We start from the raw sequence: 57671 nt of genomic DNA on the forward strand, positions 1-57671 counted from the left end.
TGATTTAACGTATTTATTTATAGCACATGATTTAAGTGTAGTGGAACATATTAGTGATCGCGTAGGTGTTATGTATTTAGGTAAAATAGTAGAATTAGCAGATAAAAAAACATTATACAAAGATCCCCAACATCCTTATACAAAGTCATTATTATCAGCTGTTCCTGTTCCTGATCCTAAGTTGAAAAGGGATCGGATTATTTTAAAAGGTGACATTCCTAGTCCATCTAATCCACCTAGTGGTTGTACATTTCATACGAGATGTCCATTGGCAACTGAGTTTTGTAAACAAGAGGAACCAAAGTTACGTCAAACCAGTGACGGACACTATGTATCCTGTCATCTCGTTTAAGAAATAATATTACAACTTTAACTTGGGAGATGGAAAGAAATGGTGTGTGCAAAGGTAAATATAATTGCGATTCAAGAAAGGTATTTAGAAACAATTACAAAGCAAGTTAAAGAAGTCCTTGGTGATAAGATAATCATTAATTCCATAACAGTAAAGGATCTCCAGATTAACACTGTTAAAAGTGGAGATATTGTTGTTATTTCAAACAGTCAAATCAAGGGATTAGTAACCCAACTAATACCTAAAGATTGTCAAATTATTATTGCCAAGCGTGATATTAACTATACCAATACAAGAGAATTATTGAAACTCCCACCTGGTCAACATATTTTAGTGGTAAATGATAATAAAAATAATGCTGTGGAGACCGTTCAATCGCTTCGGGAAATAGTCTTCGAACATGATTACCAAGCTTATTTACCAGAAGAGACTATCTCCAAAACAATAGATTATATCGTTACTCCTGGTGAGAGTCACCTTCTGCCTCAAGGTTTGTCAAATGTAATTGATATAGGAGCGAGGTTGTTAGATATCAGCACATTTGAAGAGTTAGTGAATTTGTTGAAAATTGAATATCCGAAATCGCAAATTGTTAAGCGTTACTTTAAAGCATGTGTTTCATTGTCATGTAATTATAATACTGAAATTAAAAGTAGTAAGGATATTCAAAATGTAGCACAATACCATTTTGAAGATATAATCTCTGTGAGTAAATCGATGAATGAAGCAGTTAAACTTGCCAAGCGCTATTCTATGGACAGTAACGCCATACATATCCATCTAGAAGGTGATCCAGGTACTGGAAAAAGTATGTTTGCACAAGCAATTCATAATCATTCCAATATGGAAAAGCATTCATTTATTTCTGTTAATTGTAATTCAAGAAATTTTGATATAGTCGAGAATGAGTTATTTGGATCGGATTATGGTGAAGAAGCCTCATATGGGGTTTTTGAACTTGCGGAAAATGGAACTGTTTGTATCGAAGAAATTGGAGAACTTCCTCTATCTTTACAGGAACGACTATTACGAACTTTTCAAGAGGGGGAGTTTTTAAGCTCAGCAAGAAACGAGCCAATGCCGCTTCGTTGCAGGGTGATAACTACTAACTCAAAAAGTTGCAAAGAACTTGTTAAAGATGGTTTGTTTCTTCAGGAACTATATAACTTATTATCTGATAACTCACTTAAAGTGCCGGCGTTGTCGGAACGGATGGAGGATCTTGTTCCTTTAATTGATAATGTAAAGCAGAGAATTAAACGAAGTGATATTGAATTCACCAACGAAGTTATTACTTTCTTTAAGGAATACAATTGGGAAAGTAATGTTAAGGAACTGTATAATGTTATAACCTATTTATCTTTTCTAGAAGAAGATCCTATAGGGATGGAGTTCCTGCCATTTCATCTGCGTTCAAAAACAGATGAGAAAAAGTTTAATAAAATTAATGTAAATAATCAAATTATCTCTTCAATAGAAGAACACGGATTTTTAGATGAAAGTATTGAAATACTAAACACTTTTTATGAAGGAAAAAAAATATATGCTTCATACGGTAGAAAGGCATTAAAAAAACGTCTTGAGGAAAAAGGACTTAACCTATCAGAGCAACAATTACGAATGAGGTTAGAAGTTCTTCACGAATTGGGTTTAACTATTGTAAGACAAGGTAGGGCAGGATCAACTATTTCACGCAAAGGTGAAGAATTTATCCAGGACTATACTAAAACTAAAATCTATTCATAAAAAATACGTGAATGTTATCTAGGAGGTGAGAAGGCTGAAACTCTATATTTCCGCTGATATTGAAGGTGTTTCTGGGGTTGTTCATTCCGAACATACTGCCCGAAATGGTAAAGAACATGATCGAGCAAGAATGTACATGACTCAAGAAATTAATGCTTGTATAAATGGAGCTTTAGAGGTTGGCGTTACAGAAATCGTGGTAAATGACTCACATGGAACAATGAGAAATATACTGTTGGAACAGCTGCATCCGCGGGCAGAGCTTATCTCGGGTTCACCAAAGAAATTTGCAATGGTAGAAGGACTGAATGAAACCTTTGATGTTGTAATATTTATTGGTTACCATACGAGAATGGGTACAAATGGAATTTTAAACCATACATTTCATGGTAAAGCCATACAAACTATTAAAATTAATGGTGTGGATTATGGAGAATTTGGATTAAATGCAGCGTTAGCCGGTTATCACGGTGTACCACTTGTAATGGTGAGTGGATGTGATTTACTCAGTAAAGAAGCAACAGAATTAATTCCTACTATTCATACAGCGACTGTTAAAAAAACAATAAATCGAACAACAGCTCAAAATTTAAGTCTAGATAGATCACATGAGATTATAAAATCAGAGACTATTAAAGGAATTAAGAATAAAGATAACATCAAGCCATTCAACTTTAAGGGGTCATTAGAGGTTGAGGTATCATTTTTACATTCGGGACTTGCGGACATGGCAGAGATACTTCCGATTGTAAAAAGAAAAGATACTACGTCCGTTACATTTACTACAGAAAATATTCTTGATGCTTATCGTTACATACGGAGTATAATAATGATGGTTAGTAGTGGAACTTGACTAATCAACTAATAAATATAGAAGAATTTAAGCGACCTAGGAGGAGAAGTTATTGAATATTGGTTTTATTAATGGTGAGTATATTAATGCCGATGAAGCAGTTATACCTATTGATGAGCGTGGTCATCAATTTGGCGACGGCGTTTATGAAGTTGTTAAGATATATAATTCTTTACCTTTTTTACTCGATGAACATCTTACACGTCTAAAAGAAAGTGCTTCTGCAATTCAATTAAAACTTCCTTATTCTCTGGATGATATTAAGAAAATTATCCTGGAAGGTATTAAAAGATCAGAATTATTGAATGCCGAAGTATATTTTCAGGTAACAAGAGGAATTGCACCGAGAAATCATTTATTTCCTAATGTATCCGCTTCATTTACAATGACAATAAAACCCGCAAGAAAAGTATCAGAGCAGAGTTACTATAAGGGGATAAAAACAATTACTACAAAAGATGAACGATGGGCTAATTGCCATATAAAGTCTTTAAATTTATTGCCTAATGTATTAGCAAAGCAAAAGGCTAATAACGAGGAAAGCTACGAAGCAATTTTAATAAAGGATGGATACGTAACGGAAGGTTCGAGTACAAATGTATTTGTTGTTAAAAATAATACATTGTATACTACACCTTTAACAAACAATATTCTTTCAGGAATTACTAGGAAGAACGTGCTAAAATTAGCACAAAAATTAGATGTTGAAGTATTGGAAAAGTCATTTACTACAGAATTTTTAATCAGTGGAGATGAGGCATTTCTAACTAGTACAACTGTTGAAGTATTGCCGATACGGTCAGTAAATAATAAAGTGATTTTAAATGGGGATCCCGGGCCGATAACGAAATTATTACATGAGTCATTTCGACAATTGTATGCAGAATAATTTTTACTTTTATCGTTTACGGATTTATTTTATGGAGTCCATCTTGATTTTTTTGAACTTGGTCGAACTGGATTACTAAAATATTAGGAACTGTTAGAGCTGATAAGTATGGTATTACATGTATTTGTTCTAACAGTTTTAATTTTAGTCATCACTCCTTTTCTTTACCAAATTCAGTCCAATCATATCCGCTCACTTTTTGTTTCTGCTCATTTTCTTCTTTCTTGCTTATAACTTTGACTTCTTTTGTAAAGCTCATAATATATCCGCAGTCCTCACATATGTATTTGTAAACAAAAACTTGATTGTCGCTATGTGAAAATCTATTTCTTTCTTCTGAGACCAATCGGAAATCAATATTACTGCTTGTAATAGTTTCATTATGAATAGTAGTATCAACTTCAATCGGTTCTGCAATAGTAAAAGAGGATGGAATGTTATAAGTTGTTGTACTATTGTAGGCTATGGAATGTATATCGATATCCGTATTGACTTCATAATACCCCTTGCGAAAATGCTTTCCGCTACATACTAAGCATTTTATTTTCCTCAATTTCGCTTCCTCCTTTAACACTAATTTTTAAGAGTATATTTTTAGAAACGAAATGTTATGCAATTTGGGCAATGTTATATCCTAGTGGTGAGGGATACCTGTCCCTTCCATTAATTCTTCAAAGTAAATTTTCAGTAGTCCTCTAACCTATAGTTTCCTAATTTTCCTAGTTCTTTTCCTCAATTCTATGGAATACACATACTTTGGGATTTATTTTTCGAATATTAGGGTCGATATTTATGAAGATTTTACGGATTGGGCATGCGATATATGTGTTAAAAAGTAATGATGGAAAGAACTATTTAATCGATCTATTTATTGATACGAATCACAGTTCTCCACCTCATTTAGATGATCCGGATTTCTATCAATCTATTGATTGTGTGTCTTAGACACATGGACATTTAGATCATACGAGCGGGTTATCCAAAATACTTGAGCATTTGCCGGATTTGATGATTATTGTACAGTATGAATTGGTCTTAATTCTTTTAAAACAGGGGGTTGAAAATGTAGTGCCTGTCAATCTGGGAGGATCCGTTCATTTGTTAATGTTACTGTTACAATGGTACAGACAGTACACACTTCTTCTTATGGAGAGACCGAAAACACACCAATATATGCTGGTGAGGCAGCTGGTTATGTTTTTGACTTTGTGGATGATCACACCGTCTACCACTCTGGTGATACAGCGTTAATGTACGATATGAAATTGATTCAAGATGTTTATCAACCTGATATAGCTATATTATCATCGTCTGGTCAATTAACAATGGGGCCGAAAGAAGCTGCTTATGCAGTAAAAAATTTATTGAATGTAAACTATGTTATTCCAAGTCATACTTTCCCCTCCAAGAAGACTGCCACATCACCTGAAGTTTTAGCAAAATTATTGGAAGCTTTTCCTGTTGTCGAAACGATGATTGATAAGGACATCGATTTAAAAGAGCTGTTAGCGGATTATCAGGAAACAAAAGTGATTATGCTTGGTTTTCGGGAGGAAGTAGAATTGTAGGGGTGCCTGTCACTTCCTGGTTTTGGCGGTTTAGTCAATGTAGTGTTATGAGGGATATATTCACACTTGTAAATTTTTCGAGATAAATACTACCTATAAAAAAGAAGTCTTGGGAAATAATTTTTCCTACAAGGCTTCTTTTAATATTTCCAAGTCGTTTCCTCCAGAATCGTTTTACTCTACATGTTAATCTACTTATTCCAACTAAGACCAATTAATATTGCCACTATTAGTACGAATAATGTTTTATTAACCAACTTTGAGATTTAATTTTCTTTCATAATTGAAGAAATGTTGTAATTTTTATACTAAACATAAAAACATTGCATATAGTTGTATAGACGAATAGGAGAGAGATTAGTGTTAGTGACATTTAGTGATTATTTAGTAATCATTTCAAACTCGATGTAGATTCTAACAACCGATGTTGCTTATCTAATTGATGGTAAATGGAGACTTTTACAACTTATAAAAGTGATAGGAGGTAATATATTTTTAATGTATAAAATGAGATTAATTAGAGGAAGGATACCGTCTTATGAATATTAAAGATCCACAAGCACCGATATATATTCAAATAGCTAAAGATATTAGAGCAAAGGTTAATAAAGGACTTTATCAAGAAGGTGAACAAATCCCAACAGAAGATGAAATCGCTCAGCAATATGGGGTATCTCGGATGACAGCTCGTAATTCTGTTACTGAACTTGTAAGGGATGGTATTATTTTCCGTATTCATGGAAAAGGGGCGTTCGTTTCCCATGGGAAAGTAGAACGTAACTTAAACAAGATTACAGGTTTTCATGAGGATATGATAGCTATGGGTTTACAGCCATCATCGAAAATTATAAAACTTAAAAAACGATTCCCGACAGATAAGGAGCGTAATGGATTAAAGATTCATCGATTAAGTTCTGTTTTTGAAGTGAAACGGATTCGTTATGTGGATGATATTCCATATGGGTTTCAAAAACTTATTGTACCTGAATACTTAGTACCTGATCTTACGGAGGTAAATTTAGAAAAAGAGTCTCTTTATTATCATTTAAGGAAAATAGAAAAACCAATACATGTTGCAGAGCAACGGATGGAGGCTGTAATGGAACCAAAAATCAATCAAATTCTTGATATTCCCAAGACTATTCCCTTTTTCTTTTTTGAACGAACTTCCTACTTGGAAGAAAAATTGCCTGTGGAATTATTATATTCCTATTTTAGAGGGGATAAGTTCTCTTATACTATTAGCTTAAAGAACTAATGAGCTAGTTGGGCTCTATTTAGCTATAAACCTTCAAAATTAACAACTTATAATTGTATATATTTCAATCTATATAAAGGAGTGATCGCTAAATGGAATTAAAAGGATATTCACTAGAGATGTTTCGATCTGAATTAGAAGATGCAGTTGGAACAGAGAATGTAATAGAAGTTACAGATGAACAAAAAGATATGGCAATGGACCAAAATTGGCTTACACATATGTGGATGAAAAAGAATGAAGAGATACCTTTACCATACTTTATCGTTAGACCTGCATTAACCAAAGAAGTATCAAAAGTAATGAGAATATGCTACCGGTACAAAATTCCTGTTGTTCCAAGAGGAGGAGGTTCAGGAACACAGGGTGGTGCAACCACGTTATATGGTGGCATTATACTTGATTTAACTAGAATGGATAAAATCTACGATATTGATAAAACTTCATTAATTTTAACCGCTCAACCAGGCATAAACGGAAGGGTCCTTGAGAATGAATTAAATAAACATGGTTTAATGTTAGCTCATTATCCATCTTCAGTTGATATCGCAACGCTTGGTGGATATCTTGCTGCGAGAGGATCAGGGGTTATGTCTACCAAGTATGGAAAAGCAGAGGACATGGTGATTTCTATCGAAGTTGTGCTTCCTGATGGAAAAGTTGTTGATACGCTACCTGTTCCAAATCATGCAAGCGGACCTGGATTACTTCAACTATTTGTTGGTTCAGAAGGAACATTAGGTGTTATTACTAAAATAAGAATTCGACTTGATCCAATCCCTGAAAAAAGACTGTTCAGAATGATCCATTTCAGCTCAATTCATGACGGAATTGAAGCAGGAAGAGAATTGATGATTAAGCGGCTTAATCCAGCGGTGATTAGGTTATATGATCCAGGTTCAACAAAAAAGTCTCTGAGAGGTACCGGAATGGATGCTGAAGGAGTTAACATGGTAATTATGGTTGATGGATTTGCAGAAATTGCAGAATTACACATGCAAAAGGTAATAGATATTTGTAAAACACATGGAGGAACTGATTTAGGTGAAGAACCTGGTGAGTACTGGTGGAATACTCGTTATGATTTCTATCGTCCACCACTCCAGCCATCATATCCTTTATTATATGGAACTGTAGAGACAATCACTACTTATGATAACATTCACAAACTTTATGATGAGAAGAAGAAAGTTGTGGAAGAAAAATATAAAAGATGGAATGCAGAGTACATGGCACATTTTTCACATTGGTATCCATGGGGAACGATGATTTATGATCGTTTTTATATTGCTAACCCTCCTGAAAATGCAAAGGAAGTTTTCCAACTTCATAATCAAATATGGGCAGATTGTTCACGTGTGAACTTAGAAAATGGGGGACTATTAAATGAACATCACGGAATTGGGTTTAAACTGGGATGGTTAATGCCTGAGTCATATGGAGGAATGTACGATGTGTTAAGTGATATTAAAAAAACAATAGATACAAAGGGAATCATGAATCCAGGTAAATTAGGATTTGAACTCTGATAACAATGAAAGCGCTTTAATTAAAGATTAGTAAATGAAGAGGGGGTTGAAAATGAAGGCATTATTTTATACAGGTCCAAATCAACTGAATATAAAGGAGATTCCCGTTCCAACGTTAAATGAGAGGGAAGTGCTAATAAAAGTAGCTTATGTGGGAATCTGTGGAACTGATATGCTTTGTTATCACGGCGGTATGGATAATCGCGTACAGCCACCTGTAATCTTAGGTCATGAATTCTCTGGAATAATAGAAGCTATTGGGGCTAACTGTATTAGTCAAGTGGGTGAGAAGGTAACTGTTGAACCAATAGTTAGCTGTGGGGAATGTAGTGGCTGTAAAAAAGGTGAATATAATTTATGTTCATCCCTAAATTTGATGGGCATTGATAGTAACGGGGCTATTTCTAACTTAATGAAAGTTTCAGAGGATTATGTATATAGTCTAGGTGACAAGGTGTCTATGAAAGACGGTGCTTTAGTGGAACCAATTGCTGTCTGTATTCACTTGCTTGAAAAGGTTGAATTAAAGGAAAATCAAACAGTTCTAATTGTAGGTGGCGGGCCGATTGGTCTAATCACTGCTCAAGTTGCAAAGAAGTGGGGAGCTAACGTAGTTATATCTGAGATTAATGAGTTTAGAATTCGAACTGCACAACAATTAGGGTTTTCTGTTATTAATCCAGTCAAACAGAATATTGTTGATGAAGTGCTGAATCTAACAAATGGAAGTGGTTTTGAAATTACAGTTGAAGCTACAGGAACAAACGCCGGATTGGTTTCCTGTATAGAAGCAGCTGGTGTAAGAGGGAAAGTCGTTATCGCAGGATTACCAAAAAAGCAAGCTAGTATAGATACTTATAAGATTATAGCAAAAGAATTACAACTAATTGGAACACGTGTATATAAGGGAAAAGATTACAGAAAAGCTATAAATTTATTAGCATCAAATGATTTTGAAACGGATAAATTAATTAGTCGAATAGTTTCACTTGAAGATTCAATTGAATATGGATTTAAAGCCATTGATCGTCAAGAGGAAGTCATAAAAATCTTCATTTCTTTAGAGGAAAGAAATCTATGAGTTATGAATATGTGCTAGGTGTAGATCATGGATCTGGAGGATGCAAAGTAACTTGTTTACGTTCAGATGGTAAAGTTGTAGCGGATGCCTATGTAGATTATCCATCTTATTATCCACACCCGAGATGGGTAGAACAAGATCCCGTAATGTGGAAAGAAGCTGCTGTTCGGGCAATCTCAAAAGCGACAGAAAGTCTAAATCTTGTTGAAAAAAAGAATGTGAATGCAATTGGTTTTTCTGCACCACATCATGTAGCAGTATTATTAGACAAAGATCAAGAGGTAATTCGTCCAGCAATTATGTGGAATGACCAACGTACAGATATACAGTCGAAAGAACTTAGTGAGAACTACGGTGACCGAATCTATGAACTTACTTCCAATATGCCAAATCCGACATGGACACTTTGCCATTTATCCTGGTTAAAAGAAAATGAACCTAATAATTATAGGGGAATAGACAGAATTCTTTTTATGAAAGATTATATACGCTACCATTTCTCTGGAGAATTTTGTACAGATTATATTGAGGCAGAAGGTTCCCTATTATTTGACATGCGTAAAAGGGAATGGTCTCCGTTTCTGCTTTCTCTTATTGACTTGAAACAGGATGTTTTCCCACCTGTATACGCCCCTACGGATCAAGTTGGTTTAATTAATAGTCAAATGGCAGAACAATTAGGTGTTTCTCATGATACTAAAATTATCATGGGTACTGCAGATACTGCAGCGGAAATCTTTGGGTGTGGGACTGTTAATGAAGGGGACGGAGTAATAAAACTTGCTACAGCTGGAAATTTTTCAATGGTAACCGCAAATACACAAAAAAACAGAAATCTTACAACGTATCACCATTTAATTGATACCCTATATTACCAAAATAGTGCTACGAACTTTGCTGCAGCGTCTTTTCGGTGGTTTAAGGAACAATTTTACGCTGATTTATCAGAAAAATTTGATAATTCATTAATCTATCCGGAGATTATAAGACAGGTAGAGAAAATTAAACCAGGTGCAGAGGGGTTAATTTTTCAGCCTTATTTAAATGGAGAGCGCTCACCTCATTGGGATCCACATTTACGAGCTAGTTTTTTTGGTTGTACAGCAAGGCATAGTAGGAACCATTTTGCACGTGCAGTTTTAGAAGGTGTTGGCTATTCACTTCGGGATTGTAGCTTGCAGTTTCCTAATTCTTCTACGAAAAAAATGAGAATTATTGGTGGTGGTAGCAAAGGACGCGAGTGGGTACAAATAATTGCTGACATTCTCCAGCAAGAGTTGGAGATTCCAGCCTATCACGATGCTTCCTTTGGAGTATCGCTAGTTGCAGCAACAGGTATAGGTTGGTATACAAACCTAAGAGAAGCTGTTAATTCAGTACAATCAGTTATTCATCAGGTTTCTCCGAATATAAAAAATCATGAAATATATAGTGAAATGTTTGAAATATATCAACAGTTGCATAGTCAAACATTCAAACTTTCACATAGACTTGCAAAAATATCCCAGAACACTTAATTAGCTATCTTCTGTCTATGTTACACCGAATTCTAAACTATTATGGTGGTGAAGTAGAATGTCCACAGCGAATCAAGTACTTATGCCAAATAAATTAGTTTATGGTTTTAGAGCTATTGATGAAGTTGGAACGATCACTAATAGATTTGGCAACAAAGCACTTATAGTTAGTGATCCAGTAATGGAGAAAGAGGGCCTAGTCAACCGGGTTGAAAATTTACTCAAGAAAGCTGGTGTTTCCGTAAGCAAATATACAGATATATTAACAGAACCAACTACTCGTAACCTAAAAGATGTACTTACCCTAATGTCCGACGGCAACTATGATTTCATCCTAGCCCTTGGTGGGGGAAGTTGTATTGATACTGCTAAAGCAGCAAATGTCATGTATGTTAATGAAGGAGAAATTGCTGACTATATACCGGGAATGAAGCATTTTACTAAGAAAGGCTTGCCACTTATTGCAATCCCGACTACAGCCGGTACCGGTTCAGAAGTTACGAAAGTTACCGTCATTACAGATGCTAATACACAAGTGAAAATGATGGTTTCTCAACCAGAATTACTTCCAGATGTGGCAATAGTTGATCCTGAATTGACCTATACTTGTCCTCAAAAAGTAACTGCAGCAACTGGATTAGATACACTTTGTCATGCGATAGAAGCATACTTATCTGACCGGTCACATGAGTTAACAGATCACTATGCTTTAACTGCAATTGAGTATGTGTTTCGATTTCTACCTCGTGCCTACCAAGACAGGAATGATAAAGAAGCTCGAGAAAAAATGTCAATTGCTGCAACAATGGCAAGTATAGCATTTTCAAATGCTTCTGTAACACTTATTCACGGAATGTCACGACCAATTGGAGCACTTTTTCATATTCCTCATGGCATCTCAAACGCAATGATTCTTCCTGCAGTTCTAGAATTTACAAAAGATGGTTGCACCGAAAAGCTCACTAATATCTATCGGAGTCTCCATCCTAGTAATTCTAATGTAGAAGCATCTGATCTCGTAGAAAGATTTATTAAGGATCTTAAACACCTATGTATAGAAGTTAATACACCTAACCTTCAACAATGGGGAGTTAATGGTCAACTATATGAACAACATTTACAGAAAATGGCGAAAGATGCTTTGGCAAGTGGTAGTCCTAATAATCATCCTGAAAAATTAGGGTTGGAAGAGATTGTTGAACTCTATAATCTTTGTTATAGCTATCAATTTTAATTAAATGTTCAATGTAAATCCAGTTGTAATAGAATCTAATGCATTTATCTAATTTCGGGTTCAAGCATTCCTTTTACAATGATTTATCAACGCAAGGAATAAAGCTAATTTATACAAGGAAGAAGGTGGTTGCACTTAAAAAATGAAAAATTAATTCGATTCTACGTTTACTCAGTTTCCCCTAGTGAAGTTCTTATAGAAAAAGGAGGAAAAACATTGAAAAGAAATATGTGGTTTGTCTTTTTATTAAGTATGTTATTGCTTATCGCTTTGTCAGGATGTCTAGGTTCTTCATCCTCATCATCAGATGATGACACCGATACTAATACTGATACTGAAACGAATACCGATACTGAAACTGATTCAGAAGATAATGAAGCAGATGTAATCCGGATTGCGTCAGCTGAAACAGGAGCAGACACAATAGAAGTGTTGCAAAATGCAGGAGATAAGTATGAAGCAGAATTCGGGACTAAAGTGGAGGTTGAAGCAGTACCACTTGCTGATATTTTCACGAAAATCAACGCGACCTATGGAACTTCTGCACAGTACGATGCGTTTTTAACGGGATTTATTGGTCATATTTCAATACTAGAAGAAGAAGGAAAACTTGCACCTGTAGACGATATTATCGAAAATCTTGGAGGTAAAGAAGATTTTTATGATGGGCAAATTTTATTCCCAATCGAAGAACAAACGTATTGGATTCCGTATGACTATAATTTAGCTTATGGATACATTCGAACGGATTGGTTAGAGGAGAAAGGACTATCTGTTCCCAAGACCTGGGATGAATTAGTAAATGTTGCCAAGGAGTTTACAAATAAAGAAGAGAATAAATATGGATTGATTCTACCATTAAAATCTGATGGTGCAACAAACTGGGTAACTTCTAGTTTACTTTGGGCGAATGAAGTTCGAATTTTCGATGATGACTGGAATGTCATTCTTGATTCAGAAGAAATGAAACCTAAAGTTGTAGAATCATTAAACCTATTAAAAGAGTTATTTCCATATATGCCTTCCGAAGCAGCTAATGCGTCTTATTCTGAGTTAACGGAGACATTTATAAGTGACCAGGTAGGTATGACTTTTTACTCTGGTAGATTAGTTGATATATTGGAAGAAAAAAATCCGGAGCTTGGAGAGAATTTTGAAGTATTTGGAATTCCAATGCAAGATGGTAATGGTGTAGCAGCTACACTTGGCTATGATTCGATTGGAATTTTAGAATCAGAGCACACAGACGAAACGAAAAAATTTGTTGAATGGTTCTATAAAGAAGAATTGTTCAGTTTCTTGCATACGTACGGTGTGCATTACTTCCCAGCACAAGAATCAATCTATAACAGTGAAGAGTGGCGAGATGATCCGGTAATTCAGAAGTATTGGGAATCAGGAGTAGAACCTCAATACGACCTATTGAAAAATGCTGAGCTTCATTCTATTGATTCGGATGGCCCAACAACGGATGCTAGACCTGGTAAGGTATTTGAAGCCTTTCTGATTCCTAAGTTATTCCAAAAGGTGACACTAAATAATGAAGACCCTGGGGAGGCAGTAGATGATATCGCTGATGAGATTCGTAGTCTAGTAGATAATTAAACATGTAAAGTTGCCGGGTAACGTATATTTACCCGGCAACCTTACTACCCTAGGAGGTGTTAGAGATAGAAAGACAAATAACAAAACGCGACCTTCCGTTAGTCACTGCCTTTTTAATCCCTGGACTTCTTATTTTCGCATTCGTAACTGCTGTACCTTCTGTTTTTGCAATAAGTTATAGTTTTTATAAAACATCCAGTTTTGTAGGAGTACCAACATTTGTGGGTTTGAGTAATTATTTAATTTTACTTGAGGATTTCCGGTTTTGGAGAGATTTATGGCAAACGTTTATCTATGCATTCTCATCCGTACTGCTCCAAATAGTTGTAGGGATCGGGGTAGCACTTGTATTAAATCAAAAATTTAAAGGACGTAATTTTGTTAGAGGAGTTTCTGTAGTTCCATATATTATTCCGGTTATAGTTGTAACGATTGGCTGGGAATGGATTCTGGATACAAATTTTGGAATATTAAATAGTGCCATCACTTCAATGGGGTTTAATGCTATTCAATTTTTATCAATAGATTTAGCGATGGTGACAGCAATTCTTTTATCTGTCTGGACCTGGACTCCATTTGTTACGTTGGTATTCCTATCCGGAATTCAAACAATACCAAAGGATCTATATGAAAGTTCAACGCTTGATGGTGCAAGTCGTTGGCAACAGTTTTGGAGGATTACTATGCCGTTGATGAAAGATATTCTAATTACAATTGTTCTTTTACGAGGATTATGGATGTTTAATAAATTTGATCTTATGTGGTTACTTACAGGGGGAGGACCACTAGAAAAAACAGAAACATTACCAATATATACCTACATGAATACATTTAAATTATTCCAAGTAGGATACGGTGCAACTATTGCTGTATCTTCTGCAATAATCATGATGCTGATTATGGTTATTTATTTAAAATTAACACAAACATCAGTAAAAAGCAGTTCCGATAAAGGAAAACCTAGGTTTAGAATTTCGCGAATATCTAAAAGAGCAAGGAGGGAACAGTAAACTTATGGCTAAAAGAAGTGTAATTTCAAAGATTACCATATATGTTTTCGCAATTTGTGTCTTTGTTTACTCTTTTTTCCCATTATATTGGATTGTAATCTCACCGTTACGAGGACTTACAGGTTTTTTTGAAAATAGTACAGTTCTATTTCCAACAGCATTTGATTTAACGTTCTTTAAGAACATATGGAGTGAAACTAACTTTCCCATTTATTTTAAAAATAGTTTTATAGTTGCAGGAAGCACTACATTAATTACAATAATAACGGCAACTTTAATTGCTTATGTTTTAACTAGATTTAAATTTAGAGGGAAAAAATTTTTATTAAATAGCATGCTTATTGGATATATGCTTCCACCAATGTTGCTTGCAATTCCATTGCTTGGGATGTTTATATCAATGGGAATTGAAGATACATTAATAGGATTAACAATATCGCATATAGCAATAACATTACCGTTTGGTGTTTGGATGTTAAATGGGTTTATGGACACAGTTCCGTTTGAATTAGAAGAAAGTGCATGGGTGGACGGTGCAAGTAGATTCCAAGCGTTGTATCGAGTAATATTTCCATTATTAATTCCGGGGATTATTAGTATTGGTGTGTTCTCTTTCATTGTTTCCTTTACAGATTATACATTCGGATTAATGCTTGTTTCATCTGAAGCTAATAAAACCATTCCTGTCGGTCTGGCCGCAATTAAGGAATCAACTTCTCTACAGAATGGTGAATTATTAGCTGGTGCGGCAATGATCATTCTGCCAATGGTGATTTTATTTACATTTGTAACAAAATATTTCATTCAGGGTCTTACTTCTGGAGCCGTAAAAGGGTAACATGTCAAAAAAGTGAATGGAGGGATGAACGATATGAATGTGAATTCATTACATATTGATGTTACGAATTTAAATGTTTTATTAACAGGAGGAAGCAATGGAATTGGTTTACAAATTAGCAAAGCCTTTTTATTAAAAGGGGCTAGTGTTGTTAATTGGGATTTAAAAGAAACTGAACAAGTTAAAAAGTTAAAAGAAGAGTTTGGTAATCGGTATCAGTACGAGTATGTTGATATTTCTAACGAAACATCGATACAACAGTCGCATAAAAGGCTGCCTGAACAAGTTAACGTTTTAATAAACAACGCTGGACTTATTCTAAAGTCACCCTTAACAGATATTGAGACTAGTGACTGGGATAAGATTTATGATGTTAATGTAAAAGGGACAATGTTGGTAACGAAATACGTTATTCCCAAGATAAAGGGTACAAGTAGAGGGCGGATTATAAACCTTTCTTCTATGACTGCAAAAATTGGACTTGAAACATATAGTCTATATTCTTCGACAAAAGCTGCTGTTTCAAATTTAACAAAGGTATGGTCACTTGAGTTATCGAAATATGAAATAACTGTGAATGCAATATGTCCAGGATGGGTAGACACCCAAATGAAAGGAAAATTGATAGAGGCTATTTCTAATCTTCATGATTTGAATGAAGAGGATGCACTATCTGCGATTCTGAGCTTTGTCCCCCAACATAGATATATACAAACAGAAGAAATAGCATTTGCATGTCTATTTTTATCTAGTGGGCTTTCTCAAGGAATCAGTGGTCAAGAGTTATTTATTGATAATGGGCTCACAAATACATTTAAGCCAGGCTTTCATATGAAGTAATTGTCAATTACTCACAAAACAATATAACAGTATAATTATAAAAAACATCACTAAACCGAGTCGTAGATGTGTAATGCGTTTCCACCAGCAGGGTTTGACTCGTCGTATCCAACCACTTATAACAACCCCAGCTAAAACACTTCCTGTAAAAAGTCCGGCTTATTATTTACATGTTGTACCAGCTAAACCCGAATTGATTAATTACGAGGAAATCGAGCAACGGATAATGGAGATTTGGTTTCACGACGAACATTTAATCCTTCACTCTATTTCCTTTCCAAACCTAGTCCAATCATACGCATTTTCCTTCTGCCTCTGCTTATGTTGTTCTTTCTTGCTGAGGGCGTCGAATTCTTTAGTGAAGCTCATAATATAACCACAGTCTTCGCATATGTATTGGTAAACATTAACGAAATAATTGTCACTTTTTTCGTCTGTGATTATCCGTAACTCCATTTTGCTACTAGCAGCAGTCTCATTGTGAATAGTAGTTTCAACTTCAATCGGTTCTGGAATAGTGAATGGAGACGCAATGTTATGGGCTGTTGTACTATTATAGGCTGTAGAATATATGTCAACATCTGTATCGACCTCATAATACCCTTTGCGAAAATGTTTCCCGTTACATACTAAGCATGTGATACTCAATCCGCTCACTCCTTCTAACAAGGATTTTTAAGTATATATATTTTCTGAAACGGATTGTTATGCCTCTATGCGTACCATTCTCGAACTTTCTCATCTGTTGGTAACAGATATGTCAGAAAACCGAGTAATGGCAGTAATGAAATTACAATCATGGTAGTTGTCAATCCTAATAAATCAATTAAGGATCCGAGTGCAACAGAACCGATAGCACCCATGCCAAAAGCTAATCCGACAATAAGTCCGGACATGGTGCCAATTTTACCTGGAATGAGTTCCTGTGCATAGACAACCGTTACCGAAAAACTGGACATGAGCAAAAATCCGGTTAATGCTAACAAAATAATCGAGCTGACCGGTCCTGTATACGGTAGGATGATAGCAAACGGAGCGGTTGCTAATAATGAAAGTAGAATGATATTTCGTTTCCCAAATCGGTCTGCTAACGGCCCACCGAAGAACGTGCCAACTGCTCCCATCAGTAAGAAGGTGAAAATATATATTTGTGATTTTGCAATCGTTAATCCGTAACTTTCAATTGCATAAAACGCATAAAAATTAGAAATAGCTGCTGTATACCATGAACGGGCAAATACAATAAATATCAGTACAATTAACGCACCCTTAATAGCTTTTGACATATTTTTGTCAGGCTTTTTTATTGTGCTGTTAGTTTTATTATTGGAAAAAATCTTCATCTGAGCAGCATACCATTTTGAAATATGGATAAGGAAAAATACAGCAAGGCCTGCGATTAGGGTAAACCAAATAGCCCCAAACTGTCCTAATGGGACAAGAACTAAGGCTGTAATTACCGGTGCAAGTGCCTGACCAGAGTTACCACCAACCTGATAAATCGATTGGGCAAGTCCTCTGCGTGTGCCTGCAGCAAGGTAGGCAACGCGTGAGCCTTCTGGATGGAAAATGGCAGAACCGAGTCCAATAAATAATACACTTATTATGATTGTCCAAAAGTTAGGAGCGATTGCAAGACCAAGCATACCAATCATACTGCTCGTAAGGCCAAGTGGAAGCGCATATGGCATGGGACGTTTGTCTGTGTACATGCCGACTAAAGGCTGCATGACAGAGGAGACCATGTTTAATGTAAAGGCAATCAACCCGAGCTGGGTAAATGTTAGCCCTAATGATTCTTCCAAAATAGGAAACATGGCAGGAATAACAGCCTGCAAGGAGTCATTTAATAAGTGACATATCCCAATTATGAATAAAATGGAATAAACAGTTTGATTCGTTTCTGGTGTGGTTGGTTTTTTTCTTGTATTTTCCATGACGATACCCTTTCCACTAACTGGTTAAAAAGCTCAATAATATTAGTTTGGATCATTCTAGTAAATAATGCTAGTAAAATAGCTCAGGTAAGTACCTGGAAAATAGTAAAGAAATGTTAGCCTTGTAAACACGCAGCGTTTATACTAAAAGTCAGATACAAAAAAGGAGAGATTTCTAATGACAGAACAGAATAATTCACTACCACCAAAAACGTGTACGATTGAAAAACTTATTACAAAAGAAGTGGATATAGATAAAGTAATCGAGGGCAAAAAAACAGCAACTCGCCGAAATGGACGTTACGCTGACATTGGTGAGGAAATGATTCTTAGAGATAAGAAGTTTGTTGTGAAAAATATATATGAACAAAAGCTTGGCGAAGTAACAGAAGACCATGCCAAGCAAGAAGGATATGAAAATTTGGATGAGTATAAACAGTCTATACTATCCATGCACCCTGGTATGAAATGGATGCCCGAAATGAAAGTCTGGGTCCATGAGTTCGAATAAGGCGCCTGTCACTTCCCGGTTTTTGTTGAACCCTGTCGAATGATTTTCGGTTTGGAGAGTTGCTACCCTCCGTTGGTTAAATAGAAACAGATATGGAGATACTGCATAACAAATTTTGCGGAAACTAAATATCTGTTTTTATTTGGAGGGAAGCATGAAGAAAAAAAAGAAGCAAAGACACGTTTGGCTACTCCTGATTCTCTCGTTTTGTTTGAGTATGGTTCTGTACAGTTTGGGTTCGAACATGGTTTCGACTATACCTGATGCTGTAGAAGATAATGAATTAAGTTCAATTTATGATAATGTAGCTACTAAGGTTAAAAGTAAAATGGATGAAATAGTTCCATTTAAGGACAGAGAACATGAACAGGAACAAGAACAGCAAATCACCTCTGCCGCTGACCCGATGTATATTTTGCTTTTAAGTGAGGATTCACAAAGTGATCGTACGGAAACAATAACAGTACTCGAAATGGAACCTGAAGTAAACAAAGTAAAATTGCTTGATGTACCAAAACAAACGAATGTATATGCTGATGGAAAAAGGGTGAAAACATTTGGAGGATTAGATGAATCGATTGAAGCGGTTGAGGATTCATTAGATATTGACCTGGATTATTATGTTCAAGTGAAACTTCGTATGCTTGCTGATGTCGTCGATTCTGTCGGTGGTATCACTGTACAGAATGATTTGAGCCTCGATGGGGTACAAACAATGGAATATCTTCAAACAAAAGGGCAAGATCCAAATGCGATGACTGGTAATCTACAACGTCAAATTGAAGTTACACAAGCGCTGATGGAAAAGGTCACGAGTTTAGAAAATATTCATTTAGCAGGCGATGTGCTGGAACTGGTAAATAACAATGTGGAAACGAACATGAATTTTGAAGCTATGGTGGACGTTTTGATGACGTTTGCTAAAACTGGGCAGAGTTTGGAGATTATTCCAGCGAGTAATTAGAAGTTATGACATAGTAAGGAGAGGAGATCTCATATGAAAGCTTACCAAATTAAGATCGAATTAACTGGTTCAGATCCGTTAATTTGGAGAAGAGTGATCATGCCAGCCGGAGCGACATTTAACAGACTGCATGATGTCATTCAAACAGTTACTAATTTTGAAAGTGGTTACCCAAGGGAAGCTTTTCATCTTTTTGAGTTTGATCTAAGGGACGACAATATCCGTGTTACTAATAATGAGGAAGCTTATCAGGAACACCAACATTTCAAGAAAAATCGTAAAGCAATAGAAGAGAAGATGAAAGATGTACCTCGGGAATTTGCAGACTTTCAACAAGCACAGCTTGAAAACCTCAAAACGGTGATCAGAAAACCTACAGGTATTAAGATTGATACGTACATAGAAAGATATGGCGAACTTACTTACACTTATGATTTCGGTGATGATTGGCGGTTTTTAATAATGTTAGAAGAAGTCAAGGAAGATTATTACTATGGTTATCCAACACTGATTGATGGTGCCCAAACGGCTCCACCGGAAGATGTTGGTGGACTTCGGGGGTACTATGAGTTTCTTAACATTTATCATAATGCGAGTCACCCTGATCATGAACACATCAGAAATTGGGCTAAAGAGCAGTCATACAGAGAGTATGATGAAGAACATATCAACCGGATGCTCAAATTTATCAAGTACAAGAAAACAGAGTGGGAAAAAATAAATACAACTAACAACTCAAATACGTAGGACTGGGAGTTTATCACCCTGGTCCTAGTAATCTTTTATTTCTAATGTATTCCCTCTTTCGTGTATAAAAATTGACATATTTTCAAGGGTATGATATTAAAGAAATAGTAATTAGCACTCGATTGTGAAGAGTGCTAAACATGTTTACATATTATTTGTGAAGGAGAGGAACTGTAGTGGCGAAAAAAGAATTTCAAGCAGAATCAAAACAGCTTTTGGACATGATGATCAACTCAATATATTCTCAGCGTGAGGTGTTTTTGCGTGAGCTCATTTCCAACGCGAGTGATGCAATTGACAAAATATACTATAAAGCATTGACCGATGACTCGTTAAGTTTTGATCAAAGCAACTACTATATTAAACTAGCTACTGATAAAGAAAGTAGAACGTTGAAAGTAACGGATACTGGGATTGGTATGTCAAAAGAAGAACTGGAAGATAATCTGGGAACCATTGCAAGAAGTGGCTCATTAGCATTTAAAAAGGAAAATGAGAAGAAAGATGGCCATGATATTATTGGTCAATTTGGTGTTGGCTTTTATTCAGCGTTTATGGTTGCAGATGTTGTCACGGTAATCAGTAAGGAAATTGGCAGTGAAGAGGCATACAAGTGGGAATCTTCAGGTGCTGATGGGTATACCATTGAACCCTATCCAAAAGATGAAGTCGGCACAGAGATTATTTTAAAAGTAAAAGAGAATACAGAAGATGAAAAATATGATTCGTTTTTGGAAGAACAGGAGTTAAAAGAAATCATCAAAAAGTATTCAGACTTTATCCGATATCCAATCAAAATGGATGTTAGCGTAACAAAGCCGAAAGAAGATGATGAAAATGAGGAAGAGGAATATATCGAAGAACAGATCATTAACAGCATGGTTCCTATTTGGAAAAAGAATAAGAATGAGCTGACAACAGAAGACTATGATAATTTTTATATGGAAAAGCACTATGGATATGATAAACCGTTAAAGCATCTTCATATTAATGTGGATGGTACTGTACGCTATAATGCGATCCTATATATTCCTGAAAGTCTACCATACGATTATTATTCAAAGGAGTACGAAAAAGGGCTGGAGCTTTATTCCAATGGTGTTCTGATCATGGACAAATGTGCTGATCTGCTTCCGGATTATTTTGCCTTTATAAAAGGTATGGTTGATTCAGAAGACTTGTCTCTAAACATTTCAAGAGAGATGCTGCAGCATAATCGTCAATTGAAAATCATTGAAAAAAACATCCAGAAAAAAATTAAAAACCAATTGGAAAGCTTGTTGAAAAATGAGAGAGAAAAATACGAAACATTTTATAAATCTTTTGGAAGACAGCTGAAATTCGGTGTTTATAGTGATTTTGGAAGTAATAAAGATGTATTGAAAGACTTGCTACTATTTTATTCTTCCAAAGAAAAGAAAATGGTTACGCTAGAAGAATATGTATCGAGAATGCCGGAAGATCAAAAATATATTTATTATGCTTCTGGAGAGTCAATTGAACGAATAGAAAAGTTGCCTCAAACAGAGATGGTTACAGATAAAGGATATGAAATTCTTTTCTTTACCGATGAGGTGGATGAATTTGCGATTAGAATGCTGATGAACTACGACGGTAAAGAGTTCAAATCGGTGGCAAGCGGTGATCTTGGCATTGAGGAAGATGAAAACCAGGATACAGAAGCAGAAGAACACGATCATGAAGAAATTTTTGCTTATATGAAAAAGGCTTTATCAGATAAGGTAAAAGATGTTCGTGTTTCCAGACGCTTAAAGACACATCCTGTTTGTTTCTCAAGTGATGGCGATGTGACAGTTGAAATGGAAAAAATACTTAACAGTATGCCGGACAATCAAAATATTAAAGCTGATAAAGTACTGGAAATCAACACAAATCATCAGCTATTCCAGACATTGAAAGAAGCATATGAGAAAGATAATGAAAAATTAGACCTATACGCAAACCTTTTGTACAATCAGGCACTACTCATTGAAGGTCTACCTTTAGAAGACCCAGTTGAGTTTACGAATGATATGTGTAAAGTGATGGTGTGATCTAGGAAGTAGGAGGCAGTTATGAACTGCCTTCTTTTTTTGGCAGATAAGAAAGCATAAAACTTTCTCATCTGCATAAGTGCAACTAAGGCTTCCGCCATTAAGGCTTGGCGATAAGCCAAGTTTTCTAAGGGGGTGAAGTTTACACCTTGAAATCGGAATGGGGAATCGAGAAATTGGAAAATTCGTATCAGATCTCCTTTGTTGGTACTGGTGCAAACCTTATTGATGCTGCAACAAATGGTTTGGGACGAGTAGCTCAATTATGTGATATAACAGTGCCAGAAGTAACAATATTCAATTTTATACATCTTCCTTCCTAATACTTTTCAATTTAACTCTAGAAGAAAATTATACTTTCATGGCTAATAGTACAAAAACAATTCATTTTTACTGTTTCGACTCTTTTTTTAAAATAATTTATTATATATCTAGTAGGGATTCTTATAATGATTTATAATTAAAAAAGGAGAGTGAAACGCATGGAGGATAATAAAATCATTAATACAATTTTAAAGCAACAAAGTGAATTTCAAGAGGAATTTAGAAATGAGTTCAAGATTGTAAAAGATCAATTATATAGAAACGAAGAGCGCTTTGATAGTATTGATAAAAGGTTTCAAGGTATAGATAGTAGATTTGATGTTATGGATGAAAAGTTTCAAGATATAAATAGTAGGTTTAATGTTATCGATGAGAAGTTCCAAGGTATAGATAGTAGGTTTGATGTTATCGATGAAAAGTTCAAAGGTATAGATAATAGATTAGATATTATGGATGAGAAGTTTCAAGGTATAGATAGTAGGTTTGACGTTATGGATGAAAAGTTTCAAGGTGTAGATAATAGGTTTGACGTTATGGATGAAAAGTTTCAAGCTATAGATAGTAGATTAGATGTTATGGATGAAAAGTTCCAAGGTATAGATAGTAGGTTTAATGTTACCGATGAAAAGTTTCAAAGTATAGATAATAGATTAGGTGTTATGGATGAAAAGTTCCAAAGTATAGATAGAAGATTTGATGTTATGGATGAACGGTTTAGCGGTCTAGAAGGGAAAGTGGATTTGCTTACTTCACAAACAGCAACTGCGATCAAAACATTGTTCAATAAATTGGACAATATGAATGAAAAGTTGGATAAAAATATTGTAGCAAGATATGAAATTGACTTTGTTTCGGAAAAGATACAGTTTTTAGAAAAGGAAATTTTCAAACTTAAACAGTAGTAATACACAACTGTCAGCAAGAGTTACGCTGAACTTGCAGGCTTAGTTTTTTTTCGAACGGGATTAAAGAACTGTTAGAACTGGTGAGCATGATACTTCATGCATTGGTTCTAGCAGTTTTTTCGTTATGGGGTGCCTGTCACTTCCTGGGTTTTGGTGGACTTTGTTGAAGGGAGCGCAATTTGGGCATGTTCTGTTATACTTTTACTATATAGTTAATTTTTTGAATATTATTATAATGTGGAAGATTGGAAGCAGACAGATAAGTGGTCGATTTTATCTACAGCAAATGCTTTGCGAAGAATAGGTAAACCAGTTTGTTGTTATGTTTAACGAAAAAACAAACAGGAGAAATTAGATGCTTAGACAGGGTTGTTCAAGTAGAGCTATCACTGCTTGTGTAAACGGGGAAGATAATAGACGAACAAATTTTAAGCGGACTCCAGTGCACTTATTTGTGTCAAAAACCGTGATATGTGAGGTTGGGTGGACTCAGGGGATCTTATTCAATGAAAAAACTGCTATTACACCTGAAATTGTTATAAATAAGGTCCTCTGAGTCCGACAATAGCGATAACTATACATAATTATAGGAAATAAGATCCACTGAGTCCGTGAAAAGAATGATTATGCAGTGGTTTTCATTCAACTTTGGTTTAAAGAAAGAAAAATGGCTTGGACATCTCCCTAAGCCATTTTTTTACTGTTAATCACTGTTTTGCACCTCACAAGTGAACCCGTTAATTCTGTGTTGGTAGATTTATGTTATTGCGAATAGTTCGTCTATAGTAATGTTTATCGCTTTTTATCATAAATTAATTTATAGTTTATGATAGGTATTTCAATTTTAAGGGGATTACATGTTATGAAACGTTTCATTAAATGGGGTCTGCGGCTATCTATTTCTTTCTATGCACTTCTTCACTTTTTTACCTATTTTTATGAAGTGGAAATGTTATTAATTTTACTTTCGATCAGTGGCATCCTTATGTTATTGTTTGCGGCAATGATGTTTAAGGTTAGCCAATTTAAATTACCTCTCTTTTTATTTCTTGTTGGTGTAACGGTTTTAACTGTATCTGATGGTTCTGTTGTGAGTGGCATGTTCGATGGTTTTCTGCAAATGCGCAGTATCATCGGGTTACTAATTATCGTTCCCATGATCAGTTGGGTATTGCGGGACGAACCTTATATTGAAGAAATTATGGCTTTTGCACACAGAGGAATTGATACAAGTCGTAAATTTTATTTTGGGATTGTATCATTTACACAGATTATTTCTTACTTCTTGCTTTTTGGTTCGATACCAATGATGCATAAGTTCATTACGGTCATTTTGAAAAATCAAAAGGGAGAAGCGTGGGAAAATTTTAAAGGTACAGCGTTGCTACGTGCTTTTGCCCTGTCGACGTTATGGGTAATTAGTATTCCGAGTTTTATTTTTGCTGTTGAAACGATGGGTGCCACGTTGTGGATCGCGATACTACAAGGGTTTGGAATTGCTGTAATAGGAACTGTTATTGCAGTTATATTTTCTTATTTTCAGGAGAAAAAATACGGAGTCAATCTAACAGCTGCTATCCAAACGGAAATTGATACTGTTCTGCGTAGCTATTCAGATAAGGAAGAAATGAAGAAAAAAGTACAGGAGTTTCTGCTGCTGTTTGTTTCGTTATTTGGATCCATATTTCTATTGCACGCTATCTTTGGCGTGAATCTAATGATGATTATTCCTATTGTAGTTATCATTTGGACTGGTGTTTATTATCTCGTGAAAAAAAGAACAAAAAAGCTCATGTTTGAAGCAAAAAGATATGTTGCCGAGGATATGACAAAGCAGTCATACCAGCTAAGTGTTTTACTAGCAGCAGGTGTGCTGATCTTTGGGTTGAACCAAACGGGGTTTGCTACCATCGTTATAGATGGTGTGTATTATATACAGGAAATTTTTCCGCTTATAAACTTTTTGTATTTGCTACCGTTTATCGTTATTCTTCTAGGGTTCTTAGGATTAGGTCCACTTACTGTAATGGTATTGGTAGCAGGGTTACTAGGAAATATAGCATTACCGTTTCCGCCTGAGTTGATTGTTCTGGCCATTACATCTGGTAGTGTTATATCCATACTTTTATCACCGGTAATCATGCCTGTCATTGTGTTGAGTGCATCCAACGGGTTAGGGCTATTTAAAAACGGCGTACAATTTAACTACAAGTACGCGATTGTGTTTTATATTGTTGTGCAGATTTATGTACAGGTGATGGTGCAAGTCTGGTAGGATAATCTACTCTGGCTTCCTGAGTAAAAATCTCATCCAATGTTGAATAGACTAGATTAGATAAGATGCTTCGGGAAACCCTTTAATTAACCTTATCACATTTTCAATTCTATCTTTATTTTAGAGTCAAATCTCCATCAAGTATAGACTTGAATTCTTCTTATGCGCATGGAAGCATTTCCGTGTGCATTTTTTAATGGCGATATATATTCTATTTACTAATTATACTATCTCCCATTTTAAATTCAGAATAACCTTCTATCTAGCCACCCCAATAATGGTAACGAAGATTAAATCTAAATGCTATTAACTACCTAATCTTCTTTTACGAAACTGTTCGTCGTATAAGGAAGCTATAAAGATATTTGTCTGGATCCCCACTGCAATTTTTATATAAATCCCTTTTACCAATTCTATAATTTATTTTGGAGAACTTTAATTCTTACTCTTGATAAAATTTGGTTACATATTTTCCAAATTCAACTTAAGAAGATAAAATTCAATTTATGGGTAGTGAGCGATATTTTTGGCAAAATTAATTTAATCTTTTTAGGGAATAACTTATCCTCTTTTTTTAGTAACTACAACTTTTTTATGTAACGATTAGTTCTAATAAAAACACGTATTTAAGGCTACGAATTGGATAACTTAGCTAGACCCTAATTAAACCTAAATGTTCTGAAAGAATAAAAAAGTACTATTAACAGTGGTTATTTCCTTATTTTAATTTATTGGCATGAAAAGTGCATTAGTTATAGTGAGGTTTATTAAAGGAGGGATATATAATTTAGACCAACGAAAAAAAGTTGCTGTTTAAAAGCAGGGAGGGATTGTGAACGACCCCAGTATATTTAGAATTAATAATGGTTAGTGAAATTATTTAGGATTGGTTTTCTAAATATTAATTTACTAGGAGGGATTAGATGGATTTTTTTGGAGTTGCATTATCAAACTGGATGATTGGAGCTACCATGGCAATTTTTATAGGTGTTTATTTCTTAGTAATAGAAATTATTAATAAAAGGGAGGAGAAATAATTATGGTGATTTCAGTTTTAGTTCTATATATGCTTGTTGTAATTGGAATTGGATATTATATGAAATCTAAAATTTATAATAACACAGATTATTTAGCTGCTGGTGGTAAATTAGGTGTATGGGTTGGTGGGGCGACGCTGGCTGCGACACAAATGAGTGCTGGTACAGCAATAGGGACTGTTGGATTTCACTATCAAGTTGGATATAATTTTGCGTGGATTTGGCTTGGGATTTGGGCTTCTTGGGTGATCATGTCTCTTTATATTGCACCAAAAATGAAAGCGTTTTTTAATTCACACAAAGCATTAACTATACCAGACCTTCTAGGAACTCGTTATGAGAGTAACTCCCTGCGAGTTATTTCTGTCATAATACTAATGGTTTGTTTTGGAATGACCATAGTAGCAGAATTAGTAGGGGGGTCCTATTTGTTAAATGTAGTTTTTAATGTCCCTGAAACTGCTGGAGTATTAATTATTGCATCTGTATTTATTTTGTATACAGTGATGGGTGGTTTATTTGCAATTGCATATACTGATCTACTACAGATGATTATATTTACAGTAGGATTTGCAATTGCAGTACCATTCGCCGTGTCGAATGCAGGGGGGTTTACGGCTCTAAATACAGCACTATCAAACATTGATCCAGGATTAGTGTCTAATGGTATGCCAACAAGTACTTTATTAGCTGTAGGTATTTCCTTCTTTATTATGATGATTGGTTACCCAATTATCGCTATTAGATTTTACTCTTTAAAGGACAATAAAACAATCAGAAGAGCAGTTGGGTTAGCGTTTATATTTCAAGCTATCATAGCTATATCTGTTGCGGTTCTTGGTGTAAGTGCTCGAGTTATTTTTCCTGGCCTTGCAACTCCGGATTTAGCTAGTCCAACTATTGCAATGCAGTTATTACCACCAGTTTTGGGTGGATTATTACTTGCCGCAATCTTAGCTGCGATTCAATCCACAGTAAGTGCAATCTTACTAATGTTAAGTAGTGGAATATCTCACGACATTATTAATAAAGTAATGAAGAAAGAGCTAACAGAACAGCAACAATTGAAGATTACAAGGATTGCAGTTTTAGTAATGGGGATTATACCAATTCCATTTGCTCTAAATCCTGTTCCGCTTATCCAACAAATTTGGATTAATGCTGCGGCTCTAATAGGTTCATCGTTCGCTGTTTCAATTTTGCTAGGTTTATGCTGGAAACGTGCAACAGCGCCTGGGGCAATCACATCCATGGTAGGTGGAATAGGAATTGCTAGTATTTGGCTAGCTATTGGAAATCCATTTGGTATTGATGCTGTATATATTAGTATACCTGTCAGCTTGTGTGGAATGCTTTTTGTTAGTTTGTTGACAAAGCCAGTTTCCAATGAGGCTCTTTCACCATTCTTTAAAGATGTTGAAGTTACTAAATCTAAAGAAACCATTGCTAATTAATTTAAAGGATATATACCCAAGGGGAGGGATTATTCATGTCTGGAAAGGAAATGGATGAATTATTATTTAAGTCAATAGAAGAGATCGGTCAATTGTACAGGAAAAAAGAAGTTTCACCATACGAAATTACAAAAGCTACTATAGAACGATTGAATACATTAGAGCCTAAGTTAAATGCATTTATTACAGTTCTCTCAGAAGAAGCATTAATTCAGGCAAAAAAAGCTGAAGATACTTTCGTCAAAGGTGTGGAAGTTGGGAAACTATATGGGATTCCTGTATCACTTAAGGATATTTTTGATACTAAAGGAATACGCACATCACTCGGTTCTAAAATTATGAAGGATTATGTTCCAACAGAAAATTCCCATGTTTATGATGCTTTTTCAAAAGCGGGTGCTATCATAGTTGGGAAAAATAATATGCTTGAATTTGCTTATGGATCAGTACACCCTGAATATGGACAGTGTAATAATCCATGGGATATTAATCGAACTGCAGGAGGATCAAGTTCGGGATCTGCGTCTTCTATTGCAGCGGGAATTGGCTTTGCTTCCATTGGAACGGATACAGGGGGATCAATTCGACTGCCATCATCATTTTGTGGTGTTGTAGGTTTAAAGCCCACATATGAAACAGTGTCTCGTAGGGGGCTGTTCAATCTATCTCATTCTTTGGATCACATTGGACCGATAACTAGAACAGTTCGTGATAATGCAATTGTGTTAGAAGGCATTTCTACTAATCAAATTAACTATGATTCAGTATTTACTGAATCTATTAAAGGGATGAAAATAGGTGTTATTCGTTCATTTATTGATTCTAACACGCATTCAGAAGTTGAAGAACTAGTAGCTTCAGCTGTAGAAAAACTTACAGAATTAGGTGGAAATGTAGTTGATGTTAAAATACCAGGGATTGAAACTTTTAACGATATAGGATTTCCAATTTTAATGTCAGAAGGTTCCTACCATCATAGGGATTGGTATCCAAAATGGGCTGAAGATTATGCTGAAGGAACTCAGATTGTTTTAAAAGAAGGATTTAGCGTTTCAGCAGTTACGTATTTAGAAGCTGTTGAAAAGAAAAAGGAGTTTAGGGAAAAGTTAGTTGATCTATTCGAAAATTTTGACGTATTGGTGAGTCCGACATCTCCTAGTCCAGCAACGAAGAATGACCCTTCCTTTGAGGATACTACTTACGATTATCTTCAAAGGACAATGCCGTTTAATATTTCTGGTAATCCAGCTATAACTGTTCCAGCAGGACTTACACCGTCTGAAAACTTACCGGTGGGACTTCAGTTCATCGGACGACACTATGATGAATCTACCCTTTATCGAGTTGCAGATGCTTTTCAATTAAATTCAGGAGGATACAGACATCCACTAATTTATTGATAGGACTAAAAAATTTTTTGAGTGTTCATAACAAAGAATTTCCTTATTAATTATGAGAGAAATTTAAGGTTAGAAATAATGGCACTATTTAAAAAGTTAGTTATAAGCAGGATATATTAATATTGAGGGAATATTAGGAAAATATTATTTTAGAACAACTTTCTTCGTTTAATTTAAAAACTCATGGAGGTGTAAGAAATGGCAAAACCTATTCATATTGCTGCTGTAGGTGATATTACTCTTTCACAGAAAATAAGTGAGGATTTAGATAGGAATTTATGGGACTCCGCAGACGTTCGCATTGGAAACTTAGAATCGCCCTTGGTGGGGAAGTTTGGCCCTCCTGCAGATAAGCAATTTCGTTTACACCAGAGAGTTGAGGCTGGCGAATGGTTAAAAGATTTGAATCCAACTGCAGTGTCTATAGCAAATAATCACACAATGGATTGGGGAAGCGAGGGACTGTATCAGACACAAAAAGAGTTGGACAGAATTGGTGTAAAACATTCAGGAGGAGGTAGAGATATTGATGAAGCTATACAACCCGCACTTCTGAATGTTGGAAATCATAGAATTGCTTTTCTATCTTGGGCTACAACACTTGCCCCAGGATTCCAAGCAATGAAAACGAGGCCTGGTATAGCAGGAGTTAGAGTTAAATCTTCTTATGAGCTAGAACCAAGCCTTGATTTAGAACAGCCAGGAACAGCTCCATGGATTAAATCCCTACCTTTTGAAGAAGATTTATCATTACTTGATAAAGTTATAGAAAAGGCTTATCAAGAAGTAGATTTTGTGATATTGGCTTTACATTGGGGAGTCCCACCTCAATGGTGTACCCCTTACCAGGGATTAATCGCAGAATATCAGCCAATATTGGCTCAGCGTGCTGCAAAAGCAGGTGCAGATTTAATTCTTGGGCATCATGCACACGCTCCATATGGTATGGAATCATTTATAGGTAAACACGAAAAAGAAGTACCTGTTTTTTATAGTCTCGGAAACTACATTTCACATTACGAATATTCGAAGGTAGGTTTGGATGTGTCTTCAAGTACTATTCAATTTCCACCAAGCCTGCCGGAAAATCGACAAACTAGTATAGCCGATATAAAGTTACTCCCTGCTAAGGGGAGGCTTGAAATTGAGATGGTAAAGGTTCAACCAGCAATATTAAGTGATATTGGTGAAGCTATAGTAACAAATAAAGAAAAATCCTTCGAAATAGCAAATCGATTACATGAATTTACAAATTTACGTGGGACATCAACGGTTATTGAAGAAAATAATCTTGTCTGGAAAAACACTAGGAAATAAAATTATAGGTGAAAAAGTGAAATATCTAATTAGGATAGTACAATTGATATTTTAAAATTAGAGGGAGGGATTATTCATGTCTGAAAAGAAATTGGATGAATTATTGTTTAAGTCAATAGAAGAGATTGGTCAATTGTACAGGAATAAGGAAGTTTCACCATATGAAATTACAAAAGCTACTATAGAACGATTGAATACATTAGAGCCTAAGTTAAATGCATTTATTACAGTTCTTTCAGAAGAGGCATTAAGTCAGGCAAAAAAAGCCGAAGATGCATTTCTGAAAAATAAGGAAGTTGGGAAACTATATGGGATTCCTGTATCTTTAAAGGATATTTTTGACACCAAGGGAATACGGACATCGTTAGGTTCTAGAATTATGAGGGATTATGTTCCAAATAAAAATTCTCATGTGTATGATGCTTTTTTAAAAGCAGGTGCCATCGTAGTAGGGAAAAATAATATGCTTGAATTTGCTTATGGATCAGTACACCCTGATTATGGTCAGTGTAATAATCCTTGGGATATTAATCATACTGCAGGAGGATCAAGTTCGGGATCTGCGTCGTCTGTAGCAGCGGGAATTGGATTTGCATCCATTGGAACGGATACAGGTGGATCGATAAGAGTACCATCGTCTTTCTGTGGGATTGTTGGTTTAAAGCCAACCTATAATGCTGTACCAAGAGAAGGTGTGTTTCCATTATCTAATTCACTAGATCATGTAGGGCCGATGACTAGAACTGTTCGTGATAATGTTATAGTTTTAGAACATATCACGTCTAAAAAATTTAACTATGAATCGATTTTTAGCAATACACTTAATGGCGTTAGAGTGGGGGTAGTTCGGTCATTAACAGATTCTATCCATCATACAGAGGTGAAACAACTAATTGATAAAGCTATATTACGAATTAAAGATTTAGGCGCTGATGTAATAGATGTCAGTATTCCTGGTATTGAAATAATTGAGCGAGCTGCAATGCCAATACTTTTAGCAGAAGCTACTTCTTATCATACAAAATGGGAAGATAGAACAAGTGATTACGCTGAAGGAACCTATAAAAATTTAAAAGAGGGCTATAATGTTTCTGCTTTAAGTTATTTAGAATCTTTGCAAATAAAGAATAGTTTTACGGCATCTATATATGAGGCATTTAATCAAGTGGACATTTTACTTTGTCCGACAGTACCCTATCCGGCAACCGAAAAAGATCCATCCTTTAAAGATGGAGATATTGATATTTCACAAAGAACCATCCCTTTTAATATGAGTGGAAATCCTGCATTATCAATTTCTGCTGGAAACACATCAGAAAATATGCCGGTTGGCCTACAAATTGTTGGCAAACATCATGATGAAGGAGTTGTCTATCAAGTTGCAAATGCCTTTCAGGTGGCAACGGGAGGATATAATAAACCAAAACTGTAATAACCATTCAGGTAGAATGAAAATGGATATTTTTACAGTTTTAGAAACGGATTGGTGAAAATAACAATTCGTACTCAAAACAATTTTTAGTAGAATGATATTTTTTAGGATGGTGGAAGGGGAAATGACCAATCAATTGAAGGGGAAATCTGCGATTATAACAGGAGCTGGTTCGGGGATAGGAAAAGGAATAGCACAAGCTTTTGTTGATGCTGAGGCATCTGTAATTCTTGTTGATATTAATCAGAAGAAGTTAGTCGATACCAAAAAAGATTTAGAAGCAATTAATAGTAAAGTTAGTGTATATACGTTTACTGCCGATTTAAGTAAGAGTAGTAGCTATAAAGAAGTAGTAGAGGAATCAGTTCACAAATTAGGAACAGTTGATATATTAGTGAATTGTGCAGGTATTTATCCATCTACACCAGCATTAGATATCACCGAGGACGAATGGGATCAGTTGTTTGATCTAAATTTAAAAGGTTATTTTTTCTTGTGTCAGAATGTGGCGAAACAAATGGTGAAACAAGACACAGGTGGAAGTATTATAAATATTACTTCTACTGCTAGCGAAGTAGCTCGACCAGGTGTAGCACATTATTGTGCTTCAAAATCGGGTGTAAAAATGATGACGCAAGTTCTGGCGTTAGAGTGGGCTGAATATGGGATACGTATTAATGCTCTAGGCCCAGGATTAGTCGAAACTGATACACTATTAAACACGCTTTCGACGGAGAAGGCTAAACAAGAACATGTAGAGAAGCTGTCATATTGCCCAATGGGTCGCACTGCACTAACTGAAGAAATTGCTAGTGGTGTTTTGTTCTTTGCATCAGATAGTTCCATGTACGCTACGGGTCAGACGTTATTTATTGATGGCGGTTATTCTGCTGGTAGGTTTTTTAAAAACAAAAATAAATAGGGGGAGTAAAATGAACAATATCTATTCATTCATAAAAGACCGTGAGCAAAGTATGCTACAAACACTTCGTTTTTTAGTGGAGATGGAATCCCCGTCAAATAGTAAATCACTGAATGATGCACTAGGTTTTGAACTCTCAAAACTATTTGAAGAACTGGTGGGCGGTTCAGTTATCAAAATTACTAATAAAACGTATGGAGACCACTATCGTGCTGAATGGGGACAAGGTGACACACAGATTCTTATACTTACACACTTTGACACAGTTTGGCCTGAACAAACAATAGAAAGGAAGCCTTTTGAAATTAAAGAGGGTAAAGTATATGGGCCAGGGGTATTTGATATGAAAGGAGGTATTACTCAAGGTTTATACGCTCTTAAAGCATTATCAGAATTAAAAGAAGAAGTAGGTTGTAAGGTTGTTTTCTTGTTTACTTCAGACGAAGAAGTTGGGAGCCCTACTTCTCAAACGTTAATTGAAGATGAGGCGAAGAAAAGTAAATTCGTTCTGGTTTTAGAGCCAGGAATGTCAACAACCGGTTCGCTTAAAACTTCTAGAAAAGGTGTTGGCATTTTTCAATTACAGGTTAAAGGCAAACCTTCTCATTCAGGATTAGATCCTTATAGTGGCCGTAGTGCAATAGAAGAATTAGCTCACCAAACGCTATATCTTCATAATTTATCAGACTTTGAAACTGGAACAACTGTTAATGTCGGTGTCGTCAATGGTGGAACAACCTCAAATGTAATTGCCGCTGAAGCGAATGCAGATATTGATTTGAGAGTTAAGACCAAGGAAGAATTCGATCGAGTCGAACCCTTAATTAAAGGTTTGAAGACTCAAGTAGATGGTACTTCTTTATCAGTGTCTGGTGGGATTAATCGACCTCCACTTGAAAAGACAGAGGATGTTCATCAATTATTTCAGATAGCTAAGAAACTAGCGAAAAACCACATGAACTACAATTTAACCGAGAAAGAAACAGGTGGTGGAAGTGATGGTAATTTCTCAGCACCTCTTGCTCCAACTTTAGATGGTTTAGGGGCTGTTGGAGATGGTGCACACGCTGAACATGAGCACCTTGTAATTTCGGAAATGTCAACTCGTAGTACCTTGCTAGCTCTCTTAATTCGAGAACTATCATTTAATTAAAAATAGTAGGAAAGTGTATGCCTAAGTGAATTAAACTATAGTAGGCGCTGGTGCAATTTGTGGAGTAATTGGCGCCTTTCTTAAAAAAGCAGGAGAGTATGTTGAATTTGTTGATACTGCACTCATGTAATTACTATGCAAGAGAAAGGGCTGACTATAAAATAAGATCAAAACAGTTTTAATGTTCCGGTTTCTGCGTGGGTGGATGTAGTGTTATTGTCTGTAAATTCATAAAATAATAGAGAAGCAACAAGTCAGGTTAGGCCAAAACTTAAATAAAATTCCGTTGTACTTTTGGGGTTTGTAAATTTTTAAACAGTCTAAGCTTTAATGAGATATAATACATTTCTAATTAGCTTAAAAAACACTAAGTCTACCATCTGTTCTTTTATCATATACCAATGTGGATGAGAAAGTTATCCGGCAAATAAAAAATAGATGTCGATAACTAGGAAGGAGTCAATGTATGAAAACAGTACAAAAACTAACATCATTTGAAAATAAGCTATTAAAAAATGTATCTAAAGATCAACTAATGGAGTTTACTGAAGAAATCTCTAAAGAGGTAAGACTATCAGGGTCTGTGGAAGAGTCTAGAGCATTTGAATACGCAAGAAGTCAGTTAGAAAGCTTTGGTCTTGAGACAGAACTACTTTTTAGTGATGGATATATTAGTCTTCCAGGAAGTGCATCACTTCAAGTTAATAACAAAGATTTTGACTGTATAACTCATTCTATGGCGATACCAGTGAATAATTTGGAATCAACAATCGTCGATATAGGGAGTGGTTCAGATGAAGAATATCAAAAAAATTACGTTAAAGGGAAAGTAGTACTTATTGATGGGTTAGCAACACCAGCGGGGGTTCAAAAAGCTGCTTCATACCAAGCGGTTGCTGCAGTTTTTATTAATGCAAAATATACACATGAAATGATTGTCTCACCTGTATGGGGGACTCCTATTCCGGAAAATGCCTCGTACCTTCCGAGTATTCCCGTAGTCTCGATTAATTATGATAACGGGAAATCAATTCGGAAACAAGTTAAGGAAGGGAAAAATGATTGTAGGATATCAACCGAAGTAGACACTGGTTTTCGTTCGATTCCAACCTTAGTGGCAGAAATAAAAGGAAATGAAGAACCTGAAAAGTATGTCATGTTAAGTGGTCATATTGACTCTTGGCATTATGGTGTCATGGACAACGGCACTGCTAACGCTGTTATGTTAGAAGTAGCAAGAATTCTTTCAAAATACAATGGTAAATTAAAGCGTACCCTGCGGTTGGCATTTTGGTCTGGACATTCACATGGTCGTTATGCGGGTTCAGCATGGTATTGTGATACTCACTGGGAAGATTTAAATGATAACTGTGTGCTGCATGTCAATATTGATTCTGTAGGTGCCAAGGATTCTACGGTTTTAACTGAATCTAATTGTATGAGAGAAACACAGGGTCTGGCTAAGGAAGTAATTGGTACGCTAACGGGAGAAAAATTTGAAGGATCTCGTTATGGACGTGCTGGGGATCAGTCATTTTGGGGAACAGGGACACCATCTGTTTTTATGGGATTATCAGAACAAGAGCCTTCCAATGAACCTGCAGCCGCGGCATTTGGGCAACTATTTGGTGGTGGAAAAACTGGTGGATTTGGTTGGTGGTGGCATACAACTGAAGATACTCTAGATAAAATAGATCCTGATTACTTAAAGCGAGATTGTGAGATTTATTTAACACTTGTTTATCGGCTGCTAACCTATTCGATTCTTCCAATTAATCAGTTAGAAGGAGTAATTGAAATTGAAGAGGGATTAATTGAATGGCAAACAAAATCTCAAGATGTATTTAATCTAAGTGTGTCCTTAGATAGAGTTGATCACCTGAAAAACATTGTCACGGAATTCCAGGAAGTAATTCATAATCTGGAATATGAAGACAGTAAAAAGATTTCAATGGCTAATGAAACACTAATGGAGTTATCGAGAATTTTAGTTCCTTTAAATTATGTAAAAGGAAATGTCTTTGATCATGATTTTGCACTGAAGCAACCTGTTATTCCTAAACTCACTCAACTGGATGACCTAATTCATTCAGAGGTGAATACTGAAGAATTTGGTTTTATCTATAATTCTTTAATTAGGAAGCGAAATGAAGTTAACTTTGCTTTGAAAAAAGCGATCTATGTAGTTAAAGAAGCTCTCAATAATTTAAAATGAGGGGATGTATCTTAAATGCCGGGACTTTTTGATCCAATCCAAATAAAAGAATTAGAAATTAAAAATAGAGTGATGATGTCATCGATGTGCCAATATCAAGTTAAAAATCTTGATGGAACACCTGAAGACTGGCATTTTGTACATTATGCCTCTAGAGCGATTGGTGGAACGGGATTAGTATTTTTTGAAATGACCAATACAGAACCAAGAGGACGAATAACTGAAAACTGTCTTGGAATTTGGTCTGAGAAACAGATCCCTTTCTACCAACGGATCACTGATTATTGTCATAAATTTGGTGCAAAGGTTGGGCTGCAAATAGCACATGCTGGTAGGAAGTCGGTTATAGAAGGTGGAGATATTGTTGCCCCTTCATCAGTTCCATTTTCTGATAAATCCCCTACTCCAAGAGAACTTGAGTTAAGGGAAATTAATGATATCATTGAAGGATTTGGTAAATCAACAGCGTTAGCTGTTAAGTCGGGATTTGATGTCATTGAACTGCATGGTGCACATGGTTACTTACTTCATCAATTTATGTCTCCAGCTAGTAATTATCGAAGGGACGAATTTGGGGAGTTTAGTAAATTTCCAGTAGATGTAATTAGCAGTGTAAAAGAAAATATGCCACCAGAAATGCCACTAATTATGCGTTTGTCTGCTATAGAATATCGTGAAGGAGGTTATGGATTTGACCACATATTAAAACTCATTCCCTCTTTTTTGGAAGCTGGTGTTGATGTTATTGATATAAGTACTGGTGGAGATGGTCCTGTAAAGCCACCTCACATTTATCCGGCTTTTCAAGTGAATTTTGCAGAGAAAGTAAAGCAAACTTTTAAGATTCCAGTTATTAATGTTGGAAAATTAGAAACACCAGAAGTAGCTGAAGCGGTTATTCGAAATGGTCAAGCAGATATGGTTGCAATCGGTAAAGGAATGCTACGTAATCCATACTGGGCTAAAGAAGCGGCGATTTGTTTGGGAAACCAATTGCTGCTACCGGGTGAATATAACTTAGGTTTTCCATAAAAAGTGTTTTGTGATGCTGTTTTCTTCATGGATAAAATTAAATTCCAGATTTATAACTAAGGATAAATATGGTATTAATAGAATTTTATGGAGGTCGTCTGGGAAAGCGGGTGCTTTTAACCTTAATTCTATTTCCCAAAACAAAAACACAGAGGAATCGAGAAGAAGCACTAAGTCTTTCTTTTAAGAATGTAATAAAAAGTAGATAAAAGGGATACTCCTCCCTTTAACTAATAAATGAATAAAAAGAAATGAGGGATCATATGGAAAACGAGGTAACTAAAGCTGTTGAAAATCTAAAAGATGATATTGTAAGTTTCTTACAGGAACTAATTCAGATTCCTTCTGAAAACCCTATAGGAAGGTATGAGGAAGTTAGTGATTTTCTAGAGAATAGATTATTAGAATGGGGATTTGAAGTAGAAGTGATTGATGTCCCCGAAAAAGAGGTTTCCAGTGCAGGGCTAACAACCCCTCGAAAAAATGTCATTGCAACTATTAAAGGTGATCAAGAAGGTCGTCATATATTCTTTAATGCACATACTGATACAGTACCTGCAGGAGATCCATCTTATTGGAGTTATCCACCGTTTTCTGGTGAAATTGCTGATGGAAGAGTTTATGGGAGAGGAGCAACAGATTCTAAAGGTAGGTTGACAGCATATATTATGGCTGTCCTGGCATTAAAAAGGTCAAATCTCTCCTTCCACGGAAAAGTATCGATTGTAGCAACATGTGATGAAGAAACAGGTGGTGTTTTAGGTGCTGGTTATGTAGCAAATAATAAATTAGTTGATGGAGACATGGTTATTGTAGAAGGGTATAGTAACCAAATTGTCAGGGCAATGGCTGGAGTATTGCAATTAAAAATACAAACAGAGGGAATTCCAGCACATGCTGGGTTCAAATGGAAAGGGTTAAATGCAATTGAGAAAATGGCAAAAGTTATTCAGGGTCTGACCAAATTGCAACAGGAACTTAAAGAGGAAACTTCATCAATTAGAGGCATGAAATATACTACAGTTAACATTGGGGTTATTGAAGGGGGAACCAAAATAAATGTTGTTCCAGGCACTAGCCAAATAGAAGTGGATTTTCGAATTATCCCAGAGCATTCACTAGATGAAATTTATAATAGGGTGTTATCAACAATAGAAAAACTTAAAAATGACGATCCAGAAATAAAAGTTAAAGTTGAAAGAATTACAAGTTTTGAAACTGATCCAACTGTAACGAAAGAAGATTCCCCGTTAATTACCCAGATCCAAAATGCTTGTAAAGAAGTTACAGGAAAGTCATTACCTGTGGTTGGGATGTTAGGGCAATCTGACGCCCGTTGGTTTATACAAAATGGAATACCAGGAATCAATTTTGGACCTGGAACAAATGATAATAATCTTCATGGATATGACGAATTTATGGATATTGATGATCTGGTACAAACAACTAAAATATTAGCGGTGTTAATTAAAAATTATGTTGGAAAGAATGTTGATAATGAAAAAAAAATTTAAAGTTGTTTTCTTATTAGGAATTGTTTTTTAGGGGAATAGATAATGACATATAATAATTAGATCGGTTAAAAAGTAATATAAAAGGATGCAGGTGTTATGTTTGTCTCTAAAGGTGAAGGCATTCCTACAATGATGAGAAATAGCTTAAGGCATTAGAAAGAAGGAAAATTGATATTCAGGTGCAAGAGCTGGTGATCAGCCATATATAAGCATCAGAGGAATTTATCAATGGCACAGAAAATAATGAAACACGTTGGGAAATGGATAGATTATTACACGTAACTAACTGTTAGAATAAATAATTAATGAAAAAGGGTGATCTAAAGGGTTTTTAATAGAGGATTCGTATGATTTACCCTTTTATTTCTGTTAGAGAAATAAAAAATTCCCTTTCATTACCGTTAACTTAAGAACCTTGGTTGTTTATGTTCTATAAGCTTGACTATAAATATTAAATAGTTTAGAATCTTCCTAAAGTTAAGAGAAAAGAGGGGTGCGAGATTTGAAGAGACCAAAATTATTATTGGTGACTAAAGATAAACGTACATATAAAATTTTTTCTCAACAGCTGACTGAGTATTTTAAGGAGGACGACGTAGACATAGTTTCTGCTGACAATGAAGGTTATCAAGACTGTGACCTCATTTTACTTTCATCCAAAAAGTTAGTGGACAAACAAGATTTTCCTCCTGAAAAGACAATTGTTTCAAGAAGAGGTCTAGACATTTCAAAATTGGAAGAATTAATTAAACTTCCAAGTAATTTAGAATGTTTAGTTGTAAATAATTTACCTGAATCCGCAAATGAGATCATAGAATTACTAAGTAGTTTAGGATTTCAATTGACTATGCACCCCTATTTTCCAGGTCTAAATCAAAAATTTGATAAAATAGACACCGCAATTGTCCCTACTGTTAAAGAGCTTGTTCCTCATTATATAAAAAATGTAATTGATATTGGTATTCGCCCACTAGATTTTTCTTCTATAGTAGAAGTTTCAATAAGGCTTGGATTGGATAGTGAGAAAGTAAATTTCCAGTCTGCTCGCTATGTGAAAGAGATTATTTCATTAAGCCGTCGTCTTTCTTCCTCTTTAGATGTGGTTAAGAAGCTAAACTATGAATTGGAAGCTATTTTTGACACAGTACATGATGGTTTAATAGCAACGGATCATAATAATAATATTATTAAGACAAATAAATCTTCTAAAAACATCCTAGGACTCTCTAAATCTGAGGATTTAATAGGTATGAATGCGCTTACCGTACTCCCAAAACTGTTTAGTAATGATATAAATATAGACGAAAGAAAAGAAACAGAGGTAGTAACAGTTAGTGATAAAAAATTGGTAGTTAACAAAAGCGAAATTGAAATTAATGATAAGAAAGTTGGGGAACTTACAGCGTTTCAAGATGTTACCAGGATCCAATATCTCGAGAAGAGTATAAGGAAAGAAATGCAGAAAATAGGTTTTTCTTCAAGATATTCGAGCGATGACATTCTTGGTAGCAGTAAAAAAATAAAAGATACTATGCATATTGTTAAAAAAATTGCTAAGACGGATCATACTGTAATGATTTTGGGAGAGAATGGAACTGGAAAAGAATTATTTGCTCATACTATACATGATTTATCTAACCGCTGTGAAGGTCCATTGATTCCTGTGAATTTTGCAGGGTTACCACCATCTCTAGCCGAAAGCGAACTGTTTGGTTATGAAGAAGGTTCATTTACTGGAGCGAATAGAGGGGGGAAACAAGGGCTCTTTGAAATTGCTAATAATGGGACAATATTTCTAGATGAAATTGGCGATGCACCGATGAATATTCAGACTCTACTACTTAGAATATTACAAGAGAAACAGGTAATGCGTGTAGGTGGACGAAGTTTAATTCCTGTGAATGTAAGGGTTATTGCAGCAACAAATAAAGATCTTAAAGAACTAGTTAATGAGGGCAAATTTCGTGAAGATCTTTATTATAGACTATTTATGCTACCACTTAGAATTCCCCCTTTAAGAGAACGAAAAGAAGATATTCCAGATCTTTTAAACTATTTTATTAAGGATTACTCTACTACAATCCCTAATTTGTCGCATTCGGTAATGAAAGAGTTAATTAATTATAATTGGCCAGGAAATGTTAGAGAACTTATTGGTGTGGTTCAATATATGACTGCGGTTATGGAAGGAAATAAAATTACTACTGACGAATTGCCAGAACAGTTTAGAGATAGATTAATAAATCAAGATAAACAGGAAGATGACATATTGACGATCCTTCAAAAAGAAGGAGATTTAAATGAATTTTATGCTATCTTATTAAGTTTAAGTCAAGCAAAGAAACAAATGAAAAGTATTGGAAGGGGGAGAGTAGTAGAGAGTGTAACCAGACAAGGGTACCAACTTACTGAACAAAAGGTTCGAAAAAGAATGTCCGTTTTAAGAGATTATGGTTTAATCTACTCAGGATTAAAGGGGAAAGGAAGTAGGATTTCTGAATCTGGAGAATCGCTATTAAAAGTAATCAAACCATATCTAGAAGTTGAGGTATAAATAGCTTTCTTCATTAGAATATCTATTCCTAAATCAACCTAAATCAACCTAAATCAACCTAATCTTTTTCTCAGGTTATTTAAATTAGTATCTTTAGAAGATGGATTTATTGGCATGAAAATTGCATTTAAATAAAGTGAAATAAAAAAGGAGGCAGATTTAAATGACGACAGCATTAAAGTCAGAAGAAAAAGCATTATTGGATGAAATTAATACAGATGTACCAAATGCAGTATTAAACAAATTTCTTACTCTAGTTAGAGAATCAGGTAGTGAAGATGAGAAAACAGCTGCTAACTTTCTGGCAAGCTATCTAGAAGAATGGGGTGTCAATTATGAGATACACCAACCAGAGCTTTATTTAAGTGTTCCGAAAAGGGCAGAATTAAAGGTTACAAGTCCAATAACTAGGGAATTCAGGGTGAAAACTCCATCTTTCTCAGTTATAACAGGAGATAAATCAGTTTCGGGAGAAATTGTTTATATTTCTACAGGTTATGCTAAAGGTATAAATGATATTTTTGGAACGGACTTTGATGAAGATGTAGGGGATCTTAAAGGTAAAATTGTATTAACAGAAGGTTATCCGATGCCTGGAAAAGTCCAAGAATTTGCTGATTTAGGTGTGAAAGCGATTGTGTTTATAAGTCCAGGAGATAATATACACGAAGGTATTTGTACACCTATTTGGGGAGCACCTGATTTAGATAATAAAGATAATGAGCCTGATATCTCAGTTCTTGCAATTAACAAACCCGATGGCACGCAATTAAAAGACTTAATTGCTAAGGACACGGTGATGATTGAATACCAGACACACCTTGATAAAGGGTGGAAGTCCTGTCCCATAATAGACGTCTTTATTGAAGGAACAGAAGATCCTGAAAAATATGTTTTACTTCACGGACATCTCGATTCATGGTATGAAGGTATTGGAGACAATGCAACAGGGAATGCTTCATTACTAGAAATGATACGTATTTTTCAAAAAAATCGTACCAAATTAAAAAGAAGCATTCGAGTTGCTGTATGGACTGGACACTCCACTGGACGTTACGGAGGTTCAACGTGGTTTGTTGATAATTTTGGGTTAGACCTTGAGCGTAACTGTATTGCTCAGGTTAACTGTGATTCACCAGGTTGTCGCTGGGCAACCTCTTATGAATATATGATGTGGACTAGTGAAGCAGATAATTTTTGTAAAGAAGTAATTAAAGATGCTGTAGGTCAGAAAAGTAAAGGAACAAGACCGATGCGAGCAGGTGATTATTCATTCAATAATATAGGTATAACATCGTTTTTTATGCTCTCATCAAGTATCCCTGAACAAGTATTAAAGGAAAAGGGATATTATGCTGTAGGTGGTTGTGGAGCAAATATTGAGTGGCATACTGAAGAAGACCTAATGCATGTAGCGGATTTAGATATTTTAGTAAAAGATATTAGAATATATATGACAGGTGTTTTAAGATCGGCTAATGCAACCGTTCATCCATTTAATTTTATTAATACTGCAAGAGAATTTCAGCAAACTATTCAATCTTATCAAACTCAAGCTGATTCACATTTTGATTTTAGTCTTTCCCTAGAAGAAGCAAAAGATCTAGAAAATGATTTGGTTTTATTTTATAAAGAATTGGATCAATTAAAGGATTTACCATTAACAGACCCTAAAGTTAGGGAAGCGAATATTAAACAAGAAAAATTAGCTAGATTACTAATCCCTATCAATTTTACAAGAACAGGAAAATTTCGACATGATCCAGCTTTAAATGTGCCACCATTACCTGACTTGGCTCCCGCAACGAACTTTGAAAATATAGAAGAAAATTCGCATGAATACAAGGTTCTTAAAACCCACTTAACTCGTGGTCAAAATCGGGTTGTATGGGCAATACAGGAAGCAAGGGAACTTATAAGACGTTAAAGTAATGTTAGGGCTGACTGAATGCATCGAAATGATGAGTTTAGTCAGTCCTAATTAATGATTGAAGATTAAATTTAGTAAAATAAAATGTTGTCTTCATTCAAAAAGTTTTTGTCGATTAAAGTAAAGTTCCTAGAAAGTACATAAGGTAAAAGAAGGAGCTTATATTTTCTAAAAAAAAGATTTACGTTTTGAGGAGGGTAAAATATTTAATTCTTTCCGGTACTTTGAAACCGTTCGCCTTGAAATAGCAATCCTTATAGTTTTGTTTAAATAATCAGCGATTTTTTGATCGGAAAATGGCTTTATCGTATCTTCCTCATCGATTAGTTGTTTTAAAAGTATTTTGACTTTAGTAGAAGATTCACTATTTCCATCGCCACCTTTAAGCTTTGAGGTGAACAATCTGCGCATTTCAAAAGATCCATTTGGTGTTCGAATGACTTTGTTACTTGTAGCACGGCTTACAGTTGATTCGTGCATATTAACCTCTTCAGCTACCTCTTTTAAAGTTAATGGTTTTAGAGCTGCAAAGCCATTTTTCAAAAAATCCTGTTGTTTATCAACAATTAACTTGGTGATTTTATAAATTGTAGACTTACGTTTTTGTATACTATTAACTAACCATGTGTATTTTTTATAGTAATCTTTAATATATTTTGTGGTTTCATTAGTATGATTCAACAAATTTATATACTGTTGATTTAAGTTAAATGTTGGTATATAGGTGTCATTCATGGAGATATTATATTTTCCATTAATTTTTTCTACGGTAATATCTGGAGTTAAATACTATATGGGGGTATCAGAAATATAAGCACATGGTTTAGGGTTGAGTGTTTGAATACAGTCACAAACTTTTTGTAATTTCTTTTCTGATATATCTAGTTCAAAAGAAATCTTCCGCCATCTTTTCTCAGCAAGGAGATCAAGAAAGTTCTTAATTACTTCAAAAATTAGAGTTTTGCCGGGATAGTATACTTTTGCTTGTAATAGTAAACATTCTTTCAAATCTCTGGCACCTACTCCGATAGGATCTAATTGTTGTAATAATTGAATAGTGTGATTAACTTCCTGTTCTGTTATTGCTAGTTGCTCCGCAATTTCTACATTTGACATCAGCAAATATCCATTATCATCTAAATTAAGTATCAAGTAACGTAAGTTGGAACGAACTATTTCGTTAATATTTAGCCATTGCAATTGTTCTAATAAGTCTTCCCATAACCCACCACTATAACTAGTGATAAAATCTAACGGACTTACACTTTTGCTTTCATCATATAATTTATTCGGAAGACTATTAGTAAAACCTTGTAAGTCATCAATTGGTACTTCTAAAAAGTGATCTTCCATTTCGATGAGAGGATTTTCAATAGCTTGTTGTTGTATAAACTGGGATAACTCAATTGTTGAATATTGTAGTAAAGCTATAGATTGTCTAAGTTCAGTTGTCATAGTAAGATTCATCTTTTGTGTTTGGAATAATCCTAGTTCCATTGTTTTTCCTTCAGCCATGTGAAGTAATTGTTTTAATTTTAATTTAATCTTTTGAATATTTAATTAATACTATATCATATAACTCATACTATTTCATGATTTATTTGTAACTAACGGATATAAAGGTATGGAGTTAATTATATACAATTTAGAAGAAGAAAGTCGATTTGAACCAGATTGACAGTCCAATTTTTTTAATCTATTCTAAATTTAGATAATTCAAATCAAATCAAATTAGATATGGGATGGTGTATTATTATGAAGCAATGGAATATTGCCGTAATACCAGGTGATGGAATCGGAAAAGAAGTAGTTCCAGAAGCGTTACGAGTTTTAGATACAGCAGCTAGCATTCAAGGGAATGTTACGTTTAACTACACGGAATTCCCATGGGGATCTGATTATTATGTAGAACATGGTATGATGATGCCGGAAGATGGAATGGACCAACTTAAGCAATTCGATGCGATATTTCTTGGAGCTGTTGGCGATCCTAATCTAGTTCCTGATCATATTTCGCTTTGGGGTTTACTATTAAAAATTAGAAGAGATTTTCAGCAATCTATTAATATTAGACCAGCTAAATATTTTGAAGGGCTAAAAACACCATTAGCTGATCCGAACAATTTTGATTTAATTGTAGTTCGAGAAAATAGTGAAGGAGAATACAGTGAAGTAGGCGGTCGGATACATAAAGGGGAAGACCAGATTGCAATTCAAAATGCGATATTCACTCGAAAAGGTACTGAAAATGTTATGCGCTATGCTTTTGAATTGTCAAAAACGCGTACAGGTCATTTAACTAGTGCAACGAAATCAAATGGCATTTTTCATACCATGCCATTTTGGGATGAGGTGTTTTCTGACATTAAGCAGGAATATGGTACGGTTGAAACAAAAAAGTGGCATATTGATGCGTTGGCTGCGTTATTAGTAACACGACCTTCAGATTTTGATGTTATTGTTGCGAGTAATTTATTTGGAGATATTTTAACAGATATAGGTGGAGCGATTATGGGAAGTATTGGTATTGCGCCATCAGCAAATATAAACGTTTCTGGAGAGTTTCCTTCTATGTTTGAGCCAGTGCACGGGTCGGCACCAGATATAGTAGGACAAAACATTGCAAATCCGGTCGGTCAAATTTGGACAGCAAAACTAATGTTGGAACATTTTGGTGAAATAGAGTTAGGGGAACAGGTTCTTGCTGCTATTGAAGAGGCAACGAAAAATGGATATAAAACACCTGATATTGGTGGAGCACATTCCACAACGGAAGTAACGGATGAAATATGTAAACAGTTAGTAAATCAAAAACAACTAAACCTGTAGCAGTAAGTAGTCTAAAATCCAGCAATTAAAGGTGTGAATCACATTATGGTAACAGAACGACTTGTACAAAATATAGTAAATACCTCATATGAAGAGCTTCCGCAACGTGTTTTACAACATGCAAAAAAGAGTTTATTGAATTGGATCGGCGTAACAATTGGAGCAATTAATCACGAAACGGTCGATATTTTGATGGACATAACGGATGAGCTATCAAAGGAGAGACAAGTAACTATATTAGGGCGTAATCTAAAGAAAGATGTACTCTCAGCAGCCCTTATTAATGGTACGTCATCCCACATTTTTGATTTTGATGATACACATTTGGAGACTATTCATCATCCTAGTTCACCTGTTGCACCGGTAGTATTCGCACTTGGTGAAAAGTATGATATACCGACAAAAGATTTATTACGGGCTTTTATCTTAGGCTGTGAGGTAGAACTTCGTATTAGTAATGCGGTGTACCCTTCCCATTATCAAGTAGGCTATCATATAACATCAAGTGTTGGTGTATTTGGAGCAGCAGTTGCAGCAGGAATTTTGCTAAAGCTTAACGACGAACAAATGGCAATGGCGCTAGGTCTGGCGGGCACGCAGTCATTTGGGTTGCGTGAAATGTTTGGTACGATGACAAAGCCATTTCATCCAGGTAAAGCGGCACAAAATGGGTTACTCTCAGCATTGCTAGCTGAAAAGGGTTTTACAAGCTCCAAACAAGTACTGGAAGCTAAACGAGGATTTGCAAACGTGTATAGCCCGAGTCATGACTTAGACAAAGTATTAGTTAATTGGGGTGAGGTGTGGGAACTGGAAAAAAACGCATTTAAACCATATGCATGTGGCATCGTTCTCCACCCGGCAATTGATGCGTGTATTTCATTACGTGAATTCGCTGCACCTGAAGAAGTAAAAGAGATTGCACTAAAAGTTCACCCTTATGTATTAGAATTGACTGCAAAACAGACACCCAAAACCGGATTGGAAGGGAAATTTAGCATTTATCATACTGGAGCAATTGCCTTTTTAGAGAAGGATGCTTCAGAGGATCAATACCAAGATGAAAAAGTTCATGACCCTAAGACCATAGCGTTAAGGGAAAAAATCAACCCCCTTGCCGATGAACAAATGGCCAAGGATAGAGTATTGGCAACGTTAGAAAAATACGATGGTGGAACACATAATGTTTACATTGAACACGCAACTGGTAGTCTTGAAAACCCGATGACGCAGCACATGTTAAATGAAAAGTTCACTAAACTATGCAAAAAAACATTAAATGAAGAGCAAATAGAACAGGTTATCGAAAAAATGAATAGATTTGATGAGTTGGATTCAATCCAACGCGTAATAGAATGCCTTTAGGGTAATTGGTATAGCCGAAGCATACAAATAATGCTTCGGTTATTTTTATTTTTCAAGAAAAAGATTATTCAGAATTGTAGACAAAGGATATTGGATACAATATACTGTTAGTGAGACATAATATTCAGTAACCTTTAAATATAGAAAGCGACGGGGGTGGTTAATGTGAATTTACCGGGATCAGTCACGATAAATGATGTGATGTTACGAGATGGATTACAACTGGAGGATAAAATTTTAACGGTTGATGAGAAGTATGATCTGGCTGGTCGTTTGATTGAAGCGGATATTCCATCACTTGAAATTGGTTCTTTTGTTCATCCGAAATTTGTTCCACAAATGGCTAATACGGGTGAATTATTTGAAAGTTTACTAGAAAAATACGGATCAAATAATTTTATAACACTAGTTCCTAATTTAAAGGGTGCGCAAAGGGCAGTTGAGCACGGATTAGCTCAACTTAACTTCGTGTTTTCTGCGAGTAATACTCATAACTTGCAAAATGTGAGACAAACAACAGAAGAATCGCTTGATCAATTTGAAGCGATAAAAGAATTTTGTGATGAACATCGTGTAAAGTTGGATGTGTCGATTGCAACAACATTCGGTTGTCCTTTTGAGGGACAGATTGCCGAGAATCGCATTCAATCTATTGTTAAGAGAGTTACAGAAAGTGAACCTAATATTGTAACATTGGCTGATACAACAGGAATGGCAAACCCTAAACAAGTATACTATCTAATGAATCTTCTCCTTGAACAATACCCTGATATTCGTTTTAATCTTCATTTCCATAATACAAGAGGAATGGGATTATCGAATGTTCTCGCTGGAATGGAGGCAGGAGTAACAAGCTTTGATACTTCCCTTGGAGGTTTAGGTGGATGTCCTTTTGCCCCAGGTGCAACGGGTAATGTTTGTACAGAGGATGTCGTCCACATGTTACATAGCATGGGGATTAAAACAGGTATTAATTTAGATGAATTAATTGATACATCCGCTAGTTTAAGAGATATTCTAGGGCATGAATTATCAAGTAGTGTTCTAAAAGCAGGAAAATATGATAGAAAATATCCAGTTCCAACAAAGTAAATGAGGAGGGAAAGCAATTGTCGAAGTGGGAAACGATTACATTAGATCAAGATGACGTAACAAAAGGGGTCTTTACGTTAACATTAAATCGTCCTGATGCTATGAATGCATTAAATACACAAATGGCGATTGATTTAATTGACTGCCTAGATCAGTTAAAGGAAAACAAGGAATTGCGTGTATTAGTACTAACTGCATCAGGGGAAAAGGGCTTTTGTGTTGGTGCGGATTTAAAAGAACGTAACGGTATGACAAATGACCAATGGAAGCGTCAGCATGATTTTTTTGAGAGCGCATACAAATTGATAAGAGAATTTCCGTATCCAGTTATTGCTGCAGTGAATGGGTACGCGCTTGGCGGTGGAATGGAATTAGCGTTGAGCTGTGACCTGCGAGTTATTTCATCACACGCCAAAATGGGCTTACCTGAGGTGACGATTGGCATTATTCCGGGTGTAGGAGGTACACAGCTATTACCAAGATCGATCCCTGTAGGTGTTGCTAAAGAATTTTTATTTAGAGGAAATCATATGACTGCAATTCGCGCAAAAGAACTTGGCCTTGTAAATGATGTTGCGGAGATCAGCGAGTTATTGGATAAAACACTTGATATAGCTCGAGATATTGGTAAAAATGCTCCATTAGCATTGAAGTCAATAAAACAGTCGGTAAATAACGGGTTACAAACAGATATAAATACAGCACTTAACATTGAATTAGATCAATATTATAAATGTGCTAATTCTGAGGACCGACTAGAAGGAATCAAATCGTTTAATGAAAAACGCCAACCTGTTTGGCAGGGTCAATAAACGAACCATAATTGTAAGGAGGAAGTATAAATGACAAAAACAGTAACAAAAAGTACACCAGAAGAATTAGAAATGATCCGTAGTAGTGTAAGAGCACTTTGTGAAAGGTTTCCGGAATCGTACTGGAGAGAAACAGATGAAAAGAAGGCATATCCGGAAGAATTTATTAAAGCGTTAACAGAAGAAGGTTGGTTGTCTGTTTTAATACCAGAAGAATACGGTGGAGCAGGACTAGGGATGTTGGAAGCAGGTGTGATTTTAGAAGAAATTAATCGCTCGGGTGGTAATGCTGGTGCTGGCCATGCGCAGATGTATACGATGGGAGCGGTTCTAAGACACGGTAATGAAGAACAAAAACAACGTTATTTACCAAAAATCGCAAGTGGTGAGACTCGCTTACAAGCCTTTGGTATAACTGAACCCACTGCTGGAAGTGATACGACAAGTATAACAACCACTGCAGTTCGTAAAGGCGATAAATATATTGTAAATGGGCAGAAAATATGGATTTCTCGTACGGAGCACTCCGATTTGATGCTCCTGTTGGCTCGTACAACACCAAAGGATCAAGTGAAGAAAAAGACAGACGGACTAAGCCTGTTCTTGTTAGATATGAAGGACCAAAAGGATAACCTGACTATTCGTCCAATTGATACGATGATTAATCATGCAACTACTGAAGTGTTTTTTGAAAATACCGAGATCCCGGTTGAGAATTTAATTGGGGAAGAAGGAAAGGGTTTCAAATATGTGTTAAGTGGTATGAATGCTGAGCGAATTCTGATTGCTTCTGAAAGTATTGGGGATGGAAAATATTTTGTTGACAGATCAGTTCAATATGCAAATGAACGTGAGGTTTTCAATCGTGCAATCGGGCAAAACCAGGGTGTTCAATTTCCAATAGCACAGTCCTATATGGATATAGAGGCGTCTAAGTTAATGCGTGATAAAGCAGCTGAAATGTTTGATGAAGGCGAAAATTGCGGGGCTGAAGCGAATATGGCAAAGTATCTTGCATCTGAGGCAACTTGGAAGGCTGCAAATGCTGCTATGACTACATACGGGGGATATGGTTTTGCGACAGAGTATAACATTGAACGTAAATTCCGAGAAGCCCGTTTGTTTATCGTGGCACCTGTTACGAACAATCTCGTTGTAAGTTATATGGCTCAGCATGTTCTTGGGCTACCTCGATCGTTTTAAATAAAACTAAGGAGTGATTTCGTGGAGTTAAGTCAAGATATAGCTAAGTATATCAAGTCTACGAAGTATGAAGATCTTCCGCAAGATGTTGTTTCTTATACAAAATTATGTATCCTTGATTATTTCGGGTCAGCTTTTGCAGGCTCGGCAAAACCTCCTGTGAAAATGATTGATGAATTGGTTCGTGAAATGGGGGGCGAGTCACAGGCAACGTTAATCACTGGGGGCGAGACATCTGTTGCAAATGCTGCATTGGTAAATGGTGCTGCAAGCCATATCGTAGAACTAGACGATATTCATAAAGCATCGATCATCCATGCAGCGACGGTCGTAATCCCAGCAGCACTTGCAATTGCAGAATGGAAAGAGTTATCCGGCAAGGATCTTATTACTGCAGTGGTGGTTGGTTATGAAGTGAGTTATCGTGTTGGTGAAGCTGTTTCACCATCCCACTACTATTATTGGCATAATACCGCAACCTGTGGAACGTTTGGGTCTGCCTCAGCTGTTGCTAAATTACTTGATCTGGGTGAAGAGGAAATCATCCATACACTTGGCAGTGCAGGAACGCAAGCTGCGGGATTATGGGAGTTCATTGAAGATGGTGCTATGACAAAGCAACTCCATCCTGGAAAAGCAGCTATGAATGGGGTCATAAGTGCACTGTTAGCGCAAAAAGGATTTACAGGAGCACGTAAAATATTAGATGGTGACCGTGGGTTTTTCAAAGCAATGAGTGACGAATTTCAGGTGGAAAAAATTACGAAAGGCCTTGGTGAGCAATTTAAAATAATTGAAAACTCATATAAGATTCATGCTTCCTGTCGGCATACACATCATGCAATGGATTTAATGATCGATTATAAAAAGGAAAGCCAAATCAGTTCTGAAGAAATTGATCGTATTACGGTTAAAACCTATCAAGTAGCTATCAACATAACGGATAATGATGATCCCAATACGGAATATGCATCAAAATTCAGCTTGCAATACTGCACAGCCTTAGCCCTAATAAATGGTCAAGGTGGACTTGATCAATTTAATGATCAGGCACTCTGGAATGATGAAATCCGTTCCTTAATGAAGCGTGTCGATGTTCAAGTAGATCCGGAGATTGATAGATTATATCCCGACAAGTGGGGTGCTGTAGTAGAGATTCAGTTAAAATCAGGTGAAACGATAACGAAGCAAACGGATTATCCTAAAGGTGATCCAGAAAACCCTGTAACAGCTGTAGAATTATTAGATAAGTTTATGAAGCTATCCCATAAACTACCAGAAGATGATCGGGAACTATTTGCGGACAAAGTGATGGCATTGGAATCATTAGAGAATGTGAAGGACTTAATGAAAGCTACGAAAACAACACATGTAAGTTAATGATAAGGATTATGGGAAGGATTTTCATAATATGAATGATGCTAGTGTAACAAAACAAAAAGCGATCGATGCGATTACGAATAAACTATCGACGTTACGTGGGGATGAACTGGAACATATTCGTCATGTTCTTGACACTATAGTGGAAGCAAGAAATGATTCCATGCATTATCTTGGCAAGTTTCTAGGAATTAGTGAAGTTGATAATGGATTTATGATGGAGTTAGGAAAGCAAAATGAGAATACTTACGGGGTAGCACAAGGTGGTGCCATCTACACATTAGCAGATGTTGCAATTGGCTTTTCAATTCTTAATCAGCTTCAGGGAGAAGAAAAAGTTTTTACGCAGGAATTAAAAGTGAACTTCATTAAAAAAGGTGAAGGTGAATTTTTGTATGCCAAGCCAAGTGTACTACATTTTGGAAAAAGAACTGTAGTTGCTGATTGTAGTATTAAAGATGTCAATGGTCAGTTGATAGCACAAGCACTTGGTACATTTCATGTTACAAGAGCGAGAAAGGAGGATATAGATGAGGGAGATTACGTATGAAGACATCGTTGAAAAAGTAGCATCTATGTGTCAAGAAGCTAGTTATAGTCTTGGTGAAGATGTTCTTAATGCATTTCATGCTGCTGTGAAAACGGAAGCATCGGACAATGGAAAACATGTGTTAAATCAGCTGATTGAAAATGCTGAGATTGCCGAAACGGAACATGTTCCCATGTGTCAGGACACAGGAACAGCTGTCTTTATTGCAGATATTGGCCAGGAGTGCCATATAACTGGCGGTAGTCTAACAGATGCTATCAATGAGGGTGTTAAGAAAGGGTACGGGGAAGGATATCTTCGTAATTCAATAGTTCGTGATCCATTAGACCGGAAAAACACAGGAGATAACACCCCTGCGATTGTACACATCGATTTTGTTGAAGGAAACCAGCTTAAGCTTCACATGACTGCTAAAGGTGGAGGAGCAGAGAATATGAGTGATCTAAAAATGCTTAAACCATCAGATGGGTTGCAAGGGATTAAGGATTATATTCTTGATATCGTAAAGGTCGCTGGCCCAAATGCATGTCCACCATTAGTTGTCGGTGTTGGTATTGGAGGAAATTTTGAACGGTGTGCATTTCTCGCTAAGAAGTCACTATTTCGTCCGATCGGTGAACGCCATCAAGACGCTGAAATTGCTGCTTTAGAAAACGAATTAGCTGAAGAAATTAATCGTCTTGGAATTGGTCCACAAGGAATGGGTGGAACAACAACCGCGCTTGATGTAAAGGTAGAAGTAGAGGCATGCCATATTGCGGCATTACCAGTTGCAGTTAATTTAAATTGTCATGCCAGTCGCCATAAGGAAGTTACTTTATAATAAAGGGGTTTTATCATGTCTACCAGAGTAAAAATTCCTTTTGAAAAGGATCAACTTAAAACGTTAAAAGCTGGTGATCGCGTTTTGCTTACTGGCACCGTTTATACGGCAAGAGATGCAGCCCATAAACGTATGATCGAGCAGGTTGAAGCGGGTGGATCTCTTCCTTTTGATGTAGTAGACCAGGTGATTTATTATGTAGGGCCGACACCAACAAAAACTGGTCAAGTAATCGGTTCAGCTGGTCCAACTACAAGTAGTCGGATGGATAAATATACTCCAAAACTTCTACAGATGGGGTTAAAAGGAATGATTGGTAAAGGATACCGAAGTGATGAAGTTAAAAGAGCAATAGTGGATTCACAAGCAGTTTATTTTGGCGCAATTGGCGGTTCTGCGGCATTAATTTCAAAATCAATTAAACGTGTGGAGATCATTGCTTATGATGATTTGGGTACAGAGGCTATTCGTAAGTTAGAAATAGAGGACTTTCCGGTTGTTGTCATTAATGATGCTTCTGGTGGTGATTTATACGAGGAAGGTGTTGCAACGTATCGGCAACATTAATTGCTTTGACTCCTTTTTTAGTAGATAAGAAGGTATAAAACTTTCTTATCTACACAAGTGTAACTAAGGCTTGCACTCCAGAGCGTATGGGATTCTAAGAAAGCAAAGTACGCTTACTAAGAGTCCCTTTAACGATAAGCCGAGTTTTTTTAAAAAAGGAGCTGATAGGGGCGGTAGAAGATGAAGGATATCAATATAAGGAGTCAATATACAAGAAATGAACCGGAATTTTGGAAACTGACTATCGGTTTTACGTTAGCATCCTTTTTTATATTCGCCAATTTGTATAATGTTCAGCCATTGTTGCCTATTTTTTCGCGGGAATATAATATATCTCCTACTGTTTCAAGTCTATCTCTATCATTAACAACCTTTTCATTAGTCATTAGTCTCCTTGTTTTTGGATTTTTGTCTGATCGAAAAGGTCGTACCAAGCTAATGCGGATCACGATGTGGTTATCAGTTGTTCCACTTATCGCGGTACCATTAGTTGATGAATTTTGGTGGTTGCTTATGTGGAGGTTTATTTCAGGGATTACGTTGGCGGGACTCCCTGCAATGGCAGTGGCATATATAAACGAAGAGGTAGAGCAAAGGAGTAGAGGGTTATCTGTTTCCTTATTCATTGCAAGTAATGCTTTAGGAGGGATGACAGGACGTGTTTTAGGTGGGTACTTTGCTGACGAATTTAGCTGGCAGGATAGTTTTTATGCTTTGGCTGTTATTGGGGTTATGGTGAATATCTTGTGCTTATTTTTAATTCCTCGTTCAAGGAATTTTAAAAAATATAGTTATTCACTGACCAAGGACCTTAAAGGAATGGCTGTTCATCTAAAGAACCCGCTCTTATTGTTTGCATTTATATTTGGAATGATGCTGCAAACGGCATTTGCTGGCGTTTGGACCTATGTACCCTATTATTTAGAAAGCGAACCATTTCATTTAACTATTGGTGCTATTTCGTTTATTTACTTTAGTTATATTTTTGGTGTAATTGGATCGCCACTGGCTGGAAGGGTTTCTGATCATTATGGTATTACAAACGTAATGAAATTTGGGTTAGTTGCCATGATGGTTGGGGTTTTAACTACTTTGATCATGAATGTTTCCATGATTATTGTCGGGCTATCCATCGTATGCTTTGGTTTTTTTATTGCACATTCTATGGCCTCGACATGGGTAGGGATAAACGCTACCCACCATCGCAGTGGTGCGACGAGTATCTATTTATTCAGCTATTATAGTGGTGCAGCACTTGGAGGGACAGGTATAGGGTTTATATGGTCAACTTTCGGCTGGATAGGTGTAGCGACAATTTGTGTGATTTTCCCAGTTACATCAGGTGTGATTTTCTTTCGAATCGTAAAAAAAGTGGAAAATTCAAATCAAGAGTTTGACGCTTTAAGCTATGAAAAGGGGAATTAATAATGAAACTCGAAGCGATGACTTTGTCCCAAAAAATAGCACAATCTATTGCGGATCAAATTGTAGAAGGTTATATAAAGCCTGGTGAGCGATTATTAGAAAATAAACTAACAGATACATTCGGTACAAGTAGAGCACCGATCCGGGAAGCACTTTACATACTGGAAAGTGACGGAATCGTAGAACGGGTTCAACGACGGGGTGTTTTTGTAAAAGAATATAATCGAAAAGAACTGATTGATTTATATGATGTTGTTTACCGATTGGAAGAATTTGCTCTAAAAAAGGCAATCGTAAACGCAACCGATGAAGAGATAGCCAGGATATTTAATCTTTTAGAGCACATGGCAGATTTTATAAAAGACCGCGAAATTAAAGATTATTTTCCTTTAATGGAAGAACTGCATCAACTAATTTTCTTATTGTCAAAAAATGATGTGTTAGATGATCTGTATAGAAAGATCTACAAACAATTAAGGCCATTTCGATATATGGCATTATCTTATCCTGATAGTTTAGAGCAATCGTTTCTGGAATACTATGAAATAGCTGAGGGTTTAAAAGCACGTGATATTGATCAAACATTAAAAGCTTTGCAGAAAAAAGAAAAACGTGTGTTATTAAACTTTGAAAATCTGTTGATCGACAGCCAAACGCTGAAATAAGAAAGGGAGATTAGGATGAAAATTGTTGATATTAAAGAAAAGGCTGTACCAATTAAATCAGATATTAAAAATGCATATATTGATTTTAGTAAGATGACGGCGTCGGTTGTGGCAGTAGTAACAGATGTCATTCGCAATGGTAAACCAGTAATAGGTTATGGATTTAACTCAAATGGACGCTATGCACCGAGTGGGTTATTACGTGAGCGCTTTATTCCTCGTTTGTTGGATGCATCACCAGAGGATATAGTTAATGATGATCATACTAACTTTGACCCACACCGCATTTGGGACGTGCTAATGACAGGGGAAAAGCCTGGTGGACACGGGGAGCGTTCAGTTGCAGTTGGAACGATTGATATGGCAATCTGGGACGCTGTTGCGAAAATTGAGGAAAAGCCACTTTATCAATTACTAGCTGATCGATATCGTGGTGGAGAAGTAGATGAAAAAGTTTTTGTCTATGCAGCAGGAGGCTATTATAGTCCTGAGAAAGATATTGATAAACTTAAAAAGGAAATGAAAGGGTATCTGGACTTAGGCTATTCCGTTGTAAAGATTAAAATTGGCGGTGCATCACTAGAAGAAGATCTTCACAGAATTGAAGCAGTATTGGAGCTAGTACCTAGTGGGAAATCATTAGCAGTAGACGCAAACGGAAGATTTGATTTAGAAACAGCAGTAGCATATGCAAAAAGCTTGGAACCTTATGATCTATTTTGGTATGAGGAAGCAGGCGATCCACTAGATTATCAGCTGCAGAATGAGCTATCTAAACATTATAAACATCCGATGGCAACAGGAGAGAACCTCTTTTCGATGCAAGATGCCAGAAATCTGATTCGATACGGAGGAATGCGGTCTGATCGTGATATCCTACAATTTGATTGCTCCCTTAGTTATGGGCTAGTTGAATACATGCGTATATTAGATATGTTAAAAGAAAATGGATGGTCACCACGT

At 35.9% G+C, this 57671-nt stretch carries 50 protein-coding genes and 1 pseudogene (2 of these 51 running past the window's edge); 46 read left to right on the forward strand and 5 right to left on the reverse strand.

The features are described from left to right. The 4 genes in view from ACFQ3N_RS03045 to dat are tightly spaced (at most 52 nt apart) and all read left to right on the forward strand, a layout consistent with a single transcriptional unit that may run on beyond the window. On the forward strand, positions 1-352 hold the 3' portion of the coding sequence (locus tag ACFQ3N_RS03045; protein WP_390359417.1) for an ABC transporter ATP-binding protein. The gene continues 611 nt to the left of window position 1, outside the view; 352 of the gene's 963 nt are visible here — the last part of the coding sequence; its start codon lies beyond the left edge, outside the window; the stop codon is at positions 350-352. A gap of 39 nt (positions 353-391) precedes the next feature. Continuing rightward, the gene (locus ACFQ3N_RS03050; protein ID WP_390359419.1) at positions 392-2098 is read left to right on the forward strand and encodes a sigma 54-interacting transcriptional regulator; all 1707 of its coding nucleotides are present in this window, start codon (positions 392-394) and stop codon (positions 2096-2098) included. Between the two features lie 25 nt (positions 2099-2123). Beyond that, the gene (locus ACFQ3N_RS03055; protein WP_390359421.1) at positions 2124-2951 is read left to right on the forward strand and encodes a M55 family metallopeptidase; all 828 of its coding nucleotides are present in this window, start codon (positions 2124-2126) and stop codon (positions 2949-2951) included. A 52-nt stretch (positions 2952-3003) separates the two neighbouring features. Continuing rightward, positions 3004-3840 (forward strand): D-amino-acid transaminase, encoded by an 837-nt coding sequence (gene dat / locus ACFQ3N_RS03060; protein WP_390359423.1) that lies wholly within the window; start codon positions 3004-3006, stop codon positions 3838-3840. Between the two features lie 151 nt (positions 3841-3991). On the opposite strand, the gene ACFQ3N_RS03065 is transcribed toward dat, so the two are convergent. After that, a complete protein-coding gene (locus ACFQ3N_RS03065; RefSeq protein WP_390359425.1) occupies positions 3992-4393 on the reverse strand; it encodes a hypothetical protein in 402 nt (133 codons plus the stop codon). A 239-nt stretch (positions 4394-4632) separates the two neighbouring features. On the opposite strand from ACFQ3N_RS03065, the gene ACFQ3N_RS03070 reads away from it, so the two are divergent. The 11 genes from ACFQ3N_RS03070 to ACFQ3N_RS03120 all read left to right on the forward strand — a co-directional run bounded on the left by ACFQ3N_RS03070 (position 4633) and on the right by ACFQ3N_RS03120 (position 16320). Then, positions 4633-4785, forward strand: a complete 153-nt coding sequence (locus tag ACFQ3N_RS03070) for a hypothetical protein (RefSeq protein ID WP_390359426.1) — start codon at positions 4633-4635, stop codon at positions 4783-4785. A 143-nt stretch (positions 4786-4928) separates the two neighbouring features. After that, positions 4929-5408 (forward strand): MBL fold metallo-hydrolase, encoded by a 480-nt coding sequence (locus ACFQ3N_RS03075; protein ID WP_390359783.1) that lies wholly within the window; start codon positions 4929-4931, stop codon positions 5406-5408. Between the two features lie 538 nt (positions 5409-5946). Further along, positions 5947-6666 carry a GntR family transcriptional regulator gene (locus tag ACFQ3N_RS03080; RefSeq protein ID WP_390359428.1) on the forward strand — a complete coding sequence of 240 codons (720 nt, stop codon included), beginning with the start codon at positions 5947-5949 and terminating at the stop codon, positions 6664-6666. A 92-nt stretch (positions 6667-6758) separates the two neighbouring features. After that, a complete protein-coding gene (locus ACFQ3N_RS03085) occupies positions 6759-8195 on the forward strand; it encodes an FAD-binding oxidoreductase (protein ID WP_390359430.1) in 1437 nt (478 codons plus the stop codon). Positions 8196-8247: 52 nt separating this feature from the next. Further along, on the forward strand, positions 8248-9276 hold the full coding sequence (locus ACFQ3N_RS03090; protein ID WP_390359432.1) for a zinc-dependent alcohol dehydrogenase: 1029 nt from the start codon (positions 8248-8250) through the stop codon (positions 9274-9276). Next, a complete protein-coding gene (gene xylB / locus ACFQ3N_RS03095) occupies positions 9273-10793 on the forward strand; it encodes a xylulokinase (RefSeq protein ID WP_390359434.1) in 1521 nt (506 codons plus the stop codon). The genes ACFQ3N_RS03090 and xylB overlap by 4 nt, the downstream gene beginning before the upstream one ends. Before the next feature lie 82 nt (positions 10794-10875). Next, the gene (locus ACFQ3N_RS03100) at positions 10876-12027 is read left to right on the forward strand and encodes an iron-containing alcohol dehydrogenase (RefSeq protein ID WP_390359436.1); all 1152 of its coding nucleotides are present in this window, start codon (positions 10876-10878) and stop codon (positions 12025-12027) included. A 216-nt stretch (positions 12028-12243) separates the two neighbouring features. Beyond that, positions 12244-13632, forward strand: a complete 1389-nt coding sequence (locus ACFQ3N_RS03105) for an ABC transporter substrate-binding protein (RefSeq protein ID WP_390359438.1) — start codon at positions 12244-12246, stop codon at positions 13630-13632. A gap of 56 nt (positions 13633-13688) precedes the next feature. Continuing rightward, positions 13689-14642: a carbohydrate ABC transporter permease gene (locus tag ACFQ3N_RS03110; protein ID WP_390359440.1), complete on the forward strand. Its 954-nt coding sequence runs from the start codon at positions 13689-13691 to the stop codon at positions 14640-14642. A gap of 4 nt (positions 14643-14646) precedes the next feature. Then, a complete protein-coding gene (locus ACFQ3N_RS03115) occupies positions 14647-15480 on the forward strand; it encodes a carbohydrate ABC transporter permease (RefSeq protein WP_390359441.1) in 834 nt (277 codons plus the stop codon). Positions 15481-15513: 33 nt separating this feature from the next. Then, positions 15514-16320, forward strand: coding sequence for an SDR family NAD(P)-dependent oxidoreductase (locus tag ACFQ3N_RS03120; protein ID WP_390359443.1), 807 nt, complete (start codon positions 15514-15516; stop codon positions 16318-16320). 261 nt (positions 16321-16581) lie between these two features. Here the strand turns inward: ACFQ3N_RS03120 and ACFQ3N_RS03125 are convergent, their stop codons facing one another. Next, positions 16582-16968 (reverse strand): hypothetical protein, encoded by a 387-nt coding sequence (locus tag ACFQ3N_RS03125; RefSeq protein ID WP_390359445.1) that lies wholly within the window; start codon positions 16966-16968, stop codon positions 16582-16584. 65 nt (positions 16969-17033) lie between these two features. Beyond that, complete coding sequence (locus ACFQ3N_RS03130) at positions 17034-18257, reverse strand: MFS transporter (RefSeq protein ID WP_390359446.1); 1224 nt, start codon at positions 18255-18257, stop codon at positions 17034-17036. 178 nt (positions 18258-18435) lie between these two features. Here ACFQ3N_RS03130 and ACFQ3N_RS03135 point away from each other — a divergent pair, with 178 nt between their 5' ends. From ACFQ3N_RS03135 to ACFQ3N_RS03225, 19 genes are all read left to right on the forward strand, one after another. Further along, positions 18436-18768 (forward strand): ASCH domain-containing protein, encoded by a 333-nt coding sequence (locus ACFQ3N_RS03135; RefSeq protein WP_390359448.1) that lies wholly within the window; start codon positions 18436-18438, stop codon positions 18766-18768. A 154-nt stretch (positions 18769-18922) separates the two neighbouring features. Continuing rightward, the gene (locus tag ACFQ3N_RS03140; protein ID WP_390359450.1) at positions 18923-19732 is read left to right on the forward strand and encodes an LCP family glycopolymer transferase; all 810 of its coding nucleotides are present in this window, start codon (positions 18923-18925) and stop codon (positions 19730-19732) included. 33 nt (positions 19733-19765) lie between these two features. Next, positions 19766-20479, forward strand: coding sequence for a plasmid pRiA4b ORF-3 family protein (locus tag ACFQ3N_RS03145; protein WP_390359452.1), 714 nt, complete (start codon positions 19766-19768; stop codon positions 20477-20479). Positions 20480-20655: 176 nt separating this feature from the next. Then, the gene (gene htpG / locus ACFQ3N_RS03150; RefSeq protein WP_390359454.1) at positions 20656-22533 is read left to right on the forward strand and encodes a molecular chaperone HtpG; all 1878 of its coding nucleotides are present in this window, start codon (positions 20656-20658) and stop codon (positions 22531-22533) included. Positions 22534-22682: 149 nt separating this feature from the next. Further along, entirely contained in the window at positions 22683-22856 is a 174-nt protein-coding gene (locus ACFQ3N_RS03155) for a hypothetical protein (RefSeq protein ID WP_390359456.1), read from the forward strand. 159 nt (positions 22857-23015) lie between these two features. After that, a complete protein-coding gene (locus ACFQ3N_RS03160) occupies positions 23016-23759 on the forward strand; it encodes a hypothetical protein (protein ID WP_390359458.1) in 744 nt (247 codons plus the stop codon). 865 nt (positions 23760-24624) lie between these two features. Next, entirely contained in the window at positions 24625-26037 is a 1413-nt protein-coding gene (locus ACFQ3N_RS03165; protein WP_390359460.1) for a hypothetical protein, read from the forward strand. Positions 26038-27076: 1039 nt separating this feature from the next. Then, a complete protein-coding gene (locus ACFQ3N_RS03170; protein WP_390359462.1) occupies positions 27077-28528 on the forward strand; it encodes a sodium:solute symporter family protein in 1452 nt (483 codons plus the stop codon). Between the two features lie 35 nt (positions 28529-28563). Beyond that, a complete protein-coding gene (locus ACFQ3N_RS03175; RefSeq protein ID WP_390359464.1) occupies positions 28564-29928 on the forward strand; it encodes an amidase in 1365 nt (454 codons plus the stop codon). Positions 29929-30126: 198 nt separating this feature from the next. Further along, positions 30127-31245 (forward strand): CapA family protein, encoded by a 1119-nt coding sequence (locus ACFQ3N_RS03180; protein ID WP_390359466.1) that lies wholly within the window; start codon positions 30127-30129, stop codon positions 31243-31245. A gap of 76 nt (positions 31246-31321) precedes the next feature. Continuing rightward, entirely contained in the window at positions 31322-32677 is a 1356-nt protein-coding gene (locus ACFQ3N_RS03185; protein WP_390359468.1) for an amidase, read from the forward strand. A 124-nt stretch (positions 32678-32801) separates the two neighbouring features. Beyond that, positions 32802-33599, forward strand: a complete 798-nt coding sequence (locus tag ACFQ3N_RS03190) for an SDR family NAD(P)-dependent oxidoreductase (protein ID WP_390359470.1) — start codon at positions 32802-32804, stop codon at positions 33597-33599. 10 nt (positions 33600-33609) lie between these two features. Then, positions 33610-34752 (forward strand): M20 family metallopeptidase, encoded by a 1143-nt coding sequence (locus tag ACFQ3N_RS03195; RefSeq protein WP_390359472.1) that lies wholly within the window; start codon positions 33610-33612, stop codon positions 34750-34752. A gap of 37 nt (positions 34753-34789) precedes the next feature. Beyond that, positions 34790-34882, forward strand: coding sequence for a hypothetical protein (locus ACFQ3N_RS03200; protein WP_390359785.1), 93 nt, complete (start codon positions 34790-34792; stop codon positions 34880-34882). A 336-nt stretch (positions 34883-35218) separates the two neighbouring features. Next, positions 35219-36967 carry a M28 family peptidase gene (locus ACFQ3N_RS03205; protein ID WP_390359474.1) on the forward strand — a complete coding sequence of 583 codons (1749 nt, stop codon included), beginning with the start codon at positions 35219-35221 and terminating at the stop codon, positions 36965-36967. A 15-nt stretch (positions 36968-36982) separates the two neighbouring features. Next, positions 36983-37999, forward strand: a complete 1017-nt coding sequence (locus tag ACFQ3N_RS03210) for an NADH:flavin oxidoreductase/NADH oxidase (RefSeq protein WP_390359476.1) — start codon at positions 36983-36985, stop codon at positions 37997-37999. A 263-nt stretch (positions 38000-38262) separates the two neighbouring features. After that, positions 38263-39513: a M20 family metallopeptidase gene (locus ACFQ3N_RS03215; protein ID WP_390359477.1), complete on the forward strand. Its 1251-nt coding sequence runs from the start codon at positions 38263-38265 to the stop codon at positions 39511-39513. 502 nt (positions 39514-40015) lie between these two features. After that, positions 40016-42067 carry a sigma-54 interaction domain-containing protein gene (locus ACFQ3N_RS03220; RefSeq protein ID WP_390359479.1) on the forward strand — a complete coding sequence of 684 codons (2052 nt, stop codon included), beginning with the start codon at positions 40016-40018 and terminating at the stop codon, positions 42065-42067. A 163-nt stretch (positions 42068-42230) separates the two neighbouring features. Continuing rightward, complete coding sequence (locus tag ACFQ3N_RS03225; RefSeq protein ID WP_390359481.1) at positions 42231-43994, forward strand: M28 family peptidase; 1764 nt, start codon at positions 42231-42233, stop codon at positions 43992-43994. A gap of 171 nt (positions 43995-44165) precedes the next feature. On the opposite strand, the gene ACFQ3N_RS03230 is transcribed toward ACFQ3N_RS03225, so the two are convergent. Continuing rightward, positions 44166-44681, reverse strand: a complete 516-nt coding sequence (locus ACFQ3N_RS03230) for an RNA polymerase factor sigma-54 (RefSeq protein WP_390359787.1) — start codon at positions 44679-44681, stop codon at positions 44166-44168. A gap of 18 nt (positions 44682-44699) precedes the next feature. Continuing rightward, positions 44700-45512 (reverse strand): annotated as a pseudogene (locus tag ACFQ3N_RS03235) (RNA polymerase factor sigma-54); the annotation flags it as partial. 240 nt (positions 45513-45752) lie between these two features. Here ACFQ3N_RS03235 and ACFQ3N_RS03240 point away from each other — a divergent pair. The 12 genes from ACFQ3N_RS03240 to ACFQ3N_RS03295 all read left to right on the forward strand — a co-directional run. Next, positions 45753-46826: a tartrate dehydrogenase gene (locus tag ACFQ3N_RS03240; RefSeq protein WP_390359483.1), complete on the forward strand. Its 1074-nt coding sequence runs from the start codon at positions 45753-45755 to the stop codon at positions 46824-46826. Between the two features lie 33 nt (positions 46827-46859). Further along, positions 46860-48191 carry an MmgE/PrpD family protein gene (locus ACFQ3N_RS03245; RefSeq protein ID WP_390359485.1) on the forward strand — a complete coding sequence of 444 codons (1332 nt, stop codon included), beginning with the start codon at positions 46860-46862 and terminating at the stop codon, positions 48189-48191. 165 nt (positions 48192-48356) lie between these two features. Continuing rightward, positions 48357-49283, forward strand: coding sequence for a hydroxymethylglutaryl-CoA lyase (locus ACFQ3N_RS03250; RefSeq protein WP_390359487.1), 927 nt, complete (start codon positions 48357-48359; stop codon positions 49281-49283). 17 nt (positions 49284-49300) lie between these two features. Then, a complete protein-coding gene (locus ACFQ3N_RS03255) occupies positions 49301-50095 on the forward strand; it encodes an enoyl-CoA hydratase/isomerase family protein (RefSeq protein ID WP_390359489.1) in 795 nt (264 codons plus the stop codon). A 30-nt stretch (positions 50096-50125) separates the two neighbouring features. Next, a complete protein-coding gene (locus ACFQ3N_RS03260) occupies positions 50126-51298 on the forward strand; it encodes an acyl-CoA dehydrogenase family protein (RefSeq protein ID WP_390359491.1) in 1173 nt (390 codons plus the stop codon). Between the two features lie 21 nt (positions 51299-51319). Continuing rightward, a complete protein-coding gene (locus ACFQ3N_RS03265) occupies positions 51320-52678 on the forward strand; it encodes an MmgE/PrpD family protein (RefSeq protein ID WP_390359493.1) in 1359 nt (452 codons plus the stop codon). A 31-nt stretch (positions 52679-52709) separates the two neighbouring features. Beyond that, positions 52710-53228, forward strand: a complete 519-nt coding sequence (locus tag ACFQ3N_RS03270) for a PaaI family thioesterase (RefSeq protein ID WP_390359495.1) — start codon at positions 52710-52712, stop codon at positions 53226-53228. Beyond that, complete coding sequence (locus tag ACFQ3N_RS03275; protein WP_390359497.1) at positions 53209-54051, forward strand: fumarate hydratase; 843 nt, start codon at positions 53209-53211, stop codon at positions 54049-54051. Before ACFQ3N_RS03270 ends, ACFQ3N_RS03275 begins: the two co-directional genes overlap by 20 nt. Before the next feature lie 15 nt (positions 54052-54066). Next, positions 54067-54618: a Fe-S-containing hydro-lyase gene (locus tag ACFQ3N_RS03280; RefSeq protein WP_390359499.1), complete on the forward strand. Its 552-nt coding sequence runs from the start codon at positions 54067-54069 to the stop codon at positions 54616-54618. 180 nt (positions 54619-54798) lie between these two features. Continuing rightward, the gene (locus tag ACFQ3N_RS03285; protein ID WP_390359501.1) at positions 54799-56043 is read left to right on the forward strand and encodes an MFS transporter; all 1245 of its coding nucleotides are present in this window, start codon (positions 54799-54801) and stop codon (positions 56041-56043) included. A 2-nt stretch (positions 56044-56045) separates the two neighbouring features. After that, positions 56046-56708, forward strand: a complete 663-nt coding sequence (locus ACFQ3N_RS03290; protein ID WP_390359503.1) for a GntR family transcriptional regulator — start codon at positions 56046-56048, stop codon at positions 56706-56708. Between the two features lie 15 nt (positions 56709-56723). Then, positions 56724-57671, forward strand: partial view of a mandelate racemase/muconate lactonizing enzyme family protein gene (locus ACFQ3N_RS03295; RefSeq protein ID WP_390359505.1) — the 5' portion only. The gene runs 219 nt beyond the window's last position; the window shows 948 of its 1167 coding nt (coding positions 1-948); the start codon lies at positions 56724-56726; the stop codon falls past the right edge of the window.

Origin of the sequence: Virgibacillus byunsanensis, from assembly GCF_042675965.1 — a bacterium.
GTDB lineage: Bacteria > Bacillota > Bacilli > Bacillales > Amphibacillaceae > Virgibacillus_R > Virgibacillus_R byunsanensis.

What these genes read in the sequence shown, in the direction of transcription:
- ACFQ3N_RS03050 (WP_390359419.1), top strand. Translation starts at nt 392, where the DNA reads ATGGTGTGTGCAAAGGTAAATATAATTGCGATTCAAGAAAGGTATTTA.
- ACFQ3N_RS03070 (WP_390359426.1), top strand. Translation starts at nt 4,633, where the DNA reads ATGAAGATTTTACGGATTGGGCATGCGATATATGTGTTAAAAAGTAAT.
- ACFQ3N_RS03080 (WP_390359428.1), top strand. Translation starts at nt 5,947, where the DNA reads ATGAATATTAAAGATCCACAAGCACCGATATATATTCAAATAGCTAAA.
- ACFQ3N_RS03085 (WP_390359430.1), top strand. Translation starts at nt 6,759, where the DNA reads ATGGAATTAAAAGGATATTCACTAGAGATGTTTCGATCTGAATTAGAA.
- ACFQ3N_RS03090 (WP_390359432.1), top strand. Translation starts at nt 8,248, where the DNA reads ATGAAGGCATTATTTTATACAGGTCCAAATCAACTGAATATAAAGGAG.
- xylB (WP_390359434.1), top strand. Translation starts at nt 9,273, where the DNA reads ATGAGTTATGAATATGTGCTAGGTGTAGATCATGGATCTGGAGGATGC.
- ACFQ3N_RS03100 (WP_390359436.1), top strand. Translation starts at nt 10,876, where the DNA reads ATGCCAAATAAATTAGTTTATGGTTTTAGAGCTATTGATGAAGTTGGA.
- ACFQ3N_RS03115 (WP_390359441.1), top strand. Translation starts at nt 14,647, where the DNA reads ATGGCTAAAAGAAGTGTAATTTCAAAGATTACCATATATGTTTTCGCA.
- ACFQ3N_RS03120 (WP_390359443.1), top strand. Translation starts at nt 15,514, where the DNA reads ATGAATGTGAATTCATTACATATTGATGTTACGAATTTAAATGTTTTA.
- ACFQ3N_RS03130 (WP_390359446.1), bottom strand. Translation starts at nt 18,257, where the DNA reads ATGGAAAATACAAGAAAAAAACCAACCACACCAGAAACGAATCAAACT.
- ACFQ3N_RS03135 (WP_390359448.1), top strand. Translation starts at nt 18,436, where the DNA reads ATGACAGAACAGAATAATTCACTACCACCAAAAACGTGTACGATTGAA.
- ACFQ3N_RS03140 (WP_390359450.1), top strand. Translation starts at nt 18,923, where the DNA reads ATGAAGAAAAAAAAGAAGCAAAGACACGTTTGGCTACTCCTGATTCTC.
- ACFQ3N_RS03145 (WP_390359452.1), top strand. Translation starts at nt 19,766, where the DNA reads ATGAAAGCTTACCAAATTAAGATCGAATTAACTGGTTCAGATCCGTTA.
- ACFQ3N_RS03160 (WP_390359458.1), top strand. Translation starts at nt 23,016, where the DNA reads ATGGAGGATAATAAAATCATTAATACAATTTTAAAGCAACAAAGTGAA.
- ACFQ3N_RS03165 (WP_390359460.1), top strand. Translation starts at nt 24,625, where the DNA reads ATGAAACGTTTCATTAAATGGGGTCTGCGGCTATCTATTTCTTTCTAT.
- ACFQ3N_RS03170 (WP_390359462.1), top strand. Translation starts at nt 27,077, where the DNA reads ATGGTGATTTCAGTTTTAGTTCTATATATGCTTGTTGTAATTGGAATT.
- ACFQ3N_RS03175 (WP_390359464.1), top strand. Translation starts at nt 28,564, where the DNA reads ATGTCTGGAAAGGAAATGGATGAATTATTATTTAAGTCAATAGAAGAG.
- ACFQ3N_RS03180 (WP_390359466.1), top strand. Translation starts at nt 30,127, where the DNA reads ATGGCAAAACCTATTCATATTGCTGCTGTAGGTGATATTACTCTTTCA.
- ACFQ3N_RS03185 (WP_390359468.1), top strand. Translation starts at nt 31,322, where the DNA reads ATGTCTGAAAAGAAATTGGATGAATTATTGTTTAAGTCAATAGAAGAG.
- ACFQ3N_RS03190 (WP_390359470.1), top strand. Translation starts at nt 32,802, where the DNA reads ATGACCAATCAATTGAAGGGGAAATCTGCGATTATAACAGGAGCTGGT.
- ACFQ3N_RS03195 (WP_390359472.1), top strand. Translation starts at nt 33,610, where the DNA reads ATGAACAATATCTATTCATTCATAAAAGACCGTGAGCAAAGTATGCTA.
- ACFQ3N_RS03205 (WP_390359474.1), top strand. Translation starts at nt 35,219, where the DNA reads ATGAAAACAGTACAAAAACTAACATCATTTGAAAATAAGCTATTAAAA.
- ACFQ3N_RS03210 (WP_390359476.1), top strand. Translation starts at nt 36,983, where the DNA reads ATGCCGGGACTTTTTGATCCAATCCAAATAAAAGAATTAGAAATTAAA.
- ACFQ3N_RS03215 (WP_390359477.1), top strand. Translation starts at nt 38,263, where the DNA reads ATGGAAAACGAGGTAACTAAAGCTGTTGAAAATCTAAAAGATGATATT.
- ACFQ3N_RS03225 (WP_390359481.1), top strand. Translation starts at nt 42,231, where the DNA reads ATGACGACAGCATTAAAGTCAGAAGAAAAAGCATTATTGGATGAAATT.
- ACFQ3N_RS03240 (WP_390359483.1), top strand. Translation starts at nt 45,753, where the DNA reads ATGAAGCAATGGAATATTGCCGTAATACCAGGTGATGGAATCGGAAAA.
- ACFQ3N_RS03260 (WP_390359491.1), top strand. Translation starts at nt 50,126, where the DNA reads ATGACAAAAACAGTAACAAAAAGTACACCAGAAGAATTAGAAATGATC.
- ACFQ3N_RS03270 (WP_390359495.1), top strand. Translation starts at nt 52,710, where the DNA reads ATGAATGATGCTAGTGTAACAAAACAAAAAGCGATCGATGCGATTACG.
- ACFQ3N_RS03275 (WP_390359497.1), top strand. Translation starts at nt 53,209, where the DNA reads ATGAGGGAGATTACGTATGAAGACATCGTTGAAAAAGTAGCATCTATG.
- ACFQ3N_RS03280 (WP_390359499.1), top strand. Translation starts at nt 54,067, where the DNA reads ATGTCTACCAGAGTAAAAATTCCTTTTGAAAAGGATCAACTTAAAACG.
- ACFQ3N_RS03285 (WP_390359501.1), top strand. Translation starts at nt 54,799, where the DNA reads ATGAAGGATATCAATATAAGGAGTCAATATACAAGAAATGAACCGGAA.
- ACFQ3N_RS03290 (WP_390359503.1), top strand. Translation starts at nt 56,046, where the DNA reads ATGAAACTCGAAGCGATGACTTTGTCCCAAAAAATAGCACAATCTATT.